Genomic DNA, 57,671 nt, shown 5'->3' with positions numbered 1-57,671 from the left:
TGGGACTGGCGACAATATATCCAAGCCTTAAACCGGGAAACATGGATTTTGAAAGGCTGCCAAGATAGATCACACGACCGCCATTATCCTGCGCTTTAAGTGCTGGTGACTGGCCATCCAAACCATTGAAATCACATTCGAAATCATCTTCGATAATGATACGATCCTTGGAGTTGGCAAATTCCAGAAGTTTCTTCTGACGCTCCGCGCTCATCACGACATTGGTTGGCGACTGGCAACTGGGGGTCACAAACAAATAATCACAGTCGCGGCAATCAGCGCCTATTATCGCCCCTTCCTGATCCAGCTTCAATGCCTTCAGATGGGCTCCGTGAAGTGCAAAGATATTTCGAGCATCCGGATAACCGGGGTCCTCAACGGCCACACATGTCTTTTTCCCAAACAGCAAATAGGCCAATAAAAACAAGGCATTCTGTGCGCCGGCCGTAATCAGGATCTCGCTATCATCTGCGAAAATTCCGCGCCGTGGCAGTAATTTGCTCTTAATCTGCTCCACCAGTGCCGGGTCATCTTGCGATATGGCATCGTTGGCCCAACTGCGCATGGAAAGTTCACTCATGGCCTGGCGGGAGCATTCTCGCCAGGCTGCAAGCGGAAAAAGAGAAGGGTCGGGTTGCCCATAAACAAAGGGGTATTGATATGCCTGCCAATCGTAGGGCTTGGTGATGTTTCGTTGCGTCGAAGGGGTCAAAGCAAAGCGCGCAGACCAATCAACGGCTTCCCCTGCGGCAACGCTATCAAGACCACCGGAGCCCCTCAATGAGCTGGTTTTATTTTCCTTGGGCGGAGCCTGAAAATCATCCGCAACAAAATAGCCTGATCGATCTTTGGCAATCAGAAAGCCATCTTCGACCAGCTTTTCATAGACGAGAACAACCGTAGTTCGCGAGAGCCCGTTTTTACGGGCAATTTCCCGACTGGATGGCAAGGCCGTGCCGCTGGCAAGCTTGCCCGTTACAATCGCTGCCACAAAATGGGTGCGAAGCTGTTCCTGCAGGCTGACGGGGGCATTGCGATCAATGGGTATGAACATTCAAACACACCTTCATCGCAACGCCCATTTTACCCTCAGATGATTTCGAAGTAGCGTTGCATTTCCCAGTCAGTAATTGCTTTGCGAAACTCTCTCTCTTCCCAGTCGCGCGTAATCGCGTAGTGATCGACAAAGGCATCCCCAAAAATTTCCCGTGCTGCTTCAGATTTCCGAAGACGCTCGGCAGCCTCTCCCAATGTACGAGGCAGCGCCAATTCCTCAGGAAATTCACGATCATAAGCGCTTCCTACGATTCCTTCGGTAGGCTCGACCTTATTTTCAATTCCCCAAAGTCCAGATCCGAGTGCAGCAGCAATCGCGAGGTAAGAGTTCATATCAGCCGCCGCTATGCGATATTCCACGCGCTGAGATTTTGCATCGCCGGGAATAGCACGAAGTGCACAGGTCCGATTTTCGACCCCCCAACTCGCTTCAGTCGGGGCCCAAAAGCCCGGAATCAAACGTGTATAACTATTGATTGTTGGTGAGACCATTGCCAGAAGTTCGGGCATCAATTTTTGCTGGCCACCAATAAAATGCCTCATGGCATCACTCATGTTATCGGGTTTGCCTTCCTCATAAAAGACGCTCCCACCATCCTGTGATTGCAAAGACATGTGAATATGTCCGCTTTGCCCGGGATAATCAGGGGACCATTTCGCCATAAAGGTCGCCATCATATCATTCTTCTGAGCGAGGACTTTCGTAAACGTCTTGAACAAAGCCCCCTTGTCTGCTGCGCTAAGCGCATCGTCATATGCAATAGCTGCTTCCAGAACGCCGGGCCCGGTTTCCGTATGCAAACCTTCAACAGGCATATCCATAAGCAAACATAATTCGAGCAGCTGCTCATAAAATTCAGACTCCGTCGAAGCCCGCAGCATTGAATATCCAAAAAAACCGGGCGTAAAATTCTCAAGATCCTTGTAATTTTTCTCCCGTGCCGATTTCGGTGTTTCGTTAAAGAGGAAAAATTCATACTCGCAGGCGGCGGTTGGCAAATATCCCATATCTTTGGCTTTCGCGATCACCCGCTTCAGAGTGCCGCGTGGACACACGCTTTCTGCCCGATCTCCAAACTCAAGCAGAAACAGCAACATGTTGTCTTCCATGGGTAAATCACGGCAACTATTTACAACAACAGTCACCTTGGCATCAGGATATCCTGTTTTCCAGCCTGTGTAGCTTTCCTGATCATATAGCTGGTCATTAACGTCCCAACCCAACACAACGTCACAAAAACCAAATCCCTTGTCCAGGATACTGAAGAATTTTGCCTTGCTCAGATATTTTCCCCGCATGACACCATCAACGTCAAAAATACCAACTTTTACATATTCAAGGCCCCGCTCCTCGACTATTTTTTTTGCGTCTTCGACAGTTTTAACATCTCTGGCTTCCATTATTCTCTACCTGTTGAAATATCATTTATTGGAAAAATTTTTTGCTAGAGTAGCTGTTTATGGGAAAAGCTCAAGAGAACAGTTTAAAATGCGGAAATTTCGAACCTGATCCACGCATTGAATTCACAAATCCCCACAAAAAATAGCAAATGCGGCCAAATATTTGGAAAAACTGTTGTAGCTACCACTTTAAAGGATCGTCTTTTGGGTCTGCGCGGCAATAGCTTCCTCCTCATCCAGAGGGTCAGTTAAGCGCGGCAAAAGCACTCGTACTGTAGTTCCTACACCGAGGGTACTTTGCAACGAGATTTCCCCACCATGCAGCTCAACCAGTGCCTTGGTAATGGACAGCCCAAGCCCTGTTCCTTCAAACCGTTTGCTCAATGTGTTATCAGCCTGCTTAAAGGGGTCAAATATGGTTTTCTGATCAGATTCAGATATCCCAATTCCGTTATCGGCTACCACAATTTCAAAATGATCATCCACGTCGGTGATGGACAGAGATATTTTTGAATCGCCTACTGTAAACTTGACCGCATTTGTTAACAGGTTCAGAAGGATTTTACGAAAGGCGCTCGCATCCACAGTCACAATTTTCAGTTCATCGGAGATTTCAACATCGAGCGTATATGCTTTGTCCTTAAACCGTCCTTCAAGTAATTTGAGACAGGTATCCACCTCAGATTGCAAGTGCAGTTCGCGCGGCTGAATTCGATAATTCCCCGATTCCGTCTTGGCTATTTCGAGAATCTCATTGATCAACCCCAGTAAATGGCGGGCACTGGTGTTAATGTCATCCACATATTCCTGATATTGCGGCGCCCCAAGTGGCCCAAAAATCCCCTGTCGAATGAGATCCGAAAATCCAATAATTGCGTTCAATGGCGTTCGCAATTCATGGCTCATATTTGAGAGAAACTGCGTTTTCGATACATTGGCCTGTTCGGCTACATTTTTGGCAATTCGCAATTGCGTTTCGATTTTCTTTTGATCCTGAATATCAAAATTCAAAGAGACAAAATCAACAAGACTGCTTGCAAATCTTATTTTTTCTTCGCTCCAGCGATACTCTTCATTAATTACTGCAAAATGCACGAAGCCCCTTGCGGTTCCATACCGCCTAACGGGAATGATCAGTAAAGCCGTCGATACGTTTAGGTCGAACCAGAGTTTGGCGACATTTTGCAGGATTTCTTCCGTTTGGATATTTTCGCAATGATAGGGGAAACCCTGATCAAAAATCTCGTCCAGTTCCGGGTAGGCATCCAGATCAAAGGAAACACCTACTTTGGTCGAAATTTCGGTTTTTTCGAAACAGGCCACATTCTGCATATAGCGTGTTTCTTCGTTAAATTCCCAAAGACCAATTTCCGAAACCCGCAATGTACTGGTGGCGTATTTGGCAATTTTTGCAAATGCTTCTTCAGTTTCCAGATCAAAGAGGGTTGGGCCCTGCCCCAAATCTCTGATCGCCTTTTCATACTGCTGAAGAATTTTCTTTTCTTTCAAATAGTCGTTTATGCCTTGATCAATCAGCCGTTTCATCCGCAGCGCCCGCAAGCCGATGAACACCATCAAAACAAAAAGACACACAAAAATTATGGAGAGGCTTTTGACAACATTTAAGACCAAGTCTGTCGATGAAAATTTTGGATGCCAGACCGCCCAAGCAGATTTATCTTGCTCAATAAAATTCGGAAACTGATAGCGAGCCACTTTTTCATCGATTGCATCAGGATTATCTAAGAGGCTGATTTTTGGAAACGAATATTGCGAAGCCAGTTCAATAAAGTATGCCTCGTCCATTTTCCGGGTCAGGACAATTAGAAACCGCTTGTCAGTCGCAATCCTGCCCACATCGCGATCAAGGCTTACATTATCAGATTGCAACACAGCTGCGGCAATGAGGTAAAGAATACCGTCATTCTTTTTAAGAAAGAATGATTGAACTTTTTCGCGATCCCCTTCAACAAAATCAGCCCTGATTGAATCAAGTGCAGGCCTTATATTTGGGAATTCCTCAAGCAAGTCGGCCCCATGCCCATCCCCGGCAACTGCGGAGAAAATAGTCTGGTTTTCAGTGTCAAGAACATAGCTTGCACTCAGTTCATAAAGGTCAACCAGATATGACCCTACATTATCATCGGCCCAGCCAGGGTTCAGATTGATAACCAGATTTTCGACCGCCGCATCCCAGTAAGTGACGTCGAAAACATTGCTGCGCATCTCTTTTCGCTGTTCACGAATAACGGCTGCAAAAAATTTTTCAGAATTTCTGATTTCTGTTTCATTCTGAATTTGCGCACTTTGCCAGACGCCATAAACAAGAACCCCAAATGACACCACAACAAATATGAACAGTGGTATCACCAGTTCCTGAATTCGGCTACGCACTTTGGTCTGTGCAAAAAGCAGGTTTTCTTCCAGCATTAATCCAACAAACTATTTAATCACAGTTGAACCAGTTAAACACTCTTAAAGCGGCTAGACATCTGCCAGGCAATTCAGCCAAACCGACGGTGATGTGGTTGTTAGTCCATCAAACCACTTTTCGTTTGAGCAATTCCGTATCGTTCTGCAAAAGCCCAGAAACCATGGATTTGTATATATCCACAATTTGCGACTGCTTGATCGGGCCATCCGGACGATACCACACCCCCACACTGGTCATCATTCCAATGATCATTTTCGTCGCAATTCGAAAATCCAGATACCCCCAGTCACCTTCCTTGTATCCCCATTCAAGAATGGATAGCAGTTGGTTTTCATAACGATCCCGCAGTTTTACGATTTTACGATAATTTTCAGGCTCGAGACTTCTAAGTTCACTTGTGCTGATCTGAACTTCACGCCGACGATCGCTATGGAATATCACGTGGCACTCAACAAATGACATTAAGGCGGCAGTAGGATTCTCCGCCCCTTTCAACTTATCCTGTAATTCTTCGAGAAGCTCGTTCAAAACAAGGCTTAGAACACTAAACAGAAGTTCCTGCTTGTTTGCAAAGTGATTATAGATTGAACCTGCCTGAATGCCAGCATCCGCTGCCAATTCACGCAAGGTCATACCGGCATATCCCTGCTTATACAGTCGCTGCAATCCCGCCAACTGCAGGGCGCGCAATGTATCTTTCGCATTTGATCCTGTTTTTCTTGCCAATTCCCCACCCCTTTTCAAGGAGTGTACAAGAATTTTTTCTTCATTAACAGATCATTAAATGCGGCGCAGCTAATTGAGGCGGTAAAATTGAAGTCAAATTCAGCTACTTCAATTTTACCGCTAGTGGGTGCTAAAGCTTGATCCCAAGGCCTTCTGCAGCTTTGGTCAGCATATTCTGCGTCTGATCATTACCGCTGGTATATTCTTTCTGAGTCGACGGATCAGAAATAGCTTCCCAGTTTTCCGCAATTTTCTCAGGCGTCTGATCTTCTTCGCTAAGCCACATACCACCTGTCTCGTAGACGATTGAGCGAGCATAAGTGCCTGCACCAGCCGTCAGAATTGTCCGGTTGGGACCATTTTCAGATACCAGATACAACAAAGCTGGTGTCACAGATTCTGGCTTTAGAAGTTCCAGAAGGTTTTCAGGCATGAGATCTTCGGTCATACGTGTCGCCGCGCAAGGGGACAGGGCATTTACCCGAATGCCATATTTACCCCCCTCAAGAACAAGCGTATTCATCAACCCGATGACGCCCATTTTGGCAGCCCCATAGTTGGTCTGGCCAAAATTGCCATAAAGTCCACTTGAAGAGGTTGTCATCACGATGCGACCGTAATTCTGCTCCCGCATTAAAGGCCATACCGCTTTAGTGCAGTTTACAGCACCCATTAAATGGACATCCACGACAAAGCTGAAATCAGGTAAATCAACGTTATTGAATGACCTGTCACGCAATACGCCTGCATTATTGACAAGAATGTCGACGCTTCCCCATTTGGCTTTGGCCTCGTCAACCATAGCCTGCACCTGAGCGAAGTTGGTAACATCCGCGCCATTTGCGATCGCTTCACCGCCAGCTTTTTCAATTTCAGCCACAACTGCTTTCGCTGCATCACTGGATGCCCCACTACCATCGCGGGATCCACCAAGATCATTTACCACCACTTTTGCGCCGCGGGCTGCCAGTTCTATCGCATGACATCGACCGAGACCATTTCCAGCGCCAGTAACAATGGCCACACGGCCATCAAAACGGATAGTCATAGTTACTCCTGTATTTAAAAAATATTATGCGGCTTCCGCCAAAAATGTCATTCCAAGCCATTCAGCAATCAACGCCGGAGCTTTTTCACCTTTGATTTCAAGGGTGACTTCGGATGTCACAAGAATTTGCCCGGGGCGTTTTTCAACAACTTCCAGCACCTTGCTTTTTACGCGGACTTCCTGATCCACTTTCACAGGGTTTAGAAATCTCAGTTTATTCAGTCCATAGTTCACACCCATCGCCACATTTTCCGGCTTGGGTGTAATTTGTGGCGCCAAATGTGCCAGCAGGCTCAGGCTTAAAAAGCCATGCGCGATTGTAGTTCCAAACGGCGTTTTTTTTGCGGCTTCCGGATCCACATGAATAAACTGGAAGTCTCCAGTTGCCTCAGCGAATTTATTTATACGGTCCTGATCTATTTTCATCCATTCGCCAGGTCCATATTCTGTGCCTGCAGATGCCAGAAACTCTTCTTTGGAAATTGTACCAGTCATGGTCTCCCCTTCGGTTTTGCTTGTTATTTTTATTCAACTAGCAAGATAGACAGTTTCCAGTGTCAGAAAAAGAGCAAAAAACAGTTTTCTTGACTGACAAAGAAGTTACACTCGCCCGCGTCAATACAGGGAGGCAAATGCAGCATATGTCCGATAGGGAATATCTTGACCGAGAATACAACAATCAGGCAAAAGTGAAAAATTTCAAGAATTACGTGGGGGAATGGCGGGCACTCAGCGCAACCGCACGCAGTGAAATTCCCAATGTAAAGGTGCTAACCTATGATCAAAAGTCCGGCCAGAAACTTGATCTGATATTCCCACTTGAGGGTGTCACCGAAAGCCTGCCGGTGCAGGTCTTTTTCCATGGGGGATACTGGAAAGCACTGGACAGGGAGCTGTTTTATTTTGTTGCACGTTCCTTCGCCGACTATGGAATAGCAACAGCTGTCGTCGATTATGAACTGATTCCCACAATTCAAATGCCTGAATTGATACGTCAATGCAGGGAATCCATCGCTTTCTTGTACAGACAATCGGAGCGCTTGGGACTGGATAACGCAAATATTCACTGCTTTGGACATTCTGCAGGAGGGCATATCAGCGCCATGTGCCTTGCGACCGACTGGAGCCAATTTGCAGCAGATTTACCCGATCAAATATTGCAATCAGCAACAGGGATCAGTGGTCTTTATGATCTCGAACCGATTTCAAACTGCTTTTTGCAGGACGATTTGCATTTATCAAATGAGGATGTAAGTGAGCTCAGTCCTGCATATCTGGACGCTCCCGCCAACGGCCAAATGCAGATAATTGTCGGAAGTGAAGAAGGACCAGAATATGCAAAGCAAAGCGAAAGCCTTTACCGTAAATGGGAACCCATATCGCTTAGCCCGATCAACATGAACCCCTATAATCATTTCACCATCATGTCTGCCTTCGCTGATCCCACATCGGCACCCGCCCAAATGGTTCGACAGGTCATCGGTTCGCCAGAGGAAGGGGTAAGATCATGACAAAGCAGCATAAGGTTCTGGTTACGCGGCAATTCCCACCTGCAGTCATGAAACGCTTGCAGGACAGCTTTGAAATCATCAGGAATGAAGACGATCACCACATGGCAGCGGATGAAATCCTGTCACTTGCCAGCGATGTTAGCGCGATTATGTGCGATCCAACCAATATTTTTGACGCAAAGCTGATTTCAAAGTTGCCAGAGAGCATTGGACTGATCACAACTTTTTCAGTGGGATATGACCATCTGGATGCTCAAGCAGCCCGTGAAAAAGGCATATTGCTCGGTAATACCCCTGATGTGCTCACAGACGCAACAGCAGACATTGCCCTCTTATGTATGCTGGGGGCAGCGCGGCAGGCAACGTCCGCCGCCAAGACACTCAGAGACGGGAAATGGGGTCGCTGGTCGTCGACAGAGTTTCTGGGCGTCCATATGAGCGGAAAAAGTTTGGGTATTCTTGGTATGGGCAGAATTGGACAGGCTGTTGCCCGCCGTGCCCGTGGCTTTGACATGAATATTCATTATCATAACAGGCGGCCTGTAACCGCCGAAGGCCTGGAAGAGGCCACCTATCATGAAACACTTGAGCAGATGCTCAAACACTGTCAATTTTTATCCATAAATTGTCCCCTCACACCAGAAACACATCATCTGATTGATGAGGCGCGTATAAACCTGCTTCCAGACAATGCGGTTATTGTGAATACCGCACGCGGCCCTGTTGTCGATGATTCAGCGCTGATAGACGCGCTTAAATCTGGCAAAGTGGCAGCGGCTGGTCTGGATGTTTTTGAAAATGAGCCAAATCTTGATCCACGCTATCTAGAGCTCGATAACGTATTTTTACTGCCGCATATCGGCAGTGCAACCTTTGAGACACGTGATGCGATGGGGTTTAAATGCTGTGATAATCTTGATGCTTTTTTCAGCGGCAAGCCCCTGCCCAATCCCATTTCTATTTAACGGGCTAGGACCATCTTTCCGTTACTTGTGACTTTGTAATGATCCAGCGCGCCGAATTCATTTTTCATCCGCCAGGATAGCATTTTCTGCGCATAATCCAGAAGGACAGCCTGATAATCAGGCTCTTCAGCCAGATTATGCAACTCTTCAGGATCATTGCGCAGGTCAAACAACAAGGGGGGCAGGTTCACACAATGGACATATTTGAAACTGTCATCCCGGCAGACAAGCAAACTGCATTCATCATGGGCGAGCCCAAGCGCCTTTTCAGGGATAGCCAGCTCTATGTCCCTGAAATCAAACAGCCAGTATACAGCGTCACGCCATTTGGATGGTGTATCCCCTTTGAGCCAAGGCAATAGGGATGCACCATCACATTGCAAGGGAATATCCTGTCCCATCACCTGCAGGATCGTTGGCATGATATCGACAGACTCAGTAAATGCAGTGACCACGCCCGGCTTCTGCCCCGTCTGAGTAGGTGCTTGATAATCAGAGGGATGTGAAAACTTTGATCATAAAATCCAAGTTTACCAAACAGGTGATGATCACCAAGTTGCTCCCCATGATCAGCAGTGACCACAATCAGGGTATTATCCAACTGCCCTCTCTGCTCAAGAGCATCCAAAAGCCGCCCCACATTTGCATCCACTTCACTGACCAGCGCTGAGTAAGTCGCACGTATCTGCCGGACGGCCTGCAAATCCAGATCGCGAGCGAGCCCGTCTCCGGTCATAAAAAATGTGGATTGCTCAATATGTCCGAGTGCGAAACCAAGTAGCGGATGCTTTCCCTCCAGCGAGGTCGGATCACCAAAATCAATCGGTTCAGGCATATGTGCCGGGTCATACATGTCATGATATTCAGGGGTCGCAATAAAAGGAGGATGAGGCCGCAAGTAGCTGACATGGCAAAAAAACGGATCGCCAAACTGGCTGTTTACAAAGTCAATCGCCCGGTTGGTGAGCCAGGCCGTCTCGCTATCTGCTGCGCTAAAACGAGCTGGTGCATAAGTTATGTGCCGATCCGCTGGCAGAGTGAAATCTGGGTCCGGATTATAAATTTCGTAACCCGCTTGGCGAACATCATAACCTTTGGACATCAGATCAGCGAGCCAGGGTTTGCTGGCTTCGTTCAGACGCGCGCCCACAAAATACCCATCGAGAACCCCTTCGTATGTTTTCAAATCAGGATCGTTGGGATGCTTTTGCCGGGGATCCGCCGTAATATCCGTATAGCCAAACAATGTCGGCTCATACCCGCCTTTGCGCGCTTCTTTCGCCAGATTTGTAAAGGACACGCTTAAAGGTGATCCGTTGCTGATCGCGCGGTGATTACTTGGGTAAAGCCCTGTATGCAAGGTTGCACGGGAGGGGCCGCACGGTGCAGAGCAGGTATAGTGATTTTGGAACACTGTGCCTAAAGCTGCCAATCGATCCAGATTGGGAGTTTCAACGAAATCGCTGCCATTTGCACCCAACCAGTCATATCGCCACTGATCAATCGTGATAAACAATACATTCATGTTGCTATGCCCATCTGGTGCTTGCATGTTTGCTCCGCCGTTGCTGATCAACCCCTTGGGAGGGTTTTCAGAATATCAATGGAAAGTTGCCCAAGTAATCCGCTCAAAATCACAGAATACTGAGTGTAATTTGAAGCGCTATCGCTACTAACATATTTTATTGAATTACGCAGCAAAAGCCGATTATCAACCAGATTTTTCACGGTCCAGCTCGCTTCGAGATGAATTTTGCCATCCGGCATTTTCAGCATCTCGCCGATCACGATTTCAATCTGAAGACTGCCCGCGGGTGGTGTGAAATTTGTCGGATAGCGAAAAACCTGACTTGAACGCATTAATGATGCGAAATCGGCCACCAAAACCCGCTCTATATTTTCCTGAACAGGCTCCGCCCAATGATGAAGATCGTCCACCAGCAGGCGGCCGTCCTTCTCAGCGGTGACAATCTGCGGGCGATCCGCATATCCCGGAATGGACACGGGACCAATCCCGATAAACCGGTCAGTGCCGTCCACTGCGCCTTTAGCATGCGCTGAGAGGTCAACTGCGGTCAAACGGTAGAATTCTGTGGGCGTTGAAGGACCCACGATCCCCTCGCACGCGATCAGCAGAGGCAACAGGCCAATCATGATCAACCACCGCACAAATGTCATCGCCTGAAAATTCTTCATGCTATTTCTTTCCGCTAATCAGTGCATTTGGATTTCGCTCTAAAAATTCGGCCAAATTCCGAACAGAACGGCTCGCCGCAGCGAGTTCACGCAGCATGACCGACAGATCATATTTCAGAGGGGACCCGTCGGCAATCGTCGCGTTGGCCGTTTCGAATAAATGGGTTGCAGATCGCAAGCTGTCATCCACCCGCCGTAAAGCATTACGCCCCTCTATTACGGCCTCATTTATCCGCGGAATTGTGGTTCGATCAACGCTATTTACAACATTCCCAACAGAGACCGCGACATTTTTAACCTCCGATATGGCGGAGGAAAGTTCGCCACTTGCAAATATGGCTTCCAACCCTTTGGCTGTTGCAACCATTGAATTTGTAAGGGTTTCGATGGGAAGCCCCTCAATTTTCTCAACCAGCCGGCTCAATGAAGTTGTGATTTCCTCAAGCTCGGTTGGCAGAGTCGGAAGTTGTTCAAGAGATGTTTGTACATCTACATAATTGCCTTCCTTTTCCGGAAAAAGGTCAAGATCAACAATCAGCTGACCTGTGAGAAAGTTTGTTGATTTAAGCCGCGCACGCAGCCCCTTTTTAACCAATGCGCCAATTGCCTTGTTGCGAAGGGCTTCACCAATTCGGGTCTTGAGTAGCGCATCACTTCGGCGGTGTACCTTCAGACGTTGAGGTTCGATATCTATCACTACCGGAATGTAATAATCACCACTGTCTTCATGGATCTCCAGCGTAATATTTTGAACTGTCCCGATTTTGATGCCCTTGAACTCTACCGCGGAGCCAACGGTCAAACCACTAACTGACCCTTTAAAATACAGTACATACCGCTTACGCTCAGTATAGCTGGAATCCAGCATCTGCTGTCGACTGGAAAAGAGTTTGAATTCATGTCCTTCGCCCGCACGGGGTGAGTTGGTCACATAAACTGGCGGCAAAAATTCGATTGCCCCAGACAAGAGCGCTTGCAGCTATCAGCGCCCACTTCAATACCGGAGGCAGTTACATTTACAGAAACCCCGCCCGCATCCCAAAAGCGCGTATTTTCCTGAACCAAGGCACTGTAAGGTCTTCAATAAACGTAACCAATTCTACACTTTGCTTGTCTTCGGACAGACGATATCCCAGGATATTTCCAACCTGCAACCCCTTGTAAAGCACTGGTGTTCCGCGCTTAACATTGCCAAGGCGTTCAGCCCGCAAGATAAATTCCCGCCCCGGTACGGTGGAGGAAATAACAGGCGGACTGGCGAGGCCCTTAAACTCCCGAAGAGGCTCCCCTCCCTCCCCCGGGTCGATTTCAAGGTAGGAGCCAGACAGCAAGGTATCGAGCCCCTTGATGCCATCAAGACTAATCGCAGGTGACACTACCCAGATGCGAGCCGTATCTGTGAGGTATTTTTCCGCCCTCTTCTGCATGGAGACAAAAACGCGCGCACCGTCCAGTTCATCTGTGATTTCAATGCGATCCACGGTGCCGATAGCAACATCTCTGTAACGTATTTCGGTGACACCCGCTTCAATACCCTTCGCACTGGAGAGCAGGACGGAAATTTCCGGACCTTCATTGATATAGGATTTGAGGATAAGCCAAGCTGCAATACCGACAGCGAGAAGCGGAATGAGCCAGATACTGAGCAGTCCCCAATATCCCTGCTTGACCAAAGGCTTTGGCGCTCTCAACTCTTCCTTTTCAGACATGATCAGGGTTCCTGTGAAGTTTATCCCAAATCAGTCGCGGGTCAAATGCCCGAGAAGCCAACATTGTCAGCACCACAACTGCGGCAAATGCCATTGCCCCTACGCCCGGCTCAATACTGGCGAGTTCCTTCAAACTTACAATTGTCACCAATATCGAAATCATGAAAATATCGATCATGGACCAGCGCCCAATCCACTCCACAAACCGATAAAGTCTGGATCTAAAAAACGGGTTCCACTGCCAATCAAATTGAACTGAAAGCGTTAAGAAGGCCAATGCCGCAATCTTAAATATTGGCACAAAGACGCTGGCAATAAAAACCACGATCCCAATCCCCCACTGCCCCGTATGAAATAGCTGGATTATCCCGCTCAAAATAGTTTCCTTGCTTTGTCTGGCGAAGGAAGTCAGCGTCATTATAGGAAAAATATTTGCTGGAATGTAAAGAATAAAAGCTGCGCTCAAATATGCCCAGCATCTGCCGATGCTATACTTTTTTCGAAAAGAGACCTCATTATGACATCTGGGGCAATGCACGGTTTCAACGCCGACCGAGTTCATATCAATAATCAAATGACAAACAAGGCAACTGGTTACACCAATGGCTTTTCCGGTTTGCAGTTCAGACATACCCAGCCTCCTGCTGTGCGAAAGGAGCACGACGCCAAAGTGCCTGGAAATCCAGCGTCGCAAAAGCCAGCAAAGTACAAATCACCATCGCGATAATACTAAGAAGGGATAACCCTATATGAACCACCGCAAAATCACCAAGCTTTACATAGGCAACCATGACGCCAACCAGAAGGATTTCTGCCATCGCCCAAGGGCGCAGAAAAATCAAACATTTGAGCTGCCATTCAAAAAATCGGGGCCGAAACCCAAACTGCAATGGCAACAGGAGGCTTATTAGAAAACAGAGAATTAAAACTGGTGCAATCACACTTAACAACAACACCAATGCGCCGAGCATCCAGTAATCTGTCTGCAAAAATATGAGAACACCATCGATTAACTGATTTTGCTTCGTATTCCCACGCATGGAAAAACTCAGAATAGGAAACATGTTGGCGAGAACAAAGAACATGAAACCTGCTATGGAAAAAGCCAGCGGAACAGAGAATTCGCTCCCCTGCTTCTGATACAATAATGCACCACATCTGGAGCAATGAGCGGAACTTCCATGCACCAAATCAGTATTTTTATGTACCAGGTCGCACTCATGACAAAGATGGATTTTTGCCTTCAAACGATCTGCCCCCAATTTTTGCCCGCACAGCTTCAAGACCCATAGTATAACCTATGACGAATTTTGCCATCGAACTTTTCAAGATTAATTCTTCAAGGAGATGACATAAATCACATTTAACTATTGTATTTACATAATTTTACAATAATATTTGTGAAAATTGACGTTTTGAGCTTGTGGCTCCGCTGAAAACAGACTAACTCAAAGTCAGAGAATTTGAATCACTGCCGAAAATCAAGAGTTAATTTATGATAGAAAAACATCTTACTCATTTGCGTCAACTTGAGGCTGAAAGCATCCACATATTTCGCGAGGTTGCTGCGGAGTTTGAAAAACCTGTCATGCTATACTCAATCGGCAAGGACAGTTCCGTTCTGTTACACCTAGCGCGCAAGGCTTTTCATCCATCGCCAATTCCCTTCCCATTATTACATGTAGACACGACGTGGAAATTCCGTGAGATGATTTCTTTTCGTGACCAGATTGCCAAAGATTATAATCTGGATCTTCTGGTGCATATAAATGAGGAAGGCGTCAAACAAGGAATTGGCCCATTTACTCATGGATCTGCGCTTCATACGGATGTGATGAAAACGGAGTCTCTGAAACAGGCCCTCAACCATTATAAATTTGATGCAGCATTTGGCGGAGCACGCCGAGACGAAGAGGCATCCCGGGCAAAAGAACGTATTTTCTCGTTTCGAACCGAAACTCATCGCTGGGACCCCAAAAACCAGCGCCCTGAGCTCTGGAATATTTACAACGCAAGGGTTCGCAAAGGTGAAAGCATCCGGGCCTTTCCATTATCCAACTGGACGGAGTTGGATATTTGGCAATATATCTATCTGGAAAACATCCCCATCGTGCCGCTGTATTTTGCAAAAGAACGCCCCGTGGTTGAACGGGACGGTATGTTGATAATGGTAGATGATGAGCGCATGCCTCTGAATGAAGGGGAAGTTCCGCAAATGAAATCTGTTCGATTTAGAACGCTTGGCTGTTATCCGCTAACGGGTGCAATTGAATCTACTGCAGCGACCCTTCCGGAAATCATTCAGGAAATGCTGGTTGCCAAGACATCGGAAAGACAAGGCCGCCTGATCGACAAGGACCAGTCAGGTTCGATGGAAAGAAAAAAACAGGAGGGCTATTTCTAATGAGCGTTAAACAGGAAATCAGCGCCGATATTGAACAATATCTGAAGTCACAGGAAGAAAAAGGAATGCTGCGCTTCATCACATGCGGCAGCGTGGATGATGGGAAAAGCACGTTGATCGGGCGCTTGCTTTGGGATTCCAAAATGCTGTTTGAAGATCAGCTAGCTACGCTCGCGTCCGAAAGTAAACGCGTAGGTACGCAGGGAGGCAACATTGACTATGCGCTTCTTCTGGATGGGCTTCAGGCAGAACGCGAACAGGTATAACAATTGATGTTGCCTATCGCTTTTTTGCAACCGATAAACGCAAGTTCATTGTGGCCGATACACCGGGCCATGAGCAGTATACGCGCAATATGGTCACTGGTGCTTCTACAGCGGACGTGGCAGTTATCCTGATTGATGCCCGCAAAGGTATCCTGACACAAACCATGCGCCACAGCTTCCTCGTTTCCCTGTTAGGTATCAAACACATTGTTCTGGCAGTGAACAAGATGGATCTGGTTGAGTATGAAGAAAAAACCTTCCGCGAAATAGTTAGCGCTTATGAAAAATTTGCATCTCAACTAACCTTTGAGACGATAACAGCTATCCCTCTTTCCGCACTGGAGGGAGATAACGTTATTGCGCCAAGTACCAACACTCCTTGGTATGAAGGACCTTCGCTAATTACTCAGCTGGAAACAGTTCAGACAACCGAAGATTTGGTTGAAAAACCGTTTCGGATGCCTGTGCAATGGGTCAATCGTCCCAATCTTGATTTCCGAGGTTTTTCCGGCACCGTATCAAGTGGCTCGATCAAGGTCGGAGATGGTATTGTTGAACCAACCTCCGGACAATCAAGCAAAGTTAGAGAAATTGTGACCTTCGATGGTAATTTGGATGAAGCCATTGCCGGTCAGGCTGTGACAATCACGCTTGAAGACGAAATTGACATCAGTCGCGGAGATGTATTGTGCGCCTTACAAGACAGACCGGCAACAGCAGACCAATTTGAAGCCAAGCTTGTCTGGATGAGTGATGAGGAATTACTGCCCAGCAGAAACTATATTTTAAAACTGGGAACCACTACGTCATCCGCGCGGGTCACTGCGCTGAAACATAAAATCAACGTCAATACACTTGAGAAAACCGCAGCCAAGACACTTGAGCTCAACGAGATTGGTGTCTGTAATTTCGCGTTAGACAAAGCGATCTCGTTCGACCCCTATCAGGAGAACCGAAAAACCGGCTCGTTCATTCTGATCGATCGCTTTAGCAATGCAACTGTAGGGGCCGGAGTTATCGATTTTGCCTTGCGCCGCGCCGAAAATATCCATTGGCAATCTGTCGACATCCATAAAGATGCTAGGGCAGAACAAAAGGGGCAGAGACCAGCGGTTCTTTGGTTTACTGGATTGTCCGGATCTGGAAAATCGACAATTGCCAATGCGTTAGAGAAAAAACTTCATTCCATAGGTAAGCATACATATCTACTGGATGGAGATAATGTTCGTCATGGCCTAAACAAAGATCTGGGCTTCACCGACGCGGATCGCGTTGAAAATATTCGGCGTGTCGGTGAAACGGCTAAACTCTTTGTTGACGCAGGCCTCATCACCTTGGTGTCGTTTATTTCACCTTTCCGCAGTGAACGTCAAATGGCCCGTAACCTGATGGAAGAGGGAGAGTTTTTAGAAGTCTTTGTCGACACACCGCTTGAGATTTGCGAACAAAGAGACATCAAGGGCCTCTATGCGAAAGCCCGTGCCGGAGAAATTAAAAATTTCACAGGCATTGATTCCGATTATGAAAGACCGGAAAACGCAGAAATTATAATTGACGGCGCCAATACTGCCATAGAAGACGCGGCAGATATCATCATTGCCGAACTGAAAAGCAGAGGCATGATTTAGTTTCAAAACTCCGGGGGCGCTGCCCCCGGATGGCTATTTCACAAGCCGCATCAGATATTCACCATACCCGCTTTTCATAAGAGGAGCCGCCAGAAGCTCTAATTGCGCGCTATCAATATATCCACGCATGTAGGCGATTTCTTCTGGGCAGGCTATTTTCAGCCCTTGCCGCTTTTCGATGGTTTGCACAAAGGAAGATGCTTCCATCAAATTATCATGAGTTCCTGTATCCAACCAAGCACTGCCGCGCCCCAAAAATTCCATCTGCAACTCGCCCTTTTCAAGGTACAATCGGTTCAGATCAGTAATTTCCAATTCACCCCGGGCGCTGGGCTTTAGAGACTTAGCCATTTCAACTACCTGGCTATCATAAAAATAAAGTCCTGTAATCGCGTAATTGGATTTTGGGTTTTCGGGTTTCTCTTCCACACCGATCACTTTTCCAGAACCGTCAAATTCAGCAACGCCGTAAGCAGTTGGGTTTGACACATGATAGCCAAAAACAGTTGCACCAGTTTGCCGTGATACAGCATTTGACAGCAATTTGCTGAACTGCGTCGCATAAAAAATATTATCTCCCAGGATCAACACTGAAGGATTATTGCCTATATGCTTCTCCCCAATTATAAAGGCTTGAGCAAGGCCATCGGGCGATGGCTGAACCTCATAGGAGATATTTATCCCCCATTGCGAGCCATCTTTTAACAAACGCACAAACAATGATTGTTCTTCTGGGGTGGTGATTATCAAAACATCACGGATCCCAGCCAACATCAAAGTCGTTAGAGGATAATAAATCATTGGCTTGTCATATACTGGCATAAGTTGCTTGCTAACTGCCAAAGTAAGCGGATGCAGACGAGAGCCGGTTCCTCCTGCCAGAATAATCCCTTTATGTGCCATTTGATCCAATCCCCTCGATATGACCTGCCATCATAAGATGTAAGTCCGATAATTTCATACTCTGGCTACCGCAATTGACTTTAAAAATCACTAATAGAATTCATTCCTTGAAGCATTTAAACGAAATCCGATATTCATATGGGAAGCTATAATTCGAAAGTTATCACATGCAACAGGTAATCGATTGGGTTTTGAGTGACGGACGTAGAGAGAAAGACGCCCTTTCCTTTATCAACACCCTATGTGATCGCATACTTGGATATGGCATACCCATCGCCCGAATGCGGATCGGGTTTCGCACCATTCATCCTCAGCTTGATATTTGGGCTTACATCTGGACAAGAGAAGATGGCCGCGCCGTTGACTGGGGCGGTGAACACGGAATTCGAAGTAGCTCCAGCTATTATGGCAGCCCTGCTGAATGGGTCCACAAACATCAGAAACCTTTTCGGCGTCGGTTGGACAGGCTCGACCCAGAAACGGACCATAATGTTTTATTCGAGCAAGCGAAAGAAGGGCTTGTTGATTATTTGATGCTGCCCATGTGGTTCATGGATGACACCATCCCCATTATTACATTTGTCACGGACCATAGCGAAGGTTTCACCGATCAGATGGTAGCGGACCTGGAAGTATTGGCGAAATATGTTTCTCCTATCATCGAAATTCACGCCAATCGGAAAATAGCGGTGACACTTCTGGAGACATATGTGGGGCACCGATCCGGTCAGCATGTGCTTGAAGGACAAATCCAGCGAGGTGATGGCGAAGAGATTGAGGCCGCTATCTGGTTCTGTGACTTGCGCGGTTTTACGCGACTTAGCAATAGCCTGCCCAAAGCCGATCTGTTTTCGTTACTCAACACCTATTTTGAAATCGTAGGTCGTCATATCACCGAAAACAATGGAGAGATTTTAAAGTTCGTCGGCGACGCGGTTCTAGCCGTTTTTCCAAAAGAACACGAACGCAGCAAAGAACAATGCTGTGCTGATGCTCTTTCAGCAGCACAATCCGCACTTGCAGAAGCCAAGGCAATAAAAAATGTTGACCATCTGAATTTCGGTATTGGCTTACATTATGGTAAAGCCATGTTTGGAAATGTAGGAACCAGCAACCGCCTGGATTTCACTGTCATTGGTCACGCAGTGAACCTGGCCTCGAGAGTTGAGGCTTTAACAAAGTCGGCATCTCATAACCTATTGTTGTCAGAAGATTTTGCAACGATCAGCGTTCAGAAAAGCAACCCGATTGGCGTATTCAACCTACACGGAATTGAAGCCCCGCAAACCGTTTATTTCATACCCGATTTTTAAACCTTATCGGAGATCATAAGGCCAGTCATCAGGTCCAGGTGCGCCCCGCCCCCATTTTTGAAAATTGTGATCTCCTCTTCTGATCGCCGCCCAGTGCCGCCGTTGCATAAATCCCGAAAATCCCCCAAAATATCAGCTTCATTAAGGATGCCGCTCTGCATCGGAATAATGAGCTCCCCAATTTCGCCAATGGTTGTCTCTCTCGCGTCTACGAAAAGTCGCCCTTTGCGAATGAGGTCGTCGTCCGCTTCACGCATATCGGGGCGATAGGCGCCGATCAAGTCGATATGAGAGCCGGGCTGAACCCACTCCCCTTTCAAAACCGGTGATTTTGACATGGTTGCGGTTGAAATTATGTCTGCAGTTCGAACGGCATTCTCCAGATCCGCAGCCACTTCCACTTCAACACCTTTTTGAGCGAACGCGTCAGCAAGTTTCTGGGCTTTTTCAATTGTTCTGTTCCAGATGACAAATCGCTGCAGTGATGGGAATACTTCCCGATAGGCATCAATAAGACTTTCGGCCACAGTACCTGCCCCGATGACCAAATACGTTTGAACATCCTTTCGAGCGAGAATTCGCGCACCCAAAACGCTATCTCCTGCTGTTTTCCACTTCGTCACCAACGGACCATCGATGACAGAGCGCAGTGCGCCATTCTGTGGATCAAAGATCAACATAGCCCCTTGCACGGAAGGTTGCGGCGGCTTTTTAGCCGGGTTTTCCGGGAATACAGTCACTGATTTAAGGGCGATCCCCAAACCATCAATCCATGCACCGCGCGAAAGCAGACTTTTATCGCCCTCAGTCAGCAGAAGATCACCAATTTGCGCCTCTTTCAAACGGTGGCCTGCTTCAATCGCATCAGCAGTTTCAGTCCAGTTTAATAGCGGATCCGCTTGCTCGAACGAGATAACTTGCATTTTATGTCCCTGAAATTTTTTACGCAGCGTAGCGGGTCTTAAATTGCAGGGCAAGTAGTGAGTTACTCTTGTGCGAGTAATGCTTGCCAATGCTTGTCAGCATCTTTGATGCGGGCATCAATGCCTGTGCTTTGCCACCTTTTACGGCCCGCCTCATGTCCAAAAAAATAGAGTTTTCCCTTATGAATAAGCCAAACTCCCGGATCGATATCCGAAAGGTTACCCAAACTCATCTGGTTGGAACAATATCCCCCATATTGAGGCGCATACTGTTCAGGGTTCGCGGCAAAAAGATCCCTGCTATTGGCATCCGCAAATTGCCAAAGGGCGCCTTTCCACTCAAACTCATAATTGCTGTCACCTTCAACAGCCTTTGCTTCAGAAAAATATCTTGGCGCATCATACCCATGAAGAGCAGAGTTGCCAAAATAGCCTGTGTTGATTTGTTCAAAGGCGAGCGCGCCAGTGGAAAAAAGCAAGCAAACGGCCGTGATTAACACTTTCTGGATCATTACATCCTCCCGTAAAGAGACTTATCTTAATGACCGGCGATCATGCTCCTGTTAAATCACTTTTGCGTTAGCGGCTTCGATCGTAACCCAGGTTTGAAGCCAGCCATCGTTCAGCCTGCTGTAAATCAACACCTTTTCTTTTCGCGTAATCTTCCACCTGATCTTGCGCAATCTTGCCGACACCAAAATATCGTGCATCCGGATGAGAGAAATAATATCCCGAAACAGAGGATGCAGGCAGCATGGCGAAGCCTTCCGTCAAGGTGGCTCCTATTCTTTCTTCGACTTCCAATAGATCAAACAGACCTACCTTTTCGGAATGATCAGGACATGCCGGATACCCAGGAGCTGGCCGAATACCCCGGTATCTTTCCTTTATCAGATCACTATTGTCCAATGCTTCATCAGCGGCATATCCCCAAAGTTCAGTGCGAACTTTTTCGTGCATATATTCCGCTGTCGCTTCTGCAAACCGGTCTGCCAGTGCTTTTAACAGGATGCTGCTATAATCATCATGTGTCTTTTCAAATTCCGCGAGCTTTTCTTCAATTCCAAGCCCTCCTGTAACCATGAAGCAGCCTAGATAATCCGGGATCTCCATATCAATTGGAGCAATAAAATCCGCGAGGGAGTAATTGGCGCGTGAATTTGAGCGGTTCATTTGCTGGCGCAGGAAATGAAAGCGGTGGATGACTTCATCTCTGTTATCATCCTTGTAAAGCACCACGTCATCACCATCTCTTGCTGCTGGGAAAAACCCGACCACAGCCTTAATCTGCAGCCAATTTTCCTCAACTATGCGGCTCAACATAGTTTGCGCATCATTATAGAGCTCGGTTGCAGTCTCCCCAACAACTTCATCTTCCAAAATCTGCGGAAAATGTCCAGCCAGCTCCCAGGTTCTAAAGAAAGGTGACCAGTCAAAATAGTTAATGATGGTCGCTGGATCGATAGCGTCGAACTGACGAATTCCTACAAAAGCCGGTTTGGGTGGCTCATACCCCTGCCAATTAACCGTAGCTGCATTTTTACGCGCCTCCTCAATTGGGGAAAACGCATCAGGCTTAGATTTTCGATAATAATTTTCGCGAACCTGTTCGTATTCAGCCTTAATGTCATTCACCAGTTTTTGTCGGTTATCCGCGCTGATCAACTGGGTCGCAAAACCCACCGCCCGCGACGCGTCAGTCACATAAATAGTCGTCCCCTCGTAATTGGGAGCGATTTTTAGTGCTGTGTGGACCTTGGAAGTTGTCGCACCGCCGATCAGCAGAGGTGTATGAAACTCACTGCGTTGCATTTCCGCAGCTACAGTTGCCATCTCTTCAAGTGAGGGGGTGATGAGGCCACTCAGACCAATAATATCCACATTTTCAGCCTTCGCGGTTTCGAGGATTTTGGTATATGGAACCATCACACCCAGATCAATCACCTCAAAATTATTACACTGCAAAACCACGCCCACGATATTCTTGCCAATATCATGAACATCGCCCTTCACAGTCGCGAGTAGGATTTTCCCTTTGCTATCCGATTCACCGGTGCTTGACTTTTCTGCCTCGATAAAGGGGAGCAAATAGGCCACTGCCTGTTTCATGACACGGGCACTTTTAACCACCTGAGGCAAAAACATTTTACCCGATCCAAACAGATCGCCGACCACATTCATTCCATCCATTAACGGACCTTCAATCACCTGTATCGGGCGATCGAACTGCTGACGTGCCTCTTCGGTATCCTGTTCGATAAATTCGGAAATTCCTTTGACTAGAGAATGAGTAAGACGTTCACCAACGCTCCCCTCTCGCCAGCTATCATCCTGTGCCTTGGTACTTTTTTGACCAACGGCCTGCTCTGCCACTTCAAGCAGCCTTTCTGTAGCGTCGCTCCGGCGATTTAAGACCGCATCTTCTATCCGCTCGCGCAAATCTTCAGGAATATCCGAATATACAGCAAGCTGACCAGCATTGACGATGCCCATGTCCATTCCAGCCTTCACCGCATGGTACAAAAACACAGCATGCATAGCTTCGCGCATGGGGTTATTCCCGCGAAGGGAAAAGGACATATTGCTCACACCACCGCTTACCTTGGCGAAAGGCAGGTTTTTCTTGATATAGGCCGTTGCCTCGATGAAATCCTTTGAAAAATTATTATGTTCATCAATTCCCGTTGCGATCGGGAAAATGTTAGGATCAAAAATAATATCCTGTGGCGGAAACCCAACTTCCTCGGTCAGAATTTTATAGGATTTACTGCAAATCTCGATCATGCGGTCAAATGAATCCGCCTGCCCCTGCTCATCGAACGCCATGACAATAGCAGCAAATCCAAACTTTCGAATTTCCCGAGCATGTCGAATAAATTCTTCGCGTCCCTCTTTAAGGGATATGGAATTGACAACGCCTTTACCTTGAACCGTCTTCAAGCCTGCTTCTAGAACAGCCCATTTGGAGCTATCAATCATGATTGGCACCCGGCTGATATCCGGCTCTGACGCAATCAGCTTCAAGAAGGTGGGCATCGCTGTTTCCGCTTCCAGCATGGCGTCATCCATATTGACGTCCACAACCTGTGCACCGTTTTCCACCTGATCGCGAGCTACATCCAGTGCAGTATCAAAATCCCCATTCATGATCAGTTTTTTGAACTTGGCCGACCCTGCCACATTGGTTCGCTCACCAACATTTACAAATCCGACAGTGTCGTTCAAATACAGTGGCTCAAGACCACTTAATCGGCAAATCGTATCTTTTTCGGGGATTTTACGAGGTTCAAATAAGGACACGGCCTTAGAAATAGCGGCAATATGCTCAGGCCGCGTTCCACAACAACCACCGACAATATTCACAAGCTCGCTTTTAGCAAATTCACCAAGCATGCTTGCCATATATTCCGGTGTATCATCATACTCGCCAAGCTCGTTTGGTAGACCTGCATTGGGATGTACACTAACACCAGTATCCGCTATTGAAGAAACGGCCTGCACGTGAGGACGTAAATCCTTGGCGCCCAAAGCGCAATTGAACCCTATGGATATTGGTTCAACATGCGCAACTGACGCCCAGAAAGCCTCCGCTGTTTGACCGGATAGCGTCCGCCCTGATGCATCCGTGATTGTTCCTGAGACCATGACCGGATAACGAACACCGGTTTCTTCAAAATACTGAAGCACCGCATAAATTGCAGCTTTGCAATTTAGCGTATCGAACACTGTTTCAATAAGGATGATATCAGCGCCACCGTCAATTAACCCTCGCAAATTCTCATCATAGGCGTCAACAATTTCATCAAAAGTAACGTTGCGAAAGCCCGGATCATTTACATCTGGTGAAATGGACGCAGTCCGATTGGTAGGACCAAGCACTCCCGCAACAAATCGCGGTTTTTCGGGTGTTTTTTCACTCCAACGATCGGCGACTTTCCGGGCCAGCTCAGCACTTTGTCGGTTTAACCGGTACACCTGGTCTTCCAGCTTGTAGTCAGCTTGCGCAATTGACGTCCCGCTGAAAGTGTTAGTTTCCAATATATCAGCACCAGCGGCCAGAAACTGATCATGTATCTGCTCAATCACGTCTGGTCTGGTAAGGGATAACAGATCACTGTTCCCTTTCAGATCCACCTCGGTATCTTGAAAGTCTTCTCCGCGATAATCCTGTTCTGTCAATCCATATGTTTGGATCATGGTGCCCATTGCACCATCAAGCACAAGAATACGATCAGACAACAGCTTTTCCAGCTTGAGATAACTCTGAGACTTTTTCATTTCAAAACACCATTTGGCGGTCAAATTTAATGTTACTAATGCCCCCTTCAGGAGGCTGGATTTGGACGAACACCCATCGAATGACAAACGGCATATACCAGATCCGCGCGGTTCAGGGTGTAAAAGTGAAAATCACTTACACCAGCTTTTTGCAGGATTCTGCATTGTTCTGATGCAACCATTGCAGCTACGAGTTTGCGGGTTGCCGCGTCTTCCTCTATCCCTTCAAACAGATGGGTAAGCCAAGCTGGCACCTGCATGCCGCACTGTGCGCTAAACTTCTTTATATTTGAATAACTCGTTACTGGTAAGATCCCCGGAATAATTGGAATGTCAATTCCTTGTGCAAGTGCCCGATCCAGAAACCGCAGGTAAGTTTCAGGATCAAAAAAGAACTGTGTAATAGCGCGCGTTGCACCCGCATCCATTTTCCGTTTGAGATAATCAAGGTCAGCCAGACTACTGGCTGCATCGGGATGAATTTCTGGGTAGCAGCCGACACTAATTTCAAAGTCATGCAGCTTTTTCAGGTGCTCAATCAGTTCCACCGACCCGGCAAATCCATCTTTGCGGGCTTTGAAACGAGCTTCGCCCTCAGGTGGATCTCCCCGAAGCGCCACAATGTGTTTTATGCCACTTTGCCAATATTCTTCGGCAATTTCCTCAATCTCAGCGACAGATGCCCCCACGCACGTCAAATGAGCAGCTGGGTCCATCCTTGTTTCGTTACGAATACGGCTTACCGCTTCGTGAGTACGATCGCGTGTTGTACCTCCAGCTCCGTAAGTTACCGATACAAAACTGGGATCCAAGGGCTCCAGCCTTTTCACTGTCTGCCAAAGATTTTCTGCCATTTTTTCCGTTTTTGGAGGAAAAAATTCAAAGGAAACCTTTACGGCGGAGCGCTTCCCAATAGCAAGTGGTGCTGAGCTTTGTTGTGTAATCTGTGAGTTTGTTGAAGCCAACATTTCTCTATTCCTAATTTTTATCGCTGGCAGCTTCCGCCGACCAGATATTCACAGTGAGAGGGTTTCCTTCCAGAGTTTCAACGGTCGGATTTACAAAGCCGATTTCCTTGCACAACTTCAGCATTTCATCCGCATCGAAGCCCATCTGAACATGGGCATGATCTTCCTGCAGTGATTTGACATTATGAGGTGCAAAATCGATCAACAACATCAGTCCTTTCGGCTTCAGAAGTCGCTGGGCCTCTTCCAATAGCTGCGCGGACGGTCTGAATAATGCAGTACCTGATGCACAACAATCAGATCATAACTCTGATTAGCGAATGGCAGAGTATACATATCCGCAAGTCGCACCTGACATTTTCGCAGGCCTTTTTCTTCAATACTGGCGCGAGCATAGCTCAGCATTTCTCGGCTATTATCGACGCCAGTGGCATGTTCAACCTGATTGCAGAACAGTTCCAGCATCCGCCCTGTTCCGGTACCAATATCCAAAAAATCGGCTATAGCAGATCCATTTTTGCGAGTATGCTCCTGAACCCTACGCCGAAGCACCTTTTCCACGATGGCGTCATCCACATGCAGCGACCTGATTTCATTCCACCGAGAGGCATTCTGCTTAAAATATTCAAGCGCAGCATCATTCCGGGCCTGACGAACCGAATCCAGTCTCTCCAGATCTCTCGAAATAACCGCGTCATTTTCTTCGGTCAAATCCACCAGATAACGAGCAAGCAGAGCATTATCGCCTTTTGATGCAAGTCTGTAGTATACCCAGCTGCCCTCTTGAAAACGATCAAGCAAGCCTGCCTCACAGAGCAACTTCAAATGCCTGGACACACGCGGCTGGCTCTGCCCAAGTATTTGAATTAGCTCACTCACCGTTAGCTCTGCGTGAGCACAAAGCACAAGCAGACGCATACGCGTCTCTTCACCCGCAGCTCGCAGCCCCTGTAGCAGATATTCCATCTCAACAACCTTCAAAAAACCTGAAAATCATATAAACATATATTTATATCTTTGTACAGAAATTATCGAAGCGACTTTTTAGCAACACAGAACTGGAATCATAAAACACCCAAAATCTGTCACTAGTCACGAGATCGTTGCTATGCTAATAAGCTGAAAAAGTGTATATTTTGCCAAATGAGCAATTATGCATAAGAATTAAGTGTACGTTTTTTTGGCACATTAAAGACTTCTGTAACGTTTGTTGTGCTTTATGGCAGTGTTATGTTTCAGGAGTGGAAAAGAGCTTGGGTAAAAAAATGATTTCATTAAAGTTCAAATCGAAGCTGCTAAACGGCTGTTTTGCAATCGCACTGGCGGGATTACTGGGTGCGTGCGCAACACCACCAGGTGAAAACACTGCCGGCGGTATGAACGCTGAAGTCAATGACCCGCTTGAGCCAATGAACAGATATTTCCACGATGTAAATTTCGCACTAGATGAACTGGCGCTTAAACCCGTTTCTCACATATACCGCGATGCATTGCCAGAAGGTGTGAAGAACAGCGTAAGCAATTTCCTGACAAACCTTTCGCAGCCCATTTACTTCCTCAACAACGTTGCACAGGGAGACCTGGACGGTGCTGGTGACAACATGGGTGCTTTCTTTACAAACACTGTGCTGGGTTTCGGTGGATTGTTTGATGTAGCGCAATTGGACACAGACGAAGAAGATTTGGGGCAGACTTTTGCTGTATGGGGTATAGGCGAAGGCCCTTATCTGGTTCTGCCAGTTCTGGGCCCCAACACAACACGCGAAGCTGTCGGAATGGTTGGAGAGCATTTTATTGACCCAGCGAATCTGGTGGTACGCAATAATGATATGGAAAATTTTCCGCTGGTTCGTGCCGGTGTAACCGCGGTTGATTTCCGTTCCAGATCATTAGATGCGCTGGATGAAATTGAGAAAAATTCTATTGATTTCTACGCAGCAATCCGAAGCCTGTACCGCCAAAATCGGAAAAACCTGATTCTGGATGGTGAAGCGGAAAATGCGCCATTGCCAGATATCTCTTTTGAGCAGGAAAATGACAAACCAACATTGAAACAAGTATCATTGCTGTTTGAAAGTGACGAAACAACTGAAAAGAATTCCGCAGCAGCGAAAAACTGAAATTAAAGCGGATTTCTTCAATGCTTAGACTGAGAATCCTGACAGCTTTAGTTGCGGCCCCCTTGCTGCTCGCAGCACCCGCTGTAATAATCAACGCGACGCCCAGCTATGCCAGCGAACAGGCTGAACAGTCCGCACTGAAACTGGTAGAAGGTCTCGGTCAAAAGGCGGTTGAAGCTCTTGCCAATAACAAGCTTTCAGTTGAAGAAAAGCGCGAACAGTTTTCTGTTTTAGTTAACAGCAATTTTGACATGAGACTGATCGGTCGGTTTGTTCTTGGAAAGCATTGGCGGAAAGCCAACGAACAGGAAAGAGAGGAATTTCTTGACCTGTTTAACACCTATATTATCACGACTTATCAAAAGCGTATTGGCGAGTATTCGGGTGAAAACCTGAAAATTCTAAAAGCCCGTTCACTCAATGACAAAGAATATATCGTCAATTCAGAGATTATTCGCCCTGCTGGTCCCGCCATCAAACTGGACTGGCGCTTGCGCAACAACAAAGATAATGAACTCAAAATCATCGACATCATGGTTGAAAATGTAAGCATGGCGCTTACTCACCGGGATGAGTTTTCAAGTGTTATCAGTCAAAATGGCGGCAAAGTGGAAGGGCTTCTTAAAAAGCTTCGCTCGCATATTGCTGAAAAATCCAGCTAAATTCTGTTAGCTTTCGACCGGGTTCCGAGAAGAGCCTAACTCTTCTCGAAACAGTAACCTACCGCGCGAACAGTTCGAATAAGATCAATATCACCCGCTTCATTCAGCGCTTTTCTCAACCGGCGGATATGAACGTCAACGGTTCTGTCTTCCACATAAACCCCCTGCCCCCATACACCATCAAGCAGCTGTTCTCTTGTTAAGACCCGGCCTGCACGTTCCATAAAGAACTTCAGCAGCTTAAATTCAGTTGGGCCGAGGTGAACATCCCGACCTGCGCGGCTTACCTTGTAGGCAACCAGGTCAATCGTCACGTCAGCAACCGTAATCGTATCCTGCCCCAAGTTAGGGTTATGGCGGCGTAGAACTGCACGAATACGGGCCATCAACTCTGCAGGTGAAAATGGTTTGGAAACATAATCATCCGCGCCAACATCAAGACCGCGAACACGATCAGTTTCCTCAGCTCGCGCAGTAATCATGATGACTGGCAGATTTCGAAAATCCTGATCGCGGCGAATCCGACGACATATTTCAATACCTGAAAGCTTCGGTAGCATCCAATCAAGCAGAACCATATCTGGTGTCTGCTCCTGTATACTCAACATCGCCTCTTCCCCATCAGAGGCTGAGGAGACCTGAAAGCCTTCGCTTTCCAGATTATAGCGGAGCAGCTCCACCATGGAAGGTTCGTCTTCAACAATCAGAATATTCATTACTCAACTGCCTTGTCATCGGATAACAATTCTTCACTATCCAGCATTGTCATACTGGTCTTGTCCCCTTTTGGGCGTGGACCGGATGGTGCTTCACCTTCCACCTCATACATGATGATTTCGGCGATATTGGTCATGTGGTCGCCCATACGCTCGATATTCTTCGCCATGAAAATGAGATGGGTACAGCCGGTGATGCTGCGCGGGTCCTCCATCATATAGGTCAAGAGCTCGCGAAACATGCTGTTATAAAGTTGATCAACATCCTGATCACGATGCCAAACTTCGCGGGCGAGCGATGCGTCCCCTTCGGCATACGCGCTCAAAGTGTCATGGATCATTCGTCTGACCAGCTCACTCATGCGCGGAACTGTCGAAACAGGTCCCAATGCTGGCGCCTGATTAAGGGCAATTACCCGCTTGGCCATGTTGGCAGAATAATCTGCAACCCGCTCCAGAATGGACGCTATTTTGAGCGCCGAAATCACCAAACGCAGATCATGGGCTACCGGGTTCCGAAGGGCCAGTAACCGAATGGTCATATTGTCGATATTTTTCTCCAGCTGATCGATTTCCCGATCCCCGTCGATCACTTCCTGAGCCAGCTCCGAGTTTCGCTCAACCAGTGCACGGGTCGCATCCTGAAGCTGAGATTCCGCGAGACCTCCCATCTGGACAATGGTGTTTCGAACCTCCTGCAGATCTTCATCAAAGGATGTGACGATATGTCCTGTGCCGTTCATTTCATGTTCCTCTCACGCTGATCCTAACCAAAGCGACCTGTGATATAGCCTTGTGTTCTCTCGTCACTTGGGCTGGTGAAAAGCTTTTCTGTTTCACCGTACTCAACGATTTCTCCTAAATGGAAAAAAGCTGTTTTCTGTGAAATACGGGCCGCCTGCTGCATGGAATGAGTAACGATTACAATGGTATAATTCTCTCTAAGCTCCTCGATCAGCTCTTCAACCTTTGCGGTTGCAATCGGATCAAGTGCAGAACAAGGCTCATCCATCAGAATGATTTCTGGCTGAACAGCAAGTGCCCGCGCGATGCACAGTCGCTGCTGCTGACCACCAGAGAGGCCAGTACCCGTTGAATGCAGGCGATCCCGCACTTCTGTGAGGAGGCCCGCTTTTTCCAGACTGGAAAGAACAATATCATCCAGTTCATCCTTGTTCCGCGCTAGACCGTGAATGCGCGGTGCGTAGGCCACGTTATCGTAGATTGACTTGGGAAACGGATTGGGTTTTTGAAACACCATTCCAACGCGAGCCCGAAGCAAAACTTCGTCCACATTTGGCGCGTAAATGTCCTGACCATCAAGACGAATATCGCCTTCTACGCGGCACCCTTCAACTGTATCATTCATTCGGTTTAAGCAGCGTAGAAACGTTGATTTACCGCATCCTGAGGGGCCAATTAATGCTGTGATCTGGTTTTCAAGAATATCCAGATTGACACCATTCAGTGCTTTCTTCTCTCCATAATATACGCTGACATCGCGGGCAGAAATTATGGCTTTTGATTGCATCTTTTCCGGTTTTTCCACATCGGCTAACATTTGCATTCCTAATTTCCCTTCTACCAACGACGTTCGAATTTTTTACGCAAAACCACTGCAATAGCATTCATAAACACGAGGAAGCCAAGCAGAACCATAATGGCACCAGAGGTCTTTTCCACAAATGCGCGCTCCGGGCTATCGGCCCACAAAAAGACCTGGACAGGCAACACGGTTGCCGGATCCGTTACCCCGCCCGGAATATCCACAATAAAAGCGACCATTCCGATCATTAACAACGGAGCGGTCTCTCCCAATGCCTGCGACAAGCCGATAATGGTTCCAGTCATGATACCCGGCATGGAGAGCGGCAAAACATGGTGAAAAACCATCTGTTGGCGAGAGGCTCCAAGACCCAGTGCAGCGTTTCGAATACTGTCGGGGACAGCACGAATGGAGGCGCGCGCGGCAATAATAATTGTCGGCAGCGTCATAAGAGCCAAAGTCAAACCACCAACAACAGGTGCTGATCTTGGCAGATGCGCGACATTTAAAAAGAGTGCGAGCCCGAGCAGACCAAACACGATGGAAGGAACTGCTGCGAGGTTATTGATATTAACTTCGATCAGGTCCGTAAGTTTATTCTTGGGGGCAAATTCCTCAAGATAGATAGCGGACATAACACCGATGGGAAACGAAATAAGAAACGTCGTCAGGAGCGTGTAAAAAGAGCCCACAATCGCGCCCCAAATACCTGCAAGCTCAGGCTCACGGCTATCCCCACCTGTAAAGAAACGGCTATTAAAGCGTGTAGCGACCGCGCCTTTTTCCTTTAAATGATCAAACCATGCTATCTCTTTATCCTTAACACGGCGATCTTCTTCGGGAACATCTCTTTTAATGAATCCCTTATTGAGCATATCCAGATCATCATTTGCTGTCAGAGTTACCACTTGACGCGTTCCAATCAGATCCGGGTTTTCCAGCACCATTTCCCGCAATTCATGCGCGGCCCCTTTACTCAATACAGAAAAGAGGGTTCTAAGATCACGTCTGGATTTTACTTCAGGAAATTCCGCCCGCATAGCATCCCTGAGCAGGGAGCCGTAGGAGGCTGACTGAAGGGTGCTTTTGTCTCTGGCACCATCGGGATCTATCACTTTTTCATCGAAGTGAATTTCAAGATCAATAGTCGTATAGACAAATGCGGAATACCCTTTGCTAACAATACTGAAAATCAGAATTCCCAATAAAGTCAACGCGACAAGGATTGCGGACAAACCCAAACGCCGAAAAAGACGCTCTGAGCGATGTCGGCGGATTAAATCCGGCGAGGTTTGTTCATCACGCAACAGTGATCTGGAGGATGAGGAATGCATATCAGTCATATTTTTCCCGATATTTACGAACAACGACCAGCGCGATCACGTTCAGGCAAAGAGTAATTAAAAACAGAACAAGCGCCAGTGCGAAGGCAGCCAGAGTTTTAGCACTGTCAAATTCCTGATCACCGACAAGCAGACCGACGATCTGTACTGTAACTGTCGTGACAGATTCCAGTGGGTTGATTGTCAAATTGGCGCCAAAACCCGCCGCCATTACCACAATCATCGTCTCCCCGATTGCGCGGCTTACTGCCAGCAACACGGCACCAACGATACCAGGAAGCGCGGCCGGCAAGATAACCTTGCGAACCGTTTCAGATTTTGTAGCTCCCAGACCATATGAGGCATCACGCAAACTCTGCGGAACCGCCATAATGATGTCATCACTCAATGAAGAGATAAAAGGAATAATCATCATTCCCATAACCACACCCGCAGCCAGCGCGCTTTCGGAGACAATCCGGATGCCAATAGCATCACCCATATCGCGAAAAAACACACCAACAGTCAGCGCGGCGAAAAAACCGTATACTACGGTTGGGATGCCAGCCAGAATTTCTAGAACAGGCTTTACTGACGCCCGAAACCCTTCGCTTGCATATTCTGTCATATACACCGCACTCATTAATCCCAAAGGGATTGCGACCAACATGGCGATCAAGGTTATCAATAACGTTCCCAGAAACAGGGGAACCGCCCCAAAGGCGCCTGAGGAGCAACCTGATCGGCACGAAGAGCAGTCTGTGGACTCCAGTTCAAGCCCGTGAGAAATTCGAGAAGCGGGACTTTTTCAAAAAAATTGACAGTCTCAAAAAGAAGAGAAAACACGATACCAATTGTCGTAAAGACAGATATCGTGGACGCCAGAACCAGCACGCTCAGAACCACACGTTCGATCAGGATACGGGTACGAAGGGAGGGAGTAATTTTCTGAATACCAAAATAAAGTCCGCCAGCCGCACTTACCAAAATAAGGGCTGGTATCACAACAGTGTTGATCTGATAAACGATACCACCACTAACAGTATCCGAGAGAGAGGAAAATACCGCCCAAATGGCTAAAAGAGCCAGCGGCGGAAGTATCCCCCATATGGCAACATAAATTCCAAACTGGTGCGGGCGACTCCCCAGCACCTTTCCGGACTGGGCTGATGTCTGCAACGCTTTTTTGGAGCCAAACCAGTATCCAACAGCACACATCGCGAGCAGAACAATAATTAGCGGTAAAGTACTCATATAAACGTGCCTTGCTGGATTGAAATCAAAAACATCAAAAAAAATAAACACTTCAAACCAATAAAAGAGTGTGGAGGCCAAAGCCTCCACACTGAATGACTTACATCATTTTAAGATTTGTCAGAGAAGTCGCTTCGTCGCGAACCTTCGCCCGCTCTTCTTCTGACAATGGGATCAGACCTTTTTCAGTCAGGTAACCAAATTCGCCAAACGCATCTTCGCTTGTGAACTCAGCAATATACTCCTTGATGCCTGGTACTGTACCCACATGTGCATTTTTCACATAGAAGAACAGTGAGCGGGAGATGCCATAGTCACCACTTGAGATATTTTCAAAAGTTGGCTCAACACCGCCGACTTTCGCGCCCTGAATCTGATCTGCGTTCTGATCGAGGAAGCTAAAACCAAATACGCCAACGGCTGTTGGTTCTGCGACGAGTTTCTGAACAATCAGGTTGTCATTTTCACCCGTTTCTACATAAACATTGTCTTCACGCACGGCATGAGCGATGGCTTTAAATGCTTTTTTGTCTGATTTACGCAGAGCCTTGAGACTTGGAAATGCTTTTGCTCCCCCTTCAAGAGCCAGTTCAGCGAACGCATCACGTGTCCCTGAGGTTGGAGGAGGACCAAATACTTTGATCGCTGTATTTGGCAAAGAAGGATCAACGTCTTTCCATGTTTTATATGGATTGTCGACAAGCTTGCCATCGATTGGAACCTGCTTGGCCAATGCCATGAAAATCTGCTTTTTCGTCAGGTTCAGGGGAGCCGCTGACTTGGCATTTGCAACAACGATTCCGTCAAAACCAACTTTCACTTCTGTGATGTCCGTGATACCGGCTTTTGCACATTTTTCGACTTCGGATTTTTTAATCCGCCGAGATGCATTTGTAATATCCGGATGTTCAACACCGATACCTGCACAAAACAGTTTCAATCCGCCGCCAGAGCCAGTGCTTTCAACAACAGGGGTCTTGAAGTTGCCTTTGTTACCAAAAGTTTCTGCAACAGTTGTGGAAAAAGGGAATACTGTTGAAGAGCCAACAATTCTGATTTGATCGCGAGCCACTGCTTGAGACGCAATAGCAACTGTCGCAACGACAGCAAGTCCGAGAGTTTTCTTAAACACGTCATATCTCCGTTATATCTAACGACAGCAGATCCTGCCGATGCGCGGACAGTGCCTTTTGGCGATGACGTTAGTACTACAGTTGTATGACACTATTGTTACAGCTCGGAAAGTGTTGAACTTCCGCTGTTTTTTGCCTGATTTAAAGGAAGTGTTACAGAAAAGACTGAGCCTTTTCCTACCACCGAGTCAACATCAAGCTGCCCTCTGTGGCGACTCACAATATGTTTGACAATCGCGAGGCCGAGACCGGTCCCACCCATCTCACGGCTTCGGTCACTATCAACTCGATAAAATCGCTCTGTAAGGCGCGGTAGATGTTCGGAGGGAATCCCCTCCCCCTGGTCGATTATCAGTACACGAGCTTCTTTACCCATATCTTTTAAGCGAACTGTTACTGTGCTATTGTCACGGCTGTATTTCAGAGCATTATCAATAAGGTTCGTAAACACCTGAGAAAGCTGGTCCTTGTCTCCGGCAACAACAACAGGGTGCTCAGGGATTTCAAGAGCCAACTGTTTCTGTAAATCCACGGCCTTGGCTGCGAGCAGACTTTCAACAGAGTTCAGGACATCACCCAGATTCACCTCATCTGAAGGCCTGCTATGTTCATTCATTTCGATGTGCGACAAAGATAACAAATCATCAATCAACTGCGACATACGAGTAGACTGAGCCTGCATAATTTCCAAAAACCTCTTATGGGCCTTTGGGTCATTTGCCGCAGGCCCCAACAGCGTTTCAATTGCCCCAATCAAAATAGCGAGGGGCGTACGCAATTCATGGCTGGCATTGGCGATAAAATCAACACGCATCTGCTCGGTTTTCCTGATCGCTGTTAAATCATGCAAAGTAATAATAACTCTCAGCTTTTCAGATTTTCCGCTATCAAATGCAACGACATTTGCAGCAATATGGCGAGAGACCTCTCCCACCATTTCAAACTCTACCCGACGACCGGTAATTTCACCGGCAAGGGTCGCATCAACCGCCTTGATCAATGACGGATTTCGCAAATATGTGGTTAAATCACCTTCCATATTCGTACGACCAAAGAACACGGTGGCGGCATTGTTAAACTGTACAACCCGACGACGGTGGTCCAGCACCAAAACGGAATTTGGCAAGATATTGAACAACAGCGCCGCGTCTTTTTGGCTCTCTTCTGCATCTTTCAGTGATTTTGTAAGAACACGCCTGTATTGCTGCATCGTCAGTAAAAAATCAGTAACCGGTAGCAAACCGCCACGATCTGTGTTCGAAGGATCATTTGCATCCAGTGGATTAACCACCGCATATCCCATCTTACGCGTTAAAGCTGCTATTTCCTTCAGCAAACGATTATACAGCAACACCGCAGGCCCCACAGGCGTAAGCGTGAGCAATAGCCCGTATTCCAGACTTAAGATATCGTGGCTGACCATCCAAATCGCCAGAATTGCAACAGGCAGGGTCACCACCAAAATAAACAGCAGCAGTTTGCTCAGAAACCCAGGGGTATTATGCATTCGATTTCCAAATACTACAGAAATATGAAACTAATGTTAGATTACGACAGTATGTATAAGCAGTCTTACAATTATGTGACAGCACTCAGCGTTTCCCCAATTTCCCGATTTAGGGTCAATGTCGCAATCCCATCAAGTGGCGTGGGCTCCCTGTTTAAAATGACCAGATTTGCGCCGTTCTGTCGCGCCAGAACCGGTATATCAGCCGCAGGATAAACTACCAAAGAGGAGCCTATAGCAATCATCAAATCACAGTTAAGTGCCTCTTCTTCGGCCCTTCTCATTTCAGCGACTGGCATTGCTTGCCCGAATGAAATTGTTGCAGTCTTGACAATTCCACCGCATTTCTCGCAGTGAGGAAGAATTTCATCAGGTATAAATTTTACCTTTACGGCATCAAGGCTCATTCGTTCATGACAATCTAGGCATTTGGCATATGTCGTATTGCCATGCAGTTCTATTACGTCTTCTTCGGGAATACCCGATGCTTGATGCAACCCATCTATATTCTGCGTTATGACAGCCCCAATTTTTTGTTGCTCATAGAGTTTCGCGATTGCCAAATGACCTGAATTGGGTATTGCATTGCCAAGAACCTCCTCCATCGCGAACTTGCGGCGCCAAGCTTCTTTTCGGGCCTCAGGTGAAGACATGAACTCAGAAAAATCGATAGGCCTGTTTTTTTCCCACAATCCGCCAGGGCTCCTGAAATCCGGAATGCCAGACTCAGTGCTAATCCCTGCGCCTGTAAAGACAACGATATTTGTGCTCCCCTCAATCATTTTTTGAAACGTTTGTATTTCGTCCATTTTTGCCTTGCCCTCGATCGTCACATCTTTCCAGTTCAACCGTCATTAAATCACAGGAAAGTTGGAAACTAAAACTGAATTGAGGATGTTCACATGAATACTGAACAAGCAAACAGGCTGGTTGCCCGAACAATTGCTGAAGCAATGAACCAATGTAAAAACATGGCTGTAGATGAGCAAACCTTACGAACCGGGCTCCTGACGATTACCCTTGCAAATTTCGTAAACCGCATTGGAAAAGAAAACACAATCAATTTGTTTGAGCAGATTCCCAACCAGATCCGAGCGGGCACATTTGATAAATATATAGATCCGGAAACGAACACTACTAGTCAGGGATATGCGCAGCCCGCACCAGCGCAACCACACCCCCCGCAATCAGCGCCGGCGCAACCAACTGAACAGCAAATGGCGCAAAGCTATCGGTCGGATGTGATGCCATCCAACTTCATTCCCCCGCAAAGGCCAGATTTATTGAATATGTCAGGATTGCCCCAACGCCCCGCGAAACGTCGTTTAAAACCATAAGGATAAAGAGATTTGGATCAAAACCTTTATTAAAAATTTACTTAAACCAGACCGTTATTCTTAACAGTTTTTAAGGAAGAATTGTTTAGACTCCCCTGCAAATGATCATGGACAGCAAAGGGAGACAAGAACGTGCTCCAGTTTGAAACTATTCATAAAGCAAACAAGGCTATGCTGTTAATTGGTACCAGCCTCGTTGTAGCAAGTTGCGGAACAGCCCAAAACGGACCTTACAGTTCCACCCCACAAGGTACCGAAATTGCGACTGAAACGAACGGCGACACGGATTTTTCAGGCGAACTGTCACCAAATCGACTGATACGAATTGCTGAACGGGAATGGTCGAAAGGCAAAGCTGAAACTGCCTTGCGATTTTATTCAATGGCAGCAGAAAAAGCACCTCAGGATCCGACACCGGTTTTGGGAATTGCAAAAATTCTGCGCAAAAGCAAAAAAACAAAAGCTGCACTCGACCTATACAATCAGCTTGCCTCCAAATATCCGGATTTACCCGCTGTTCATTCAGGAATTGGCTACACATTGCTATCAATTGACAAGCCATATTTAGCCGCAAAATCCTTTGAACATGCAGTTTCACTCGACAAAAAGAATGCGAAATCACTTGGTGGTCTGGCGTTGGCGCTGGATAGTGCAGGTGAGCATGAAAAGGCCCAAGATTATTACAGACTTGCCATTGAAGCAGAACCCGCAAATCTGACATACCAAAACAATCTTGCTCTTTCTCTCGCTCTAACCGGCAGGCTGGAACAAGCGATTGCGATGTTTGATATCATTACCGCCCACCCCAACGCTACTGCGCGGCATCGTCAAAATCTCGCACTGGTATATGGTATGGCAGGCAAATCGGCGGATGCCATGCGCTATTCCAGAATGGACTTGAGCGAAAGTGAAGCCAGAAACAACGCCCTTTATTTTCAGGCGTTAAATAGCGATAGAGGAAGGCATGAAAACGCATCTTCTGTCGCGGCAGTTGCGCCTGAAACCACACGCAATAGAGGAGCCCACACATCTCGTCAGCCATATACACTTATCGAAACAAAAACCGAAACAAAAGACATTCGGGTTCAACCAGATGCGGAACCAGATGTACCTTCGGATTTAATTGCGAGTGCACGAATGGCAAACAGGAGCCGTTCCATGATTGCGGAGCCTGCTCCAAAAGAGCCGATGAGATCTAGTGAGTTAGCTGTTGCTCTGTCAACAAATTCTGCCCCTGAAAAAAATGTTAGTCAGCCGTTTGAAGAACTGACCAAACTGGCAACAGCAATGAGCGCTGCACGGGCCCCTGCGTATAAATCTGCCATGCAATATGCTGCAGAACCTCTAGATGCAATCACTAAGGTATCAACTCATACCGAAGCAGATCAGAATGGTGAAATACGCGACCAGGCAATCGCCCAAGACCCCGAAAATAACGCTGATACTGCCAGAGTTGAGAATAAACCAGAACAGGTCGAGCCACCTCTTGCCCTGCTCGAACCTGATAACGATCAGCAAAACTCCCACAAAGCCTATATCCAGCCCATTGCCTATGACTGGTATTCAGGAGGCTCAACTGATCTGTGGTCACGTAAACCAGTTCAAACTGCACCCGGTGATACAAAGCCGCTTTATTACGTTCAGGTTGCATCCTTTCAAAATCTGGACCGGGCGAAGCGCGCATGGCGTGAATTAACAAGCCGACACCCTGATCTGCTCAATGAATATAGCCCTGTTTATACTGTTGCCGAAGTTGAAAACCGAGGAACATATTATCGAGTGCGTATCGGCGGATTTGCAGCCAAAGAGACACCCCGTGTTCTTTGCGGAAACTTGCAAGAAAGAAGTACGGACTGCTATTTGACGAAAGTGAATTCGCAAATCGAGATTGATGGTGAAGCTATAGCCGATGCGGATCCTGCCAACGATCAAGAAGGGTATGTAGTAGCCAATACAGCAGGCCATAAGCAACAAAAGAGGTCACTTTCTATAGATGACCAAACAACTGCCTCGGTTTCTTACTGATAGAGTTTATTACAAATTAAGAACAAGGCCCCAAAAATTGGGGCCTTGTTCGCATTCTTTCCATCCAGTTTGCAATTCAAGCAAATTCGCTGATTTTTGTACCCCACCAATCAACTGTAGTTTTTGCGGTCTTTTCAAATTCTGGGAAGCTTGCTTTGATCCTGCCTAGTTCTGCGTGATGTTTTTCAAGCACCGCAGCCATTTCTGACAGACGTATTGAATACAGTGACCCGGTGGAGCCTTTCATAGCGTGAGCTAAACGCCTAAGTGTTTCAGTATCGCTGTTGTCCGCCGATGTTTTAAGCTCGTCCACCGTCTCCTGCACACCGTCAACGGCCCGGTTTAAAAGTAAAGAGAGCACATCGTCCCCTAAATCAGCTCGCAACATTTCAAGCTGTTCATCATCCCCGATCTGTTGCGAGACTCCAGAAAATAGATCCATCACACGCAAACTTTCTCCAGTGGTTCACCTTCACGATGAAAAACCGTCTAAAGGTAAATCCCATTATTTTCCAAGTTACTAATATTAACCGGAACCGGAGAAAGCATCAAGAGCGCGAAGTACGGCCGGGCCAATGAGCACAATAAAGAGTGCGGGAAGAATAAATAGGATCATTGGAACCGTCATAATTGCAGGCAGACGGGCCGCTTTTTCTTCGGCCTTCATCAAACGCTCGTCCCGCATTTCAGCCGAAAGTACCCGCAGCAACCGCAAGAGGCGTTCCATATTTTTCTGTCTGCAACAAGGTATTGACGAGCGTGTTCATGGATTGAAAGTCTACGCGTGAAGACAAATTCATCAATGCTTCCTTGCGATCTGGCAAAAAGCCCAATTCAATAGCAGTCAAAGCAAATTCATCTGCAAGTTCCGGAGCCGAATTTGAAACCTCGCGGCAAACCCGATCAAGGCCGCTATCCAAATTCAAGCCAGCTTCTGTACAAATGACCAGAAGGTCCAACCCATCTGGCAGCGCTTTGCGAATAAGGGCATAACGTTTACTAATCTGGTTTTTAAGAATAATTCCCGGCAATATGTAACCCGTAAATGCAGCAGCAAGAGCAACCGCAATGCCTGCAGGAAGCGGCCAGTCAAAGGGATTTTTAGCAACAGCATACAGTACGCCCAGAACTCCAAAAAGTATTGGCAATGAAATCCGTGCAAACAGGTAAGTTGCCAGAGCTTCTTTTGATCGCCAGCCTGCTTGTGCCAAATGAGCGGAGATCTGTTTCGCCCTTTCCCCTTTCATCAACTGTAGTTTTTTCACCACGCGATGCATAAAGCTTTCTTTTGCAATCAAATTACTGCGTTGGGGGTTTTTCTTGACGATTTCATCACGTAATTGCTTGCGGCGGTTTTCCAATCCCTTGATTCTATCAGGAAGGGAGTCCTTGACCAAAAGCGCATTCCAAATCAGCAAGAAGGACGCCATTGAGGCTACACCGGCAATTATGGCCAGAATATCTGTAGATTTCATCCAATCGGGGAGCAAGGTTGCAATATCTATCATAGCTGCTCTCCTAAATCTCGAAACGTACCATTTTGGCCATCACGCCTACACCGCCTGCAATCATTGTCAGTCCCGCACCAATTAGATATATGCCACGCGGATCGTTGACCAATGTGAGGATATAATCAGCGTTTGCGAGCCACAGTAGAAAGAACATGATGAAAGGCAGTGATCCAATAATCCAGGCACTGGCACGTGCTTCCGAAGACATCGCTTTGATCTTCAGTTTGATTTGGCGACGCTTGCGCAGAATATTGGCAAGACCTGCAAGGGTTTCTGCAAGATTACCACCTGTTTCACGCTGGATGGAAATGGCAATGACAAGAAACTTGAAATCCGGCACATCAATGCGTTTTGAAACTTCCCAGAGTCCTTCTTCTACAGATTTTCCCATCTTAACAGTGTTTGCAACACCCTTGAATTCGCTCGCAATCGGTTCAGGTGCATCATGTCCCACAGTGATAATTGCTTCGCTGATTGGAATACCCGCCCGAAGACCGCGCACCAGCAATTCAATTGCTTCAGGAAAATGCTTCATGAATTTGTTAACACGTCGCCGCCCCAAAAAACCAATTGTCCAATGCGGAAAAATCATCCCAGCAGCCAACCCCACTGGGATGCATAAAACAAGAGGCAGCTCATAAACAAAATACATCAAAACCCAGATGGTTGCCATGGTCACAAATGTGATCAACGCATATTCCGCGATTGTTAGTTTTGTGCCAGTTTTCTGTAATCTTGCACGTAATTCAGTCGGCTTTGGAACAAATTTTCGCGCAATCGTATCAAGGATTTTAATACTGCTTTGACGATCATCAATACGGGCCGAATTCCGCTGAGTATTTTTAGGCATTACCGGAGTATGACCATGAGATAGATTTGCGAGGCGCCGTTTGGCACTTGCAGAATTACCGTCTCCTCCAACAAGTGCAAATCCGAGCACCAAAGTGACAAAAAGCGTCGCTCCGCCAACAATCAGCATCAGTGTGAGCTGGTCTTCTCCTGCAAACATCACATTGCTCCAATCAACATCTTGTCGAGACCAAAATAAGCAGCGCGGGGCGTGAAATGGGGACGCAAACCAGAAGATTTAAAGTCGCCGATCAGACGCCCTCCCTTGTCTTCACCCTGGTATTCGTACCAAAACAGATCCTGCATGGTGATGACATCTTCTTCCATGCCGACAACTTCAGAAACATAGGTGACGCGGCGAACACCGTCTCGCATACGGCTCACTTGCACAATAAGATCAATAGCGGATGCAATCTGAGTTCGAACTGCTTTCGCAGGCAGGTTAATTCCAGACATTCCAACCATATTTTCAAGTCGGGTCAGTGCTTCACGAGGACGGTTCGCATGAATAGTTGATAGAGAGCCATCATGCCCAGTGTTCATCGCCTGCAACATATCAATAGCCTCGCTACCCCGAATTTCCCCCAAAATAATACGATCAGGACGCATTCGAAGCGAGTTTTTGAGCAAATCACGCATGCTGATTTCTCCTGTTCCTTCGAGGTTGGCAGAACGGGTTTCCAATCGCACGACATGCGGCTGCTGCAATTGCAGTTCGGCTGCGTCCTCGATCGTTACAATCCGCTCCCCCGGATCAATCAACTGGGAAATAGCGTTCAGCATGGTTGTCTTACCCGAGCCGGTACCGCCAGAAATCAGAATATTTAGCCTGCATCTACCGGCTACCCTTAAAACAGTTGCGGCAGCTGGAGACAGGTTCCCCTGCTTTTCCATTGTATCAAGGGTTATTTTCTGCTTGGCAAATTTACGAATTGAAATGCTGGGACCATCAATTGCCAAGGGCGGAATAATAATATTCACACGACTACCATCTGCAAGACGCGCATCAACCAGCGGATTTGACTCATCCACCCGACGCCCGACGTGACTAACAATCCTGCCAGCAATACTCAAGACATGTGCATTATCACGAAACTGACAGTCAGACAGAACCAGCTTACCTTTTTGTTCCACATAGACCTGTTTTGGGCCATTGACCATAATGTCTGTTATAGTTTCATCTGCCAGAAGTGGCTCCAAAGGACCAAGCCCCAGCATATCATGCATGAGGCGTTCAATCAGCTCCCTTTGCTCACGCTGATTGAGCTGAATACGCTCCTCGACAAGAATATCAGCAACAATATCTGAAATATCCCTGGCAAGATCCAGTCTGTCCATTTGAACGGCTGCGCTGATGTCAATTCGCTCCAGCAATAAAGGTTGAATCCGTTCTTTTATTTTTTCGATTTGAGAAGTCGCCCTAGGAGCTTGTGATTCCAGAACGGGCTCGAGCTTGAGTATATCCGCTGATTTTTCTTCCTCTTCTACGGGCGGCACAATATCGCCTGCAGCTTCAGGGTTTTCAACAGCAGAGGCCTGATCTTCGATTGGTGCAGCATTTGCCAAAGGGACTTGAGGTTGTGAGAAATCCTCTTCCTCTTCAAAGTCCCCTTTGCTGGAAAGAAATTCAGTTTCCGGACGTTCAAATTCAGCCTTCACCTCAACAGGTGCTTCAGCATCAACGCCAAAGACGGTCACGCCCTCTTCCACGATCTGTGTCGCTGAGGGTAACTCAACCCCGTTTGAATCCTGCGAAGAGTTTCCGGCTTCAACATTCCCAATAGCGTTCTGATCTACAGCAGGATTTCGAGCTTGGTACTCACTCCAGATTCTATCAGAAAGCGCCGCCACCAGATTTCTCTGCTCCAATACGTTTAGGGAGAGATTTTCTGTTTCAATCTGTTGCTTGGCAAACTGCTTCACCGCAGCAGAGACTTGGGGGCGCGCCACGCCCGCTTCGAATTGGCTCAGCAATTCAGAGCAGGCTTGCTCATATAAACGATCAACAAGAGCAACATCATTGGCCGACGACCCGGCGCGACCTTGCGCAGGTTTTGCATTTTTCTGACTATTTGAGGACGACCGCCACAAACTCACGCTCCACTACCCTTCGGATTTTCCGGATTTTTTCAGGAGACCGAACAACCCTTTTTTGCGCGGCTCTTCATAACCGGAAAGATCTGCAGCTAACTGCCGCAAGACCCTAGTAATCGGACCTTTCGCATTAACAGTCGGGATCGACTTTCCGGCGTTTGCACAAACGGTCAAAGTTTTTGCATCTTCAGGAACAAAATATTCTGCTGGCTCTTCCAATGCTTTTTGAAAATCCGCTTTAGCAACTTGCGTTGCCCTCTCAGATCCAACACGACTGATCACTTTCACTATCCGTCCTTTGGTGGAAAGTGATGTCATCGCCTGTGTTATCCGATTAATATCGCGAATACCGGCGAGGGTTTGATCCGAAACAAGTACAACAGTATCAGCGGAGGCAAGCAAGGCACCTTGCGTCGGCAACAGGTGACGCGGCAGATCAACAATTATTTGACTGTAATCTTGTGAAATTTCCCCTATCAATGCATCAATACTATCCGGATTGACGTCAACAAACTCTTCTATCGGCTCCTCTGTCCCAAGAACGGCCAATCGATCGCCGGCTTTGGTGATAGCACTATCAAGAAAGAGTTTATCCAAGCGATGAGGATTTTCGAGCGCCTCCCGGAAGCCACCTCCTGATTCAACATCCAATGACAGGGTGCTTGTTCCGAAATGCAGATCCAGATCAAGAAGAGCTGCGGGCAATTTTTCTTCGTTTGCCATGATCCAGGCAAGGTTCGTTGCGATGGTAGACGCACCGGTTCCACCGCGTACGCCAATGACTACTGTCAACTTGCCGCTTTGAGCAGTCTGCACTGCTGCGGCTTGCCGGTCCACATTTTCCACAGCATCGCTGAACAATTCAGTCGTAAGCGGCTTAACCAGATAATCATGAGCCCCCAATGACATCATTCTGCGAAAGACCATTACATCATTGGACGTTCCAATAACAATCAAATGATTTGTTGGCCCCATCTTGCGCACAAGCCGAGTTATATCGCCCTCCGGATCCAAGCTTCGGCTAATATCCACAACCACTTTTTTGGGAGAATGACCGGGTTCGATACGATTAAGTGCTTCGGTGATACCGCCATCCTGAACAGCATCCGCAGAAAAGCCAATAGACCCTGCAGCAGCCCTGCAAATGCCCAAGGAATGTTCATCGTCAACGAATACCATTACATCTTCGAAAACCTGATTTCCAAAGAGTGTACTTAAATTTGATGCTGCACTGGCCATGTCTGTACCTTCTCAACCTAAAAAGCAACTGAACCTGCTAGTTACCACCTTCAGAGGATCCGCTCTCTTCTGAACCGCCACCAGTAGTGCTTGATTTTCCACCCAGTTTGTATTTGAGAATGGATTTGGCTGCCCTCTCGCCGTCATATCCACCGATCTGAGCGGGGGACACCAAGTCTTTAGGGTTCGCAACCATTTGCGCAAATGCAGACGCAGTTGCACAGCCCATATTGGGTAATGGCAGATTTTCATAAGACGTTCCCGCCGGCCGGTGCCACCCCTTTGCACATTTCGGATCAGCTGTCGCAACATATTTGGAGTAATAGACACGAAGTGAATTACGAAGACCGTCTCCAACTATTTTTGGTGACACTTTCAAACCTTGATCCTGCAAAAAACTACCAACAGCACCAAAGCGCTGCTCGTTCACCCCCCCAGGGTCATCGAAAGGGGGTAGTTCCAGATAAACTTCTTCGCCGAACTTAATCCCTTGCGCCTGTAAGAAACCCAACAGACGACCTTTTTCAAGATCACTAAATTCAGCTCCTGAACTGTCAAAGCGTGTAACAAAGGTAGGCGTTAAAACCTGCACATTGATCTGTTTTGCCATATTTGCCGTAGCGGGAGAGGCACGTAATTCCGCAGGACGACCCGTATCCGGTCCATTGGCGCACATGCAACCAGAGTTGCAAAACCTACAAAAGCCACAAATGATTTCTTTAAGTTTGATACCAATAAATTTCTCTGCATCGCCTTACTCCATGATAAATCCGGCAGGGCCGATGAGTTTTACATCCTTGGCATCAGCGGTTTTCGAAGAGTCATCCACATTGAATTGATTTTCGCCACTCGATGGCTTCATCAATTCACCATCCTTGTACAAATCGCTGTCGTTTGGTGGCACATACCCATCAGTAGGCAACGCGATACGGGAATTTGTTGGTTCAACAAGATATGGCGTGACAATTATGACCAGTTCTGTTTCGTTTCGCTGAAAAGAAACAGATCGGAATAATGCCCCAATAATAGGAAGTTCACCCAAGAAGGGGGTCTTTGAAACATTGTTATCTGAATCACTATTGAGCAAACCACCTAAAACAAAACTTTGTCCGCTGGCGAGCTCTACAGTTGTTTCTGCCCGGCGAGTCAGCAAGGATTGAATAAAGATATTGTTGATATTGATCGCAGAAGCAGATGATAACTGACTGACCTCTGGGCGGACCTGTAGGTTTATTCGATTGTTTCCAACGAGATTTGGTGTAAAGCGAAGTGACACACCAAATTCCTTATAATCAATGGCAATAGCGCCATCCTCCTGTGGAACCGGAATTGGAAATTCACCTCCGGCCAAAAAACTTGCAGTCTCTCCTGATAAAGCCGTCAAATTTGGTTCCGCCAAAACCGTAATCAGGCCTTCGTCTTCCAGCGCGTCAATCATCCCCTGAATACTTGTCTGGCCATCATTGAAGGCAGCAAACAATCCACTGGTTGATCCGCTTCTTGTGATCAGATTAGTTGCATCAACAATATCGCGTCCGACAAAAGTTCCGAGTGAGAAATTGCCTAAACCACTCAAATTTTCCCAGTTAATACCGAGTTGTTTGGTAACAGAGCGAGCGACTTCTGCAACCTGAACACGAAGGTTCACTTGTTGAGAGCCTTCGACGACAATCCTGTTTACGATATTTCCACCGGGAGCATAGAGCGCTGCCAGACGCTGAGCATCGCTTGAGACAGATGCGCTGGCTGCTCTTCCAGACAAAATCAAGCCTTCTTGTACGGAATGAGCTTTGATAAAGCCATTAGGATCTATGTCCCTTAATGATTGCTGAAGCGAACTTACATCGTGACTAATTTGTACTGGTGAATTGAGAAGCACTGATCCTTTTTTATCAAGTGCAAAGAGGTTGGTCTTACCCGGTCTTTTCGCGAACACATAAATAATGGTCGGAGATTGCACCTGCACATCAGCAAGTTCGGGATTTCCAACAAATACAGAATTGGCCGGATTGTCCAGTTTGATCAACTTACCCGTATTCAATGTTAAATCAATGGGATCGCCAATATCATTAATGATTTTAGCGGCATACCCGTCTGAAACAGGTGTTGCCAACCCGCCTGACACCAGGGCGACCGCTGCCATTGCTAAAAGAAGTTTACGCAAGACCATTTCCCCCTTAGTCAAAAGATTTTTGCTTGGCTTCACCGGCCCGCACAACAATCACTGTATCTGCCGCTTTACCTGCATTTCTGGGTGCTGATATGAGTGAGCTAGCCTCACTATCCAGCGTATACCCTTTTCCACGCTCTGGCTTCAGTGCAACTGCACCTTCGAGTGCACTGTTTTCATCCTGCACCCTTGCAATACTCCGCAGCGACAAAGACAAACGACCGAGCTCGCGTGATACTGAAATGATTTCCACTTCCTTGGGGGTTACTTCCAGTGTTGCAATACTGCGAACGGAAGCTTCCTGCGATTGGTCATCAGTAGATTGATCCATCGCAACGACACGCACATCAGTCAAAATGGTTTCACTGGCATGATGAGGTACCGAGTTTTCCTCACCTTCTTTTTTCAGTTCCAGCGTTAAAACAACATCTACCCGATCACCCGGAAATACGAACCCAGCGATACCTGCAGTTGCATCAACATTAATGGACACCGCACGCATGCCCGGCTCCAATACAGCAGCTAGAAAACCTTGCTGACCGGGACGGACCATACGACTATCTGTGATAGGCTCACCACTTGCGACGCCTTGGCGAACGACTGTTCCAAAAAACTCATCTGCAGTTCGAACCATCTCGACGATATATCTTTCTTCCAAATCGTCAGAGTCCGGCCATGCTTGCCAAGTCAGATGCTCCTCACGTACGAGTGTGCCCGCAGGCAGATCAGAACTTGCCACCAATATTTTTTTCGCTGGCTTTTGCGGCGCGACAACGGTTTCCGTAACCGTTTGCACGGCTGGTGAAGCCACTTGATTACCCGCCCAACTGCGAACGAACATCACTGTTCCACCCGCAATAACAAGGGCAAAAACAACCAGAATTAGTTTACGTGCCATGAGCTTAAATCCAACATTAAAATGATTCCCTTTGTACCTCATCAGTACTTAATTTGGTGTTAAAGAAAGCGCTTATTAACCAACAAAACTGCTGTTTTTTATAAAGAAAACGAAAAATGGTAAGCTTCCTGCGGCTATCGCTACACCATAGGGAACAGGTGTTTTGGTTCTAATGGCAGCACGGGCTCCCTTAAAAAATCCACTGGTTTCATCCATTTGCCTCAACGCTTCACGAATAATGACAACAAAGACGAGGACACCACCTGCGAGAACCATTGAAACAAGAAATGTTAAAATAAATGAAGTACCCGCCCAAAGACTTAAGGCAGTTATCAGTTTGACATCACCGCCCCCGAATAATCCGGCTGCGAATAGCGAAAAGCCAACAATAAAGGTAATCAAGCCGACGATTAGGGAATAAACCCAGTTAGTTTCAACTGGTGACGTCAGAATAAATGCCGGATAAAGTAATATCAGAATAAGGCTGAAGTAATTAGGGATCTTGTAGTGTCGCCAATCAGAATAGGCGGCTAAACCGGTAGTCGCAGCTGCAGCAAACAAAATCACAATATTAAGTATAGGCAAGAACATAACACTGATTACCTATCTGCGACACGCTCGGGGAATGTGCCAAATCAGGAAAATGTACAGCTATCTGTACCAGCTGACGTTAAACTATAACTCCCGCCAACAGCCTCACACATATCTCTTGCGATGTTGTCAAAACTGTCAGTGATGGTGTCTCCGGTCGCTGTAAAAGCAATGATACCCGCCAGCGCAACCAAAGCTGCAATCAGACCATACTCAATTGAAGTGGCCCCTGTTTCGTCACCCAAAAAATGAACAATATTAAACATAGAACCCTCCACCAAAAGTCTGGTCGAATAAAAAAGGGGCTGCGGTTTTGCGCAGCCCCTGGCAATCATACTCTTATGAGAATGTGCAAGAGTTTGTACCACCAGCTGTCAAGCTGTATGTACCGCCTGCACTTGTACAAAGTGTTTCAGCAACTTCGCTGAAAGAGTCAGCGATTGTATCGCCAAGGGCCGTGAAAGCCACCACACCAACCAGGGCGATCAACGCCGCGATCAGTCCATATTCAATTGCAGTTGCACCAGATTCGTCATTTACAAAATTGCGGATCATTTTAATCATTTTACATCTCCTAATAAAGCGACAGAACTCTGTTCTGAAGTTAATCTTTAAAGCCGAGAGACAGTCCTCTCAATCTGTGAACCTCTAACAAGCGTTAACCCTTAAACCATTTGAGGTTCCTAATTTCGAAGCGCTGCTCAAGTGATCTTTTGCCTTGCTCCTGAGAAGTAATTTGCACCAAAATAATTAATCAATAGTTAAACGAATTAACTTTTTTCAAAAAAACTAACTCATTTAACTTGATAAAATTTTATCTAAATTTAAACTAAAAGTAATAATAAAGTATTTGTATTTTTTTTATTTAATAATTACTTATCATCTTCTACACACATTCCCCCACTATATATAATGAGTCATAAACTGAAATCTTTTTACTGAGGAAAGAATACCTAGAATATTTGCCAAATTTTATGATTAATTACGAGAATTTGCGGACAGTTATTTATGCAAGCTTAATACTTAAGTGGATATATTCTAGCCAACTTAGATTTTTTAATTCGAGGTTGGCCCATGTCTATCACCTCATATATTTCAAAAATTATTGCGCAGTTAGTGAATCTGAAATCCGATTTCCGGGGCGTAACAGCAGTCTTAATAGCATTGCTGGCCATCCCTATTTTTGGTGCCATAGGCTTATCCATTGATTTGGGTAGGGCCTATGTCCTGAAATCCAAACTATCAACGGCATTGGACTCAGCGGGACTGGCGGCGGGCAGAGTGGTCTTTCAGGATGATGCGATTGTCCGCGCTGACGCGCAGAAATTTTTTGATGCCAATTTTACAGCCAATTATATGGGTGCATCTGTTAGTGCATTGCAAGTCAGTTGGGATGCAAATCGCGAAAACATTGAATTGAATGTGAATGCCGATCTGAACACAACATTTTTAAGTGTACTAGGCTACAACGAGATTACGGTAGGCGCGCGAACCGTCGTAAACAGGGTTAATCGTGGATTAGAGCTCATTATGGTGCTCGATAATACCGGTTCTATGGCCCGGGATTCCGACAGCAATAGTTACGGCGGTTCATTGGCAAACCAGCGAATGGGTAGTTTACGCGACGCAGCCAACGATCTTGTCGACATATTATATGGATCGAAGGAAGTGCAGAAAAACCTATGGGTCGGGATTGTCCCCTATGTCACTCAAGTGAATGTGGGCTACGACAATATTCATTTTCTGGATACTGACGAGCGGGACAACATAATCTCTGGCAGCTCCAGCGAGTTTTATAAAGATAGTGACTATCATATACCCTTTAACCGAAATGTTGACGGCTCTGGCGGAAATGACACGAACTATGGCTGGAAAGGTTGCGTAGAAATGCGGGATCATCTGGATGGCGGGACAATTGATACAACCGACAATCCCCCAAACAACGACTTCCTTCCTTACATTTATTTTGACGGTCATAGAAACCTGAACAACAGTTATCGCGACAGAGATAACGATTGGAATGACAGCAATCCTGGAACAGTACGGCACATTGCTGCGGCAGATGTGACCCAATGGAACAGCTTTAACAATTCTGTAGGACGCGGTCCAAATGCGGGATGCCCCTCACCCATATTGCCGCTTACAGCTGAAAAATCGACGGTCAAGGCCGCAATCGCCGCCATGCGCCCGTGGTACAGTGGGGGAACAATGGGTAACGTTGGCATGGTTTGGGGATGGCGCGCGATCTCACCAAGATGGAGAGGTCTTTGGTATGGTTCAGATCCTGAGCTCCCAAAAGATTATGATGAACCATTAATCGATAAAGCGGTCATTATGATGACAGATGGCGAGAATCTGGTTTTCAGCCACGGCAGCAAAAGTACTTTCGACTACAACTCATATTCACGTCATCAAAAAAACGCTTGGGGGCGACATGCAAGTAGTGCCGGCTCCACGGATGCCTATACAGATCCTGACGGGCGCCTTCGCTACACGTCATCATCCTACTACCGGAGTAGAATTGATGCCAAATTCACAAGCGTATGTAACGCAATGAAGGCCGCTGGGATTATCGTCTATACGATTAAATTTAAATCGGGTAACGATAACCTGTATCGAAACTGCGCTACATCGCCAGCCCATTTTTTCAACTCCCCGACTAAAGAAGCACTTCGTGATGCTTTTCGCACCATCGGACAGGAACTGAGTAACCTTCGAATTGCAGAATAGAGTGACGCCGTTAAAATCAGCGCAGTATGAACTGCTAAATTTTAGCGGGAAATTATTTAGACCCCAATTACCTGAAATTGTGGATTGACCACAATTGTCGTTAGTGGATAGACTAAATGCAATTACCAATAAATTGCATATCGAGTTGGGGGAAATCTAATGAGGAAGATAATGTATTGCGCAGCGGTTTTGTCGCTGCTAACCGGTTGTGCAACATGGAGTTCAAGCCAAACGACCAAAGATGGCGAGCTATCGCAGTCACAGTGTCAGAAAGCGAAAAAAAATCACCAGAACAAATTCAGCTTTTTGAAGATGACATTTTGGATAGAAAATACAAGGTGCTTGCTGACCTTGAAGTTGTCGTAAATAAAACAACCATTTTCCACGATGACCCAACCCCAGAAATGGCCGCGAAAAAACTTCAAGAGGAAGCTGCTGGAATTGGTGCTGATGCCGTAATTTTAGTCCGCTATGGCACCGTTGGTGTTAGCTTTATGAGTTGGGGCTCAATTGAAGGCAAAGGTCGCGCCATTAAATTTATGTAATTGATATGTCTTCAAAAATCACTTTTCTAAGATCAGTGCTTGTTTTACTCGCATTGTCAGTGGTTAACGGGTGCGCGAGAAGCGCACCTGATTTACCTCCCAGTTTTTCTGAAGCCAATAAGCATGAAATTGAAAAAGAAATTGGTGTTTCAGAAGAACAAAAACGTCTTACATGTGAACAAATCAAATCCAGACAAGACGAAATTTTAATTCGCTACACCGAAAATGAAGCGGTCATCAAAAGCAATCGAGCACATAACCAAGTCGTTGGATATTTTGGTGCTGTGTTGTTCTTGCCGCTACTTGTTGCAGCGGATCATGACCAGGAAGCAAAGACTGAGCTAGATAATCTTCAAAAAGAAAAAGATCAGCTCAATTACCTCGTTAAGGTGAAAAACTGCGCGATTAAAGAGCAATCCGCCAGTTCGTCTTGACCTTAATCAAATAATCTTAGCAATTCACCAACGTCTAGAATTTAGTCACTGCTACATCAAAGATTGTTGGTGAATGCTCATTATTCGAAAGTTGTTTGTTCAGATAATCTGGGGCGGAAGAAAGCCTGACGGTATACAACCAAATCATTAAAGAAATTTGTTGAGAAAAACTGGCCACCTGCACCAACGAAATAGGGTGAGTAACTATAAAAAACCTCGCTGACGATGACGCCCTCCCCCTCAGACAGGGTTTGACCGTTTACATCTGTAAAGACAGCAGGCAGGGTTGCTGTTCCGCCATCATTTCCGATTTTACTGCTGACGCCCGTGATAGTTCCCTTGGAGCGTTGTCCAATGACTAACGGGTCCTGTCCATTTCGTCCCATAACGGATGTCACAACAACCATCCCGGAACCGGTAAAATCAAAAGGTTTGGCAAGATGATCGGTCGAATTGAACAAATTATCCATCTCAGCCGCGCTCAAGCTTCGGCCCGCGCCACCAAATCGGCCATAGTTGCCGATATTCGATCAAGTTTCTGCGTTAAGAGTGCATACCGCCCCACTTCAAAGCTACCAACTGTCAGCAACAGAAGCAGCGGCAACAACATCGCGAACTCAGTCATCGCCACAGCGGATTTATCTTTTAGAAATCGGGTAAATAGCCGTGATCTACGAAGTTGATCAAACAAAATCATGCGTTTCATAAGTCACTCCTAGAATGGCTCGTTTCGAACAACCATCGACGCTGACATGGGAATTGTCCCCCCAAGGATCGGAATAATCTGCCCGCTTAAAAGGTTCCAGTTATAGGTGATTGTATAAAGCACAATTTCGCCGGGCCCACCGAGGCCCGCCTGCCCCATATCATCTTCCCAGGCGCCACTACCGTTTATATCATCGTAGGCTCACCGTCAGGGTAACTAACGCCATTATGAGTAAAAGCGTTAGCTGTATAGCTGCCATCGCCATTTACGTCGGTATAAGGTTCTGGCTGTCCGATATCACCAAAACTTGGATATATTAATGACGAAATATCACTTGGGGTCAAATTGACCATGCCGAGGGAAGCTTCATTCACAATATCGGCAATGCGCTGTTCACGGCTGGTTCCACCTGTATCCATGCCGGTTAAACCAACACGCGAGGCATCTCTCAGCCCACCTTCAACAACTGTATTGACGAACATGGCGACGCTTAGCTCAATAATACCAAAGAGAACCGTCGCCAATACCGGCGAAATCAAGGCAAGCTCTACGGCTGTCGTGCCACGCTGATCACGCCGGATACGCTTTATAAGCTGCTTTAACATGATTTAATCGCACTCTTGTACAGTTCCAAATCCATAAACCGGAACTATAACGCGCACATATTAAACCAGTCTTAACCAAAGGGCCTGAATTTACCTAAAAGTTTAGGTAACTACTGGCTTTCACCACCACCAAAACGCTCTTGCCACTCAGCAACTTCCTCGTCGGAAATTTTACGGAATAACACGTCTGGAACGGTGAATTTGTGACCGGGCTTTAAGGTTGTCAGTTCTACTTCAATGGGTTGGCTGATCCATTCTTCACCTGTCAGACCAAGGTTAAGAGCCTCCGAAATCTGCCGGGACGCATTCGGGATGACCGGTGCGCTTAAGATAGCAAACACGCGAATGAGGTTAATCGCACAACGGAGACTGACCGCAGCCGCATCCGGATCGGTTTTAAACTCGGTCCAAGGTGCAGCTTCGGTCAGATACTCATTTCCCATTACCCAGATCGCACGCAATTCCTGCATGGCTTTGCGGATCTGCAATTCATCCATATGGGTATTGTATGTTTCAATACGTTCAGCAAGCGACTTGATTAAAGCGTCTTCACGTGCCGTTGGGGTTCCCCCGGCAGGGAGTTCTGTTCCAAATTTGGAAGAACAGAATTTCAAGATACGGTTCACAAAATTCCCAAGTGTATCCGCCAGATCTTTGTTGACGGCGCCACTAAAACTTTCCCACGTGAAACTGGTATCGGAATTTTCCGGGGCGTTGGCGAGCAGATAATAACGCCAGTAATCGGCTGGCAGCATTTCAATTGCATCGCTCATAAAAATTCCGCGCTTCTGGCTGGTGGAAAACTTTCCACCATAGTAATTTAACCAGTTAAACCCCTTAATATAGTCAACCATCTTCCAAGGTTCGCGACTTGCAAGCTGCGTGCCGGGAAAGGTTACCGTATGAAAGGGGATGTTATCCTTGGCCATAAACTGGGTGTAATTGACGTCCTCGGCTTCATACCACCAGGATTTCCAATCCCTGTTATCAGCATCCTCATCGGCCCATTCCCACGTCGCGGCGATATATTCGATCGGCGCGTCAAACCACACATAATATACCTTGTCTTCCATCCCTTCACGCCCGACAGGAACACCCCATTTCAAGTCACGCGTTATGCCGCGATCGTGCAAACCTTCATCAAGCCATTTTAAGGCTATCGAAGATACTAGAACTGGCCAATCAGCGTGTTCGTTCACCCAGGCCCGAATTTCATCGGACAGTTTCGACTGTAGTAAAAACAAATGTTTACTTTCACGAACTTCCAGATTGGCGCTCCCTGAAATCGCAGAACGGGGCTCAAGAAGATCAGTTGGATCCAGGAGACGTGTGCAGCTTTCACACTGGTCACCGCGGGCTTTTTCATAGCCGCAATGTGGACAGGTTCCTTCAACGTAGCGGTCAGGCAGAAATCGATCATCATCAATTGAAAAAACCTGCTTCGTGACCCGCTCTTCAATAAAACCGTTTTCCAGAAGCTTGTTTCCAAAATGCTGGGTCAGCTCTCTGTTCTGCGAAGAAGACGAACGACCAAAGTAATCAAAGGATAAAGAGAAGGCTTCACCCAGGCGAGCCTGAACCTCATGCTGTTCCTTACAGAATTCCGCGACGTCAAGGCCAGCTTCTCGCGCTGCAAGCTCGGCAGGTGTTCCGTGCTCATCCGTTGCACAGATGAACAGAACTTCTTCACCGCGTGCACGTAAATAACGAGCATACAAATCAGAAGGCAACATGGACCCGATCAGGTTCCCCAAATGCTTCACACCATTAATATAAGGCAACGCTGAAGTGATAAGATGTCTTGTCATCTATTTTCCCTGAATTTCCGGACATGAGGTTACGTTTCCGACCTTTTACAGGATATGTTTGCCTTTCGCAAAATTTATTGTTTGCTCTCAAGAGAGACTCTTTTGTTTCCGGAGTAAAATAATTTGCTACTATTTGCACTGGTTTTCCAGATTTAAGGGGCGATTGCCAATGGACTTGAAGCTTGGCGGAAAAACGGTGCTCATCACTGGCGCATCCAAAGGGATTGGACGAGCTGCTGCAATTAGCTTTGCCGCTGAAGGGTGTCATCTACAACTGGTTGCGCGGACTGAAGATGACCTGAAGCAGCTTGCGGCGGAAATATCCTCAAACTATCAGGTAAAAACCACAATCTATGCGCTGGATATTTCAGGCAATGGATCTTCCCAGACTTTGTTTGAGAAAACAGGAACACCGGACATATTAATCAATAATGCGGGAGCGATTCCAGCCGGTGATTTGCAAACAATCGACGAGGCCCGTTGGCGTCAAGCGTGGGATTTGAAAGTTTTTGGCTATATTAATATGTGCCGAACTTACTATGACGCTATGTGTCGGAAAAACTCTGGGGTGATTGTCAATGTAACGGGACTGGCTGCGGATCGAACTGATGCAGATTATATTGCGGGAACCACCGGCAATGCAGGTCTTAATGCTTTCACCAGAGCTTTGGGTAGCCGAAGCTTGCGCGATGGAATACGTGTACTGGCGGTAAGCCCCGGCGCTGTCGCGACTGAGCGTCTTGTAAACCTCATGAAAACACGTTCAGAGGCGGAATTTGGAACGACAGACAGATGGCAAAGTTATCTGTCCAACCTGCCTCTTTCACGTGCGGCTGAGGTTGAGGAGGTCGCCGACGTAATAACCTTTATGGCATCAGAACGCGCTTCTTATATCAGCGGTACCATTGTTACTGTTGATGGCGGTCACGGCGCCAATAATGGAAGTTTTACCTAAACAAAGCCGGAGAGAAAAATGACAAAATATAAAAACGGATATGTAAAACATACCGCAAAAGGCGCTAACTGGACATCTGGTCACCGCAGTTTCTTTGAGTATCGCGATCTTGAACTAGGTGACGCAACGAACGGTCAATATTATGCGCAAGTCATTCGCGCAAAACAGGCCCTGACAAAGGGGACAGGTCATCACGCCCATGATGTCCAGTTTCAGTGGGTCTACGTCACTAAAGGATGGGTGGAGTTTGAGTTCAAGGATGTGGGACTGGTGAGGCTTGAGGAAGGGGATTGCCACTTTATGCCTGAAGGGTGCCACCACGAGTTAATGGCTTGCTCAGATGATCTGGAAATGATTGAGATGTACTCTCCCGGAGAGATAAATGACGTAGAAATACCTGATTGGCGAAAATAATTCAGAATTATATCGTATGTTATGATTTTGTTAATATTAGAAATTTAGATTAATTTTTTAATAAAATGTTCAATTGGACAGTTAGTAGATGTTAATCGCCTCCTCAAAATTGTGTGCATTCCTAAATACCTTTTTGGTAGCGGTTTCAGCCTTTGTGTTCCTGACAATTGCATCAGCTTCGGTCCATGCTGCCGAAAAATTGAATGTGCTTTATATTGGTTCTTTCCACAAAGGCGTCCCATGGCCAGAAGCAGTTGCGCGTGGGTTTGAAAACTTACTAAAATCCAACGACAGCAAACACGCAATCTACTATGAAACACTCGATGCCGTCCGATTTAACAAAGATAAACATTTTTCTGCGTTTGCTCAGTTCATGCAGTCGAAATATCAGGATCGCAGAATTGATCTGATCATCAGTGACGGTCAACCGTCCGCCAATTTTCTTGCGGATTACCCGGATTTTCTACCTGATGCTCAGAGGGTTCTAATAACTCCAGTTGGTCATAAATCGCTATCCGACACTGCGAAAAGTTCGAACAATGTACAAATTCCGATAATTCAGGATGTTGATGGTGCCGTCGCTGAAATGATTGAACGTGTTGCCCCGCGAACTGTTTATGTTGTTGGAGACAACAACACGAAGCCAGCCAAACAACGTTTAAAAGCCGCACTGGACGCTCTCAATCCCTACAAGGACAAGATCGATGTTATTGTACTTACCGACAAATCTTTGGAAGAGCTGAAGCAAATACTTGCAGATACACCTGAGAA

At 46.8% G+C, this 57,671-nt stretch carries 58 protein-coding genes and 2 pseudogenes (2 of these 60 running past the window's edge); 15 read left to right on the top strand and 45 right to left on the bottom strand.

Annotated features, from left to right (window positions below; translation table 11 throughout):
- The 6 genes from pdxR to JCM23214_RS13900 form a co-directional block, all read right to left on the bottom strand.
- On the bottom strand, positions 1-1,054 hold the 5' portion of the coding sequence (pdxR, locus tag JCM23214_RS13925) for a MocR-like pyridoxine biosynthesis transcription factor PdxR (RefSeq protein ID WP_025899477.1). 440 nt of this gene lie to the left of the window's left edge; only the first 1,054 of its 1,494 coding nucleotides appear in the window; the start codon lies at positions 1,052-1,054; its stop codon lies beyond the left edge, outside the window.
- 35 nt (positions 1,055-1,089) lie between these two features.
- Positions 1,090-2,457: a glutamine synthetase family protein gene (locus tag JCM23214_RS13920; RefSeq protein WP_025899476.1), complete on the bottom strand. Its 1,368-nt coding sequence runs from the start codon at positions 2,455-2,457 to the stop codon at positions 1,090-1,092.
- A 189-nt stretch (positions 2,458-2,646) separates the two neighbouring features.
- Complete coding sequence (locus JCM23214_RS22680; RefSeq protein ID WP_025899475.1) at positions 2,647-4,887, bottom strand: sensor histidine kinase; 2,241 nt, start codon at positions 4,885-4,887, stop codon at positions 2,647-2,649.
- 109 nt (positions 4,888-4,996) lie between these two features.
- A complete protein-coding gene (locus JCM23214_RS13910; protein ID WP_025899474.1) occupies positions 4,997-5,617 on the bottom strand; it encodes a TetR/AcrR family transcriptional regulator in 621 nt (206 codons plus the stop codon).
- Positions 5,618-5,747: 130 nt separating this feature from the next.
- Complete coding sequence (locus JCM23214_RS13905; protein ID WP_025899473.1) at positions 5,748-6,665, bottom strand: SDR family NAD(P)-dependent oxidoreductase; 918 nt, start codon at positions 6,663-6,665, stop codon at positions 5,748-5,750.
- Positions 6,666-6,689: 24 nt separating this feature from the next.
- On the bottom strand, positions 6,690-7,160 hold the full coding sequence (locus tag JCM23214_RS13900) for a MaoC family dehydratase (protein ID WP_025899472.1): 471 nt from the start codon (positions 7,158-7,160) through the stop codon (positions 6,690-6,692).
- An 89-nt stretch (positions 7,161-7,249) separates the two neighbouring features.
- Here JCM23214_RS13900 and JCM23214_RS13895 point away from each other — a divergent pair, with 89 nt between their 5' ends.
- Both JCM23214_RS13895 and JCM23214_RS13890 read left to right on the top strand, forming a co-directional pair.
- Positions 7,250-8,176: an alpha/beta hydrolase gene (locus JCM23214_RS13895; RefSeq protein ID WP_025899471.1), complete on the top strand. Its 927-nt coding sequence runs from the start codon at positions 7,250-7,252 to the stop codon at positions 8,174-8,176.
- On the top strand, positions 8,173-9,141 hold the full coding sequence (locus JCM23214_RS13890) for a 2-hydroxyacid dehydrogenase (RefSeq protein ID WP_025899470.1): 969 nt from the start codon (positions 8,173-8,175) through the stop codon (positions 9,139-9,141). The genes JCM23214_RS13895 and JCM23214_RS13890 overlap by 4 nt, the downstream gene beginning before the upstream one ends.
- Here JCM23214_RS13890 and JCM23214_RS22675 read toward each other — a convergent pair.
- From JCM23214_RS22675 to JCM23214_RS13860, 7 genes are read right to left on the bottom strand one after another with little or no spacing between them, the layout of a single operon-like run.
- Positions 9,138-9,563 (bottom strand): sulfatase/phosphatase domain-containing protein, encoded by a 426-nt coding sequence (locus tag JCM23214_RS22675; RefSeq protein ID WP_084264834.1) that lies wholly within the window; start codon positions 9,561-9,563, stop codon positions 9,138-9,140. The two genes, JCM23214_RS13890 and JCM23214_RS22675, sit on opposite strands and share 4 nt — an antisense overlap.
- Positions 9,542-10,693 (bottom strand): sulfatase-like hydrolase/transferase, encoded by a 1,152-nt coding sequence (locus tag JCM23214_RS20955; RefSeq protein WP_148301898.1) that lies wholly within the window; start codon positions 10,691-10,693, stop codon positions 9,542-9,544. Before JCM23214_RS20955 ends, JCM23214_RS22675 begins: the two co-directional genes overlap by 22 nt.
- A gap of 20 nt (positions 10,694-10,713) precedes the next feature.
- The gene (locus JCM23214_RS22670) at positions 10,714-11,337 is read right to left on the bottom strand and encodes a PqiC family protein (RefSeq protein ID WP_025899469.1); all 624 of its coding nucleotides are present in this window, start codon (positions 11,335-11,337) and stop codon (positions 10,714-10,716) included.
- A gap of 1 nt (position 11,338) precedes the next feature.
- Complete coding sequence (locus JCM23214_RS13875; protein WP_025899468.1) at positions 11,339-12,304, bottom strand: MlaD family protein; 966 nt, start codon at positions 12,302-12,304, stop codon at positions 11,339-11,341.
- Between the two features lie 49 nt (positions 12,305-12,353).
- A complete protein-coding gene (locus tag JCM23214_RS13870) occupies positions 12,354-13,046 on the bottom strand; it encodes an MlaD family protein (protein ID WP_025899467.1) in 693 nt (230 codons plus the stop codon).
- Complete coding sequence (locus tag JCM23214_RS13865) at positions 13,039-13,677, bottom strand: paraquat-inducible protein A (protein WP_025899466.1); 639 nt, start codon at positions 13,675-13,677, stop codon at positions 13,039-13,041. Before JCM23214_RS13865 ends, JCM23214_RS13870 begins: the two co-directional genes overlap by 8 nt.
- On the bottom strand, positions 13,670-14,293 hold the full coding sequence (locus JCM23214_RS13860; RefSeq protein WP_148301897.1) for a paraquat-inducible protein A: 624 nt from the start codon (positions 14,291-14,293) through the stop codon (positions 13,670-13,672). The genes JCM23214_RS13865 and JCM23214_RS13860 overlap by 8 nt, the downstream gene beginning before the upstream one ends.
- Before the next feature lie 248 nt (positions 14,294-14,541).
- On the opposite strand from JCM23214_RS13860, the gene cysD reads away from it, so the two are divergent.
- Together cysD and cysN are read left to right on the top strand one after the other, a co-directional pair.
- Positions 14,542-15,450: a sulfate adenylyltransferase subunit CysD gene (gene cysD / locus JCM23214_RS13855; protein WP_025899464.1), complete on the top strand. Its 909-nt coding sequence runs from the start codon at positions 14,542-14,544 to the stop codon at positions 15,448-15,450.
- Positions 15,450-17,344: pseudogene (gene cysN, locus JCM23214_RS20945) on the top strand (sulfate adenylyltransferase subunit CysN). Before cysD ends, cysN begins: the two are co-directional and overlap by 1 nt.
- Positions 17,345-17,377: 33 nt before the next feature.
- On the opposite strand, the gene rfbA reads toward cysN, so the two are convergent.
- Positions 17,378-18,247, bottom strand: a complete 870-nt coding sequence (rfbA, locus tag JCM23214_RS13845) for a glucose-1-phosphate thymidylyltransferase RfbA (RefSeq protein WP_025899463.1) — start codon at positions 18,245-18,247, stop codon at positions 17,378-17,380.
- 167 nt (positions 18,248-18,414) lie between these two features.
- Here rfbA and JCM23214_RS20940 point away from each other — a divergent pair, with 167 nt between their 5' ends.
- Positions 18,415-19,560 (top strand): adenylate/guanylate cyclase domain-containing protein, encoded by a 1,146-nt coding sequence (locus tag JCM23214_RS20940; protein WP_051548178.1) that lies wholly within the window; start codon positions 18,415-18,417, stop codon positions 19,558-19,560.
- Here JCM23214_RS20940 and JCM23214_RS20935 read toward each other — a convergent pair.
- The 6 genes from JCM23214_RS20935 to JCM23214_RS20930 all read right to left on the bottom strand — a co-directional run bounded on the left by JCM23214_RS20935 (position 19,557) and on the right by JCM23214_RS20930 (position 26,695).
- Positions 19,557-20,483 (bottom strand): ornithine cyclodeaminase family protein, encoded by a 927-nt coding sequence (locus JCM23214_RS20935; RefSeq protein WP_037493610.1) that lies wholly within the window; start codon positions 20,481-20,483, stop codon positions 19,557-19,559. The genes JCM23214_RS20940 and JCM23214_RS20935 overlap by 4 nt on opposite strands.
- 62 nt (positions 20,484-20,545) lie before the next feature.
- Positions 20,546-20,995 (bottom strand): YHS domain-containing (seleno)protein, encoded by a 450-nt coding sequence (locus tag JCM23214_RS13830; RefSeq protein WP_025899462.1) that lies wholly within the window; start codon positions 20,993-20,995, stop codon positions 20,546-20,548.
- Positions 20,996-21,062: 67 nt separating this feature from the next.
- On the bottom strand, positions 21,063-24,761 hold the full coding sequence (gene metH, locus JCM23214_RS13825; protein WP_025899461.1) for a methionine synthase: 3,699 nt from the start codon (positions 24,759-24,761) through the stop codon (positions 21,063-21,065).
- A 47-nt stretch (positions 24,762-24,808) separates the two neighbouring features.
- Positions 24,809-25,729: a methylenetetrahydrofolate reductase [NAD(P)H] gene (gene metF / locus JCM23214_RS13820; protein WP_025899460.1), complete on the bottom strand. Its 921-nt coding sequence runs from the start codon at positions 25,727-25,729 to the stop codon at positions 24,809-24,811.
- 10 nt (positions 25,730-25,739) lie between these two features.
- The gene (locus JCM23214_RS24760; RefSeq protein ID WP_199899607.1) at positions 25,740-25,940 is read right to left on the bottom strand and encodes a hypothetical protein; all 201 of its coding nucleotides are present in this window, start codon (positions 25,938-25,940) and stop codon (positions 25,740-25,742) included.
- 14 nt (positions 25,941-25,954) lie between these two features.
- Complete coding sequence (locus JCM23214_RS20930) at positions 25,955-26,695, bottom strand: metalloregulator ArsR/SmtB family transcription factor (RefSeq protein ID WP_199899606.1); 741 nt, start codon at positions 26,693-26,695, stop codon at positions 25,955-25,957.
- A gap of 299 nt (positions 26,696-26,994) precedes the next feature.
- Between JCM23214_RS20930 and JCM23214_RS20925 the strand changes: the two genes are divergently transcribed.
- Complete coding sequence (locus JCM23214_RS20925) at positions 26,995-27,849, top strand: MlaA family lipoprotein (protein ID WP_148301896.1); 855 nt, start codon at positions 26,995-26,997, stop codon at positions 27,847-27,849.
- 20 nt (positions 27,850-27,869) lie between these two features.
- Positions 27,870-28,511, top strand: a complete 642-nt coding sequence (locus JCM23214_RS13805) for an MlaC/ttg2D family ABC transporter substrate-binding protein (RefSeq protein ID WP_025899458.1) — start codon at positions 27,870-27,872, stop codon at positions 28,509-28,511.
- Positions 28,512-28,546: 35 nt separating this feature from the next.
- Here JCM23214_RS13805 and phoB read toward each other — a convergent pair whose 3' ends face one another.
- The 8 genes and pseudogenes from phoB to JCM23214_RS13765 form a co-directional block, all read right to left on the bottom strand.
- Positions 28,547-29,227, bottom strand: coding sequence for a phosphate regulon transcriptional regulator PhoB (gene phoB / locus JCM23214_RS13800; RefSeq protein ID WP_025899457.1), 681 nt, complete (start codon positions 29,225-29,227; stop codon positions 28,547-28,549).
- Positions 29,227-29,970, bottom strand: coding sequence for a phosphate signaling complex protein PhoU (gene phoU, locus JCM23214_RS13795; RefSeq protein WP_025899456.1), 744 nt, complete (start codon positions 29,968-29,970; stop codon positions 29,227-29,229). The genes phoB and phoU overlap by 1 nt, the downstream gene beginning before the upstream one ends.
- A 23-nt stretch (positions 29,971-29,993) precedes the next feature.
- Positions 29,994-30,794 (bottom strand): phosphate ABC transporter ATP-binding protein PstB, encoded by an 801-nt coding sequence (gene pstB, locus JCM23214_RS13790; RefSeq protein ID WP_025899455.1) that lies wholly within the window; start codon positions 30,792-30,794, stop codon positions 29,994-29,996.
- A gap of 14 nt (positions 30,795-30,808) precedes the next feature.
- Entirely contained in the window at positions 30,809-32,107 is a 1,299-nt protein-coding gene (gene pstA / locus JCM23214_RS13785) for a phosphate ABC transporter permease PstA (protein WP_025899454.1), read from the bottom strand.
- A 1-nt stretch (position 32,108) separates the two neighbouring features.
- Positions 32,109-33,349 (bottom strand): annotated as a pseudogene (gene pstC / locus JCM23214_RS26785) (phosphate ABC transporter permease subunit PstC).
- A gap of 100 nt (positions 33,350-33,449) precedes the next feature.
- Entirely contained in the window at positions 33,450-34,481 is a 1,032-nt protein-coding gene (locus tag JCM23214_RS13775; RefSeq protein WP_025899453.1) for a substrate-binding domain-containing protein, read from the bottom strand.
- A 98-nt stretch (positions 34,482-34,579) separates the two neighbouring features.
- The gene (locus JCM23214_RS13770) at positions 34,580-35,989 is read right to left on the bottom strand and encodes an ATP-binding protein (protein WP_025899452.1); all 1,410 of its coding nucleotides are present in this window, start codon (positions 35,987-35,989) and stop codon (positions 34,580-34,582) included.
- Positions 35,990-36,060: 71 nt separating this feature from the next.
- Entirely contained in the window at positions 36,061-36,798 is a 738-nt protein-coding gene (locus JCM23214_RS13765) for an SIR2 family NAD-dependent protein deacylase (protein WP_037493680.1), read from the bottom strand.
- Positions 36,799-36,891: 93 nt separating this feature from the next.
- Here JCM23214_RS13765 and JCM23214_RS13760 point away from each other — a divergent pair, with 93 nt between their 5' ends.
- On the top strand, positions 36,892-37,326 hold the full coding sequence (locus JCM23214_RS13760) for a hypothetical protein (RefSeq protein ID WP_025899450.1): 435 nt from the start codon (positions 36,892-36,894) through the stop codon (positions 37,324-37,326).
- A 132-nt stretch (positions 37,327-37,458) separates the two neighbouring features.
- Complete coding sequence (locus JCM23214_RS13755) at positions 37,459-39,351, top strand: SPOR domain-containing protein (RefSeq protein ID WP_025899449.1); 1,893 nt, start codon at positions 37,459-37,461, stop codon at positions 39,349-39,351.
- A 76-nt stretch (positions 39,352-39,427) separates the two neighbouring features.
- Here JCM23214_RS13755 and JCM23214_RS13750 read toward each other — a convergent pair whose 3' ends face one another.
- The 12 genes from JCM23214_RS13750 to JCM23214_RS13700 form a co-directional block, all read right to left on the bottom strand.
- On the bottom strand, positions 39,428-39,793 hold the full coding sequence (locus tag JCM23214_RS13750) for an Hpt domain-containing protein (RefSeq protein ID WP_025899448.1): 366 nt from the start codon (positions 39,791-39,793) through the stop codon (positions 39,428-39,430).
- Between the two features lie 84 nt (positions 39,794-39,877).
- Complete coding sequence (locus JCM23214_RS24755; RefSeq protein ID WP_199899605.1) at positions 39,878-40,078, bottom strand: type II secretion system F family protein; 201 nt, start codon at positions 40,076-40,078, stop codon at positions 39,878-39,880.
- Complete coding sequence (locus tag JCM23214_RS20915; RefSeq protein WP_051548176.1) at positions 40,038-40,859, bottom strand: type II secretion system F family protein; 822 nt, start codon at positions 40,857-40,859, stop codon at positions 40,038-40,040. Before JCM23214_RS20915 ends, JCM23214_RS24755 begins: the two co-directional genes overlap by 41 nt.
- 10 nt (positions 40,860-40,869) lie before the next feature.
- Complete coding sequence (locus JCM23214_RS13740) at positions 40,870-41,871, bottom strand: type II secretion system F family protein (protein WP_025899447.1); 1,002 nt, start codon at positions 41,869-41,871, stop codon at positions 40,870-40,872.
- Positions 41,871-43,208, bottom strand: a complete 1,338-nt coding sequence (locus JCM23214_RS24750) for a TadA family conjugal transfer-associated ATPase (RefSeq protein WP_439646404.1) — start codon at positions 43,206-43,208, stop codon at positions 41,871-41,873. Before JCM23214_RS24750 ends, JCM23214_RS13740 begins: the two co-directional genes overlap by 1 nt.
- 606 nt (positions 43,209-43,814) lie before the next feature.
- Entirely contained in the window at positions 43,815-45,044 is a 1,230-nt protein-coding gene (locus JCM23214_RS13730) for a CpaE/TadZ family protein (protein ID WP_025899445.1), read from the bottom strand.
- Between the two features lie 37 nt (positions 45,045-45,081).
- A complete protein-coding gene (locus JCM23214_RS13725) occupies positions 45,082-45,720 on the bottom strand; it encodes a CpaD family pilus assembly lipoprotein (RefSeq protein WP_025899444.1) in 639 nt (212 codons plus the stop codon).
- A gap of 78 nt (positions 45,721-45,798) precedes the next feature.
- A complete protein-coding gene (locus tag JCM23214_RS13720) occupies positions 45,799-47,208 on the bottom strand; it encodes a type II and III secretion system protein family protein (protein WP_159104367.1) in 1,410 nt (469 codons plus the stop codon).
- 13 nt (positions 47,209-47,221) lie between these two features.
- Positions 47,222-48,112, bottom strand: coding sequence for a Flp pilus assembly protein CpaB (gene cpaB / locus JCM23214_RS13715; RefSeq protein WP_025899442.1), 891 nt, complete (start codon positions 48,110-48,112; stop codon positions 47,222-47,224).
- 75 nt (positions 48,113-48,187) lie between these two features.
- The gene (locus tag JCM23214_RS22665; RefSeq protein WP_025899441.1) at positions 48,188-48,703 is read right to left on the bottom strand and encodes an A24 family peptidase; all 516 of its coding nucleotides are present in this window, start codon (positions 48,701-48,703) and stop codon (positions 48,188-48,190) included.
- Between the two features lie 44 nt (positions 48,704-48,747).
- Positions 48,748-48,969 carry a Flp family type IVb pilin gene (locus tag JCM23214_RS20900; protein ID WP_037493674.1) on the bottom strand — a complete coding sequence of 74 codons (222 nt, stop codon included), beginning with the start codon at positions 48,967-48,969 and terminating at the stop codon, positions 48,748-48,750.
- Positions 48,970-49,042: 73 nt separating this feature from the next.
- Positions 49,043-49,267, bottom strand: a complete 225-nt coding sequence (locus JCM23214_RS13700; RefSeq protein ID WP_025899439.1) for a Flp family type IVb pilin — start codon at positions 49,265-49,267, stop codon at positions 49,043-49,045.
- 510 nt (positions 49,268-49,777) lie between these two features.
- On the opposite strand from JCM23214_RS13700, the gene JCM23214_RS13695 reads away from it, so the two are divergent.
- From JCM23214_RS13695 to JCM23214_RS13685, 3 genes are all read left to right on the top strand, one after another.
- Positions 49,778-51,433, top strand: a complete 1,656-nt coding sequence (locus JCM23214_RS13695) for a TadE/TadG family type IV pilus assembly protein (RefSeq protein WP_025899438.1) — start codon at positions 49,778-49,780, stop codon at positions 51,431-51,433.
- Positions 51,434-51,549: 116 nt separating this feature from the next.
- Complete coding sequence (locus tag JCM23214_RS20895) at positions 51,550-51,978, top strand: hypothetical protein (RefSeq protein ID WP_148301895.1); 429 nt, start codon at positions 51,550-51,552, stop codon at positions 51,976-51,978.
- Positions 51,979-51,983: 5 nt separating this feature from the next.
- Entirely contained in the window at positions 51,984-52,412 is a 429-nt protein-coding gene (locus JCM23214_RS13685; RefSeq protein ID WP_025899436.1) for a hypothetical protein, read from the top strand.
- A gap of 80 nt (positions 52,413-52,492) precedes the next feature.
- On the opposite strand, the gene JCM23214_RS13680 is transcribed toward JCM23214_RS13685, so the two are convergent.
- The 5 genes from JCM23214_RS13680 to metG form a co-directional block, all read right to left on the bottom strand.
- Positions 52,493-52,882 carry a hypothetical protein gene (locus JCM23214_RS13680; protein WP_148301894.1) on the bottom strand — a complete coding sequence of 130 codons (390 nt, stop codon included), beginning with the start codon at positions 52,880-52,882 and terminating at the stop codon, positions 52,493-52,495.
- 11 nt (positions 52,883-52,893) lie between these two features.
- Positions 52,894-53,118 (bottom strand): TadE/TadG family type IV pilus assembly protein, encoded by a 225-nt coding sequence (locus tag JCM23214_RS13675; protein WP_025899434.1) that lies wholly within the window; start codon positions 53,116-53,118, stop codon positions 52,894-52,896.
- 9 nt (positions 53,119-53,127) lie between these two features.
- A complete protein-coding gene (locus JCM23214_RS23520) occupies positions 53,128-53,277 on the bottom strand; it encodes a hypothetical protein (RefSeq protein WP_159104366.1) in 150 nt (49 codons plus the stop codon).
- A 26-nt stretch (positions 53,278-53,303) separates the two neighbouring features.
- The gene (locus JCM23214_RS13665; RefSeq protein ID WP_025899433.1) at positions 53,304-53,723 is read right to left on the bottom strand and encodes a TadE/TadG family type IV pilus assembly protein; all 420 of its coding nucleotides are present in this window, start codon (positions 53,721-53,723) and stop codon (positions 53,304-53,306) included.
- Between the two features lie 110 nt (positions 53,724-53,833).
- Entirely contained in the window at positions 53,834-55,531 is a 1,698-nt protein-coding gene (metG, locus tag JCM23214_RS13660) for a methionine--tRNA ligase (RefSeq protein WP_025899432.1), read from the bottom strand.
- A gap of 169 nt (positions 55,532-55,700) precedes the next feature.
- On the opposite strand from metG, the gene JCM23214_RS13655 reads away from it, so the two are divergent.
- The 3 genes from JCM23214_RS13655 to JCM23214_RS22660 form a co-directional block, all read left to right on the top strand.
- Complete coding sequence (locus tag JCM23214_RS13655) at positions 55,701-56,486, top strand: short-chain dehydrogenase/reductase (RefSeq protein ID WP_025899431.1); 786 nt, start codon at positions 55,701-55,703, stop codon at positions 56,484-56,486.
- Positions 56,487-56,504: 18 nt separating this feature from the next.
- The gene (locus JCM23214_RS13650) at positions 56,505-56,900 is read left to right on the top strand and encodes a cupin domain-containing protein (RefSeq protein WP_025899430.1); all 396 of its coding nucleotides are present in this window, start codon (positions 56,505-56,507) and stop codon (positions 56,898-56,900) included.
- Positions 56,901-56,988: 88 nt separating this feature from the next.
- Positions 56,989-57,671 carry the start of an ATP-binding protein gene (locus JCM23214_RS22660; protein WP_025899429.1) on the top strand. 1,633 nt of this gene lie beyond the right edge of the window, so 683 of the gene's 2,316 nt are visible here — the first part of the coding sequence; the start codon lies at positions 56,989-56,991; its stop codon lies beyond the right edge, outside the window.

Source organism: Sneathiella glossodoripedis JCM 23214 (assembly GCF_000616095.1).
GTDB lineage: Bacteria > Pseudomonadota > Alphaproteobacteria > Sneathiellales > Sneathiellaceae > Sneathiella > Sneathiella glossodoripedis.
This window is presented reverse-complemented; position numbering and strand designations above follow the sequence as displayed.

Coding starts and splice junctions, on each gene's coding strand:
- JCM23214_RS13770 (WP_025899452.1), bottom strand. CDS start 35,989: ATGCATAATACCCCTGGGTTTCTGAGCAAACTGCTGCTGTTTATTTTG.
- JCM23214_RS22680 (WP_025899475.1), bottom strand. CDS start 4,887: ATGCTGGAAGAAAACCTGCTTTTTGCACAGACCAAAGTGCGTAGCCGA.
- JCM23214_RS13730 (WP_025899445.1), bottom strand. CDS start 45,044: ATGGCCAGTGCAGCATCAAATTTAAGTACACTCTTTGGAAATCAGGTT.
- JCM23214_RS13870 (WP_025899467.1), bottom strand. CDS start 13,046: ATGTCTGAAAAGGAAGAGTTGAGAGCGCCAAAGCCTTTGGTCAAGCAG.
- JCM23214_RS13665 (WP_025899433.1), bottom strand. CDS start 53,723: ATGTTAAAGCAGCTTATAAAGCGTATCCGGCGTGATCAGCGTGGCACG.
- JCM23214_RS13655 (WP_025899431.1), top strand. CDS start 55,701: ATGGACTTGAAGCTTGGCGGAAAAACGGTGCTCATCACTGGCGCATCC.
- JCM23214_RS13865 (WP_025899466.1), bottom strand. CDS start 13,677: ATGTCTGAACTGCAAACCGGAAAAGCCATTGGTGTAACCAGTTGCCTT.
- pstA (WP_025899454.1), bottom strand. CDS start 32,107: ATGCATTCCTCATCCTCCAGATCACTGTTGCGTGATGAACAAACCTCG.
- JCM23214_RS20900 (WP_037493674.1), bottom strand. CDS start 48,969: ATGTTTAATATTGTTCATTTTTTGGGTGACGAAACAGGGGCCACTTCA.
- JCM23214_RS13905 (WP_025899473.1), bottom strand. CDS start 6,665: ATGACTATCCGTTTTGATGGCCGTGTGGCCATTGTTACTGGCGCTGGA.
- phoU (WP_025899456.1), bottom strand. CDS start 29,970: ATGAACGGCACAGGACATATCGTCACATCCTTTGATGAAGATCTGCAG.
- JCM23214_RS20895 (WP_148301895.1), top strand. CDS start 51,550: ATGCAATTACCAATAAATTGCATATCGAGTTGGGGGAAATCTAATGAG.
- JCM23214_RS13760 (WP_025899450.1), top strand. CDS start 36,892: ATGAATACTGAACAAGCAAACAGGCTGGTTGCCCGAACAATTGCTGAA.
- JCM23214_RS13675 (WP_025899434.1), bottom strand. CDS start 53,118: ATGAAACGCATGATTTTGTTTGATCAACTTCGTAGATCACGGCTATTT.
- phoB (WP_025899457.1), bottom strand. CDS start 29,227: ATGAATATTCTGATTGTTGAAGACGAACCTTCCATGGTGGAGCTGCTC.
- JCM23214_RS13680 (WP_148301894.1), bottom strand. CDS start 52,882: ATGGATAATTTGTTCAATTCGACCGATCATCTTGCCAAACCTTTTGAT.
- JCM23214_RS13650 (WP_025899430.1), top strand. CDS start 56,505: ATGACAAAATATAAAAACGGATATGTAAAACATACCGCAAAAGGCGCT.
- JCM23214_RS13830 (WP_025899462.1), bottom strand. CDS start 20,995: ATGATCCAGAAAGTGTTAATCACGGCCGTTTGCTTGCTTTTTTCCACT.
- JCM23214_RS20925 (WP_148301896.1), top strand. CDS start 26,995: ATGATTTCATTAAAGTTCAAATCGAAGCTGCTAAACGGCTGTTTTGCA.
- pstB (WP_025899455.1), bottom strand. CDS start 30,794: ATGCAAATGTTAGCCGATGTGGAAAAACCGGAAAAGATGCAATCAAAA.
- metG (WP_025899432.1), bottom strand. CDS start 55,531: ATGACAAGACATCTTATCACTTCAGCGTTGCCTTATATTAATGGTGTG.
- JCM23214_RS13890 (WP_025899470.1), top strand. CDS start 8,173: ATGACAAAGCAGCATAAGGTTCTGGTTACGCGGCAATTCCCACCTGCA.
- JCM23214_RS20915 (WP_051548176.1), bottom strand. CDS start 40,859: ATGATAGATATTGCAACCTTGCTCCCCGATTGGATGAAATCTACAGAT.
- JCM23214_RS13900 (WP_025899472.1), bottom strand. CDS start 7,160: ATGACTGGTACAATTTCCAAAGAAGAGTTTCTGGCATCTGCAGGCACA.
- JCM23214_RS20930 (WP_199899606.1), bottom strand. CDS start 26,695: ATGGAATATCTGCTACAGGGGCTGCGAGCTGCGGGTGAAGAGACGCGT.
- JCM23214_RS13695 (WP_025899438.1), top strand. CDS start 49,778: ATGTCTATCACCTCATATATTTCAAAAATTATTGCGCAGTTAGTGAAT.
- JCM23214_RS13805 (WP_025899458.1), top strand. CDS start 27,870: ATGCTTAGACTGAGAATCCTGACAGCTTTAGTTGCGGCCCCCTTGCTG.
- JCM23214_RS13920 (WP_025899476.1), bottom strand. CDS start 2,457: ATGGAAGCCAGAGATGTTAAAACTGTCGAAGACGCAAAAAAAATAGTC.
- JCM23214_RS13700 (WP_025899439.1), bottom strand. CDS start 49,267: ATGATTAAAATGATCCGCAATTTTGTAAATGACGAATCTGGTGCAACT.
- JCM23214_RS23520 (WP_159104366.1), bottom strand. CDS start 53,277: ATGGGGCAGGCGGGCCTCGGTGGGCCCGGCGAAATTGTGCTTTATACA.
- JCM23214_RS13685 (WP_025899436.1), top strand. CDS start 51,984: ATGTCTTCAAAAATCACTTTTCTAAGATCAGTGCTTGTTTTACTCGCA.
- JCM23214_RS22675 (WP_084264834.1), bottom strand. CDS start 9,563: ATGCCAACGATCCTGCAGGTGATGGGACAGGATATTCCCTTGCAATGT.
- JCM23214_RS20940 (WP_051548178.1), top strand. CDS start 18,415: ATGCAACAGGTAATCGATTGGGTTTTGAGTGACGGACGTAGAGAGAAA.
- metF (WP_025899460.1), bottom strand. CDS start 25,729: ATGTTGGCTTCAACAAACTCACAGATTACACAACAAAGCTCAGCACCA.
- cysD (WP_025899464.1), top strand. CDS start 14,542: ATGATAGAAAAACATCTTACTCATTTGCGTCAACTTGAGGCTGAAAGC.
- JCM23214_RS20955 (WP_148301898.1), bottom strand. CDS start 10,693: ATGCAAGCACCAGATGGGCATAGCAACATGAATGTATTGTTTATCACG.
- JCM23214_RS13740 (WP_025899447.1), bottom strand. CDS start 41,871: ATGTTTGCAGGAGAAGACCAGCTCACACTGATGCTGATTGTTGGCGGA.
- JCM23214_RS24760 (WP_199899607.1), bottom strand. CDS start 25,940: ATGTTGTTGATCGATTTTGCACCTCATAATGTCAAATCACTGCAGGAA.
- JCM23214_RS13765 (WP_037493680.1), bottom strand. CDS start 36,798: ATGGACGAAATACAAACGTTTCAAAAAATGATTGAGGGGAGCACAAAT.
- rfbA (WP_025899463.1), bottom strand. CDS start 18,247: ATGGCACATAAAGGGATTATTCTGGCAGGAGGAACCGGCTCTCGTCTG.
- metH (WP_025899461.1), bottom strand. CDS start 24,761: ATGAAAAAGTCTCAGAGTTATCTCAAGCTGGAAAAGCTGTTGTCTGAT.
- JCM23214_RS13725 (WP_025899444.1), bottom strand. CDS start 45,720: ATGTGCGCCAATGGACCGGATACGGGTCGTCCTGCGGAATTACGTGCC.
- JCM23214_RS22670 (WP_025899469.1), bottom strand. CDS start 11,337: ATGAAGAATTTTCAGGCGATGACATTTGTGCGGTGGTTGATCATGATT.
- JCM23214_RS22665 (WP_025899441.1), bottom strand. CDS start 48,703: ATGTTCTTGCCTATACTTAATATTGTGATTTTGTTTGCTGCAGCTGCG.
- cpaB (WP_025899442.1), bottom strand. CDS start 48,112: ATGGCACGTAAACTAATTCTGGTTGTTTTTGCCCTTGTTATTGCGGGT.
- JCM23214_RS20935 (WP_037493610.1), bottom strand. CDS start 20,483: ATGCAAGTTATCTCGTTCGAGCAAGCGGATCCGCTATTAAACTGGACT.
- JCM23214_RS13750 (WP_025899448.1), bottom strand. CDS start 39,793: ATGGATCTATTTTCTGGAGTCTCGCAACAGATCGGGGATGATGAACAG.
- JCM23214_RS24755 (WP_199899605.1), bottom strand. CDS start 40,078: ATGGAACGCCTCTTGCGGTTGCTGCGGGTACTTTCGGCTGAAATGCGG.